54 protein-coding genes (1 of these 54 running past the window's edge) are annotated in these 57,671 nt (G+C 63.4%); 23 read left to right on the forward strand and 31 right to left on the reverse strand.

Going from position 1 to position 57,671, the window contains the following annotated elements; translation table 11 throughout:
* Nucleotides 1-332: 332 nt before the first annotated feature.
* The 4 genes from AC1TQG_RS21190 to AC1TQG_RS21205 form a co-directional block, all read right to left on the reverse strand.
* Nucleotides 333-1,988, reverse strand: a complete 1,656-nt coding sequence (locus tag AC1TQG_RS21190) for an alpha/beta hydrolase (protein ID WP_482139975.1) — start codon at nt 1,986-1,988, stop codon at nt 333-335.
* Between the two features lie 3 nt (nt 1,989-1,991).
* Nucleotides 1,992-2,294: a hypothetical protein gene (locus tag AC1TQG_RS21195; protein ID WP_482139977.1), complete on the reverse strand. Its 303-nt coding sequence runs from the start codon at nt 2,292-2,294 to the stop codon at nt 1,992-1,994.
* 138 nt (nt 2,295-2,432) lie between these two features.
* The gene (locus AC1TQG_RS21200; RefSeq protein ID WP_482139979.1) at nt 2,433-2,804 is read right to left on the reverse strand and encodes a nuclear transport factor 2-like protein; all 372 of its coding nucleotides are present in this window, start codon (nt 2,802-2,804) and stop codon (nt 2,433-2,435) included.
* A 22-nt stretch (nt 2,805-2,826) separates the two neighbouring features.
* Nucleotides 2,827-4,227, reverse strand: a complete 1,401-nt coding sequence (locus AC1TQG_RS21205) for an acyl-CoA synthetase (protein ID WP_482141379.1) — start codon at nt 4,225-4,227, stop codon at nt 2,827-2,829.
* Between the two features lie 97 nt (nt 4,228-4,324).
* Here AC1TQG_RS21205 and AC1TQG_RS21210 point away from each other — a divergent pair, with 97 nt between their 5' ends.
* Nucleotides 4,325-5,047 carry an SIMPL domain-containing protein gene (locus AC1TQG_RS21210; RefSeq protein ID WP_482139981.1) on the forward strand — a complete coding sequence of 241 codons (723 nt, stop codon included), beginning with the start codon at nt 4,325-4,327 and terminating at the stop codon, nt 5,045-5,047.
* Nucleotides 5,048-5,063: 16 nt separating this feature from the next.
* Entirely contained in the window at nt 5,064-6,737 is a 1,674-nt protein-coding gene (locus AC1TQG_RS21215; protein ID WP_482139983.1) for an amidase, read from the forward strand.
* A gap of 11 nt (nt 6,738-6,748) precedes the next feature.
* Here the strand turns inward: AC1TQG_RS21215 and AC1TQG_RS21220 are convergent, their stop codons facing one another.
* Nucleotides 6,749-7,591, reverse strand: a complete 843-nt coding sequence (locus AC1TQG_RS21220; protein WP_482139985.1) for a sulfurtransferase — start codon at nt 7,589-7,591, stop codon at nt 6,749-6,751.
* 179 nt (nt 7,592-7,770) lie between these two features.
* Here AC1TQG_RS21220 and AC1TQG_RS21225 point away from each other — a divergent pair, with 179 nt between their 5' ends.
* Nucleotides 7,771-8,373, forward strand: coding sequence for a pyridoxamine 5'-phosphate oxidase family protein (locus AC1TQG_RS21225; RefSeq protein ID WP_482141381.1), 603 nt, complete (start codon nt 7,771-7,773; stop codon nt 8,371-8,373).
* Here AC1TQG_RS21225 and AC1TQG_RS21230 read toward each other — a convergent pair.
* The 3 genes from AC1TQG_RS21230 to AC1TQG_RS21240 all read right to left on the reverse strand — a co-directional run bounded on the left by AC1TQG_RS21230 (nt 8,370) and on the right by AC1TQG_RS21240 (nt 11,302).
* Complete coding sequence (locus tag AC1TQG_RS21230; protein ID WP_482139986.1) at nt 8,370-8,804, reverse strand: SRPBCC family protein; 435 nt, start codon at nt 8,802-8,804, stop codon at nt 8,370-8,372. The two genes, AC1TQG_RS21225 and AC1TQG_RS21230, sit on opposite strands and share 4 nt — an antisense overlap.
* Before the next feature lie 148 nt (nt 8,805-8,952).
* Entirely contained in the window at nt 8,953-10,434 is a 1,482-nt protein-coding gene (locus AC1TQG_RS21235) for a carboxyl transferase domain-containing protein (RefSeq protein WP_482141383.1), read from the reverse strand.
* Between the two features lie 55 nt (nt 10,435-10,489).
* Nucleotides 10,490-11,302, reverse strand: coding sequence for a mycofactocin-coupled SDR family oxidoreductase (locus AC1TQG_RS21240; protein ID WP_482139988.1), 813 nt, complete (start codon nt 11,300-11,302; stop codon nt 10,490-10,492).
* Nucleotides 11,303-11,406: 104 nt separating this feature from the next.
* Here AC1TQG_RS21240 and AC1TQG_RS21245 point away from each other — a divergent pair, with 104 nt between their 5' ends.
* From AC1TQG_RS21245 to AC1TQG_RS21285, 9 genes are all read left to right on the forward strand, one after another.
* Nucleotides 11,407-11,784: a VOC family protein gene (locus AC1TQG_RS21245; protein ID WP_482139989.1), complete on the forward strand. Its 378-nt coding sequence runs from the start codon at nt 11,407-11,409 to the stop codon at nt 11,782-11,784.
* 182 nt (nt 11,785-11,966) lie between these two features.
* The gene (locus AC1TQG_RS21250; protein WP_482139991.1) at nt 11,967-13,340 is read left to right on the forward strand and encodes a styrene monooxygenase/indole monooxygenase family protein; all 1,374 of its coding nucleotides are present in this window, start codon (nt 11,967-11,969) and stop codon (nt 13,338-13,340) included.
* Nucleotides 13,341-13,444: 104 nt separating this feature from the next.
* Complete coding sequence (locus tag AC1TQG_RS21255) at nt 13,445-14,095, forward strand: class II aldolase/adducin family protein (RefSeq protein WP_482139993.1); 651 nt, start codon at nt 13,445-13,447, stop codon at nt 14,093-14,095.
* A gap of 3 nt (nt 14,096-14,098) precedes the next feature.
* Nucleotides 14,099-15,013, forward strand: a complete 915-nt coding sequence (locus AC1TQG_RS21260; RefSeq protein ID WP_482139995.1) for a carbohydrate kinase family protein — start codon at nt 14,099-14,101, stop codon at nt 15,011-15,013.
* A gap of 839 nt (nt 15,014-15,852) precedes the next feature.
* The gene (locus AC1TQG_RS21265) at nt 15,853-17,046 is read left to right on the forward strand and encodes an amidohydrolase family protein (protein ID WP_482139997.1); all 1,194 of its coding nucleotides are present in this window, start codon (nt 15,853-15,855) and stop codon (nt 17,044-17,046) included.
* A 65-nt stretch (nt 17,047-17,111) separates the two neighbouring features.
* Nucleotides 17,112-18,281 (forward strand): M24 family metallopeptidase, encoded by a 1,170-nt coding sequence (locus AC1TQG_RS21270; RefSeq protein ID WP_482141385.1) that lies wholly within the window; start codon nt 17,112-17,114, stop codon nt 18,279-18,281.
* On the forward strand, nt 18,271-19,392 hold the full coding sequence (locus tag AC1TQG_RS21275) for a M24 family metallopeptidase (RefSeq protein ID WP_482139999.1): 1,122 nt from the start codon (nt 18,271-18,273) through the stop codon (nt 19,390-19,392). Before AC1TQG_RS21270 ends, AC1TQG_RS21275 begins: the two co-directional genes overlap by 11 nt.
* Before the next feature lie 37 nt (nt 19,393-19,429).
* Complete coding sequence (locus AC1TQG_RS21280; protein WP_482140000.1) at nt 19,430-20,392, forward strand: enoyl-CoA hydratase/isomerase family protein; 963 nt, start codon at nt 19,430-19,432, stop codon at nt 20,390-20,392.
* 5 nt (nt 20,393-20,397) lie between these two features.
* Nucleotides 20,398-22,821, forward strand: coding sequence for a CaiB/BaiF CoA-transferase family protein (locus AC1TQG_RS21285; RefSeq protein WP_482140002.1), 2,424 nt, complete (start codon nt 20,398-20,400; stop codon nt 22,819-22,821).
* A gap of 105 nt (nt 22,822-22,926) precedes the next feature.
* Here the strand turns inward: AC1TQG_RS21285 and AC1TQG_RS21290 are convergent, their stop codons facing one another.
* The 17 genes from AC1TQG_RS21290 to AC1TQG_RS21370 all read right to left on the reverse strand — a co-directional run bounded on the left by AC1TQG_RS21290 (nt 22,927) and on the right by AC1TQG_RS21370 (nt 42,453).
* Entirely contained in the window at nt 22,927-24,168 is a 1,242-nt protein-coding gene (locus tag AC1TQG_RS21290) for a cytochrome P450 (RefSeq protein WP_482140004.1), read from the reverse strand.
* Between the two features lie 61 nt (nt 24,169-24,229).
* Nucleotides 24,230-24,424: a ferredoxin gene (locus AC1TQG_RS21295; RefSeq protein ID WP_482140006.1), complete on the reverse strand. Its 195-nt coding sequence runs from the start codon at nt 24,422-24,424 to the stop codon at nt 24,230-24,232.
* Nucleotides 24,421-25,281: an SDR family NAD(P)-dependent oxidoreductase gene (locus AC1TQG_RS21300; protein WP_482140008.1), complete on the reverse strand. Its 861-nt coding sequence runs from the start codon at nt 25,279-25,281 to the stop codon at nt 24,421-24,423. Before AC1TQG_RS21300 ends, AC1TQG_RS21295 begins: the two co-directional genes overlap by 4 nt.
* Complete coding sequence (locus tag AC1TQG_RS21305; RefSeq protein WP_482140010.1) at nt 25,281-26,165, reverse strand: alpha/beta fold hydrolase; 885 nt, start codon at nt 26,163-26,165, stop codon at nt 25,281-25,283. Before AC1TQG_RS21305 ends, AC1TQG_RS21300 begins: the two co-directional genes overlap by 1 nt.
* Nucleotides 26,162-26,806: an NADPH-dependent FMN reductase gene (locus tag AC1TQG_RS21310; RefSeq protein ID WP_482140012.1), complete on the reverse strand. Its 645-nt coding sequence runs from the start codon at nt 26,804-26,806 to the stop codon at nt 26,162-26,164. Before AC1TQG_RS21310 ends, AC1TQG_RS21305 begins: the two co-directional genes overlap by 4 nt.
* Nucleotides 26,807-26,812: 6 nt before the next feature.
* Nucleotides 26,813-27,808: a cyclase family protein gene (locus AC1TQG_RS21315; RefSeq protein ID WP_482141387.1), complete on the reverse strand. Its 996-nt coding sequence runs from the start codon at nt 27,806-27,808 to the stop codon at nt 26,813-26,815.
* A 43-nt stretch (nt 27,809-27,851) separates the two neighbouring features.
* Nucleotides 27,852-28,718, reverse strand: coding sequence for a coniferyl-alcohol dehydrogenase (locus AC1TQG_RS21320; protein WP_482140014.1), 867 nt, complete (start codon nt 28,716-28,718; stop codon nt 27,852-27,854).
* 25 nt (nt 28,719-28,743) lie between these two features.
* Nucleotides 28,744-30,048 (reverse strand): LLM class flavin-dependent oxidoreductase, encoded by a 1,305-nt coding sequence (locus AC1TQG_RS21325; RefSeq protein WP_482140016.1) that lies wholly within the window; start codon nt 30,046-30,048, stop codon nt 28,744-28,746.
* Between the two features lie 2 nt (nt 30,049-30,050).
* Entirely contained in the window at nt 30,051-31,838 is a 1,788-nt protein-coding gene (locus AC1TQG_RS21330; protein ID WP_482141389.1) for an FAD-binding protein, read from the reverse strand.
* A gap of 47 nt (nt 31,839-31,885) precedes the next feature.
* A complete protein-coding gene (locus AC1TQG_RS21335; protein ID WP_482140017.1) occupies nt 31,886-32,839 on the reverse strand; it encodes a 3-carboxyethylcatechol 2,3-dioxygenase in 954 nt (317 codons plus the stop codon).
* Entirely contained in the window at nt 32,796-34,505 is a 1,710-nt protein-coding gene (locus tag AC1TQG_RS21340) for a bifunctional 3-(3-hydroxy-phenyl)propionate/3-hydroxycinnamic acid hydroxylase (protein WP_482141391.1), read from the reverse strand. The genes AC1TQG_RS21335 and AC1TQG_RS21340 overlap by 44 nt, the downstream gene beginning before the upstream one ends.
* Before the next feature lie 30 nt (nt 34,506-34,535).
* Nucleotides 34,536-35,399, reverse strand: a complete 864-nt coding sequence (locus tag AC1TQG_RS21345; protein ID WP_482140019.1) for an alpha/beta fold hydrolase — start codon at nt 35,397-35,399, stop codon at nt 34,536-34,538.
* A 51-nt stretch (nt 35,400-35,450) separates the two neighbouring features.
* Complete coding sequence (locus AC1TQG_RS21350) at nt 35,451-36,521, reverse strand: phosphotransferase (protein WP_482140021.1); 1,071 nt, start codon at nt 36,519-36,521, stop codon at nt 35,451-35,453.
* An 18-nt stretch (nt 36,522-36,539) separates the two neighbouring features.
* Nucleotides 36,540-37,742, reverse strand: coding sequence for a cytochrome P450 (locus AC1TQG_RS21355; RefSeq protein WP_482140023.1), 1,203 nt, complete (start codon nt 37,740-37,742; stop codon nt 36,540-36,542).
* 303 nt (nt 37,743-38,045) lie between these two features.
* Nucleotides 38,046-39,035, reverse strand: a complete 990-nt coding sequence (locus AC1TQG_RS21360) for a LacI family DNA-binding transcriptional regulator (RefSeq protein WP_482140025.1) — start codon at nt 39,033-39,035, stop codon at nt 38,046-38,048.
* Between the two features lie 150 nt (nt 39,036-39,185).
* Entirely contained in the window at nt 39,186-40,796 is a 1,611-nt protein-coding gene (locus AC1TQG_RS21365; RefSeq protein WP_482141393.1) for an FAD-dependent oxidoreductase, read from the reverse strand.
* 109 nt (nt 40,797-40,905) lie between these two features.
* Complete coding sequence (locus AC1TQG_RS21370) at nt 40,906-42,453, reverse strand: AMP-binding protein (RefSeq protein ID WP_482140027.1); 1,548 nt, start codon at nt 42,451-42,453, stop codon at nt 40,906-40,908.
* Nucleotides 42,454-42,891: 438 nt separating this feature from the next.
* Between AC1TQG_RS21370 and AC1TQG_RS21375 the strand changes: the two genes are divergently transcribed.
* Genes AC1TQG_RS21375 through AC1TQG_RS21395 form a run of 5 tightly spaced genes read left to right on the forward strand, consistent with a single transcriptional unit; the run spans nt 42,892 to nt 47,817 of the window.
* Nucleotides 42,892-44,262 carry a cytochrome P450 gene (locus AC1TQG_RS21375; protein ID WP_482140028.1) on the forward strand — a complete coding sequence of 457 codons (1,371 nt, stop codon included), beginning with the start codon at nt 42,892-42,894 and terminating at the stop codon, nt 44,260-44,262.
* A complete protein-coding gene (locus AC1TQG_RS21380) occupies nt 44,259-45,359 on the forward strand; it encodes an amidohydrolase family protein (protein ID WP_482140030.1) in 1,101 nt (366 codons plus the stop codon). The genes AC1TQG_RS21375 and AC1TQG_RS21380 overlap by 4 nt, the downstream gene beginning before the upstream one ends.
* Before the next feature lie 10 nt (nt 45,360-45,369).
* Nucleotides 45,370-46,515 (forward strand): amidohydrolase family protein, encoded by a 1,146-nt coding sequence (locus AC1TQG_RS21385; RefSeq protein WP_482140032.1) that lies wholly within the window; start codon nt 45,370-45,372, stop codon nt 46,513-46,515.
* A gap of 1 nt (nt 46,516) precedes the next feature.
* Nucleotides 46,517-46,924, forward strand: a complete 408-nt coding sequence (locus AC1TQG_RS21390; RefSeq protein WP_482140034.1) for a Rieske (2Fe-2S) protein — start codon at nt 46,517-46,519, stop codon at nt 46,922-46,924.
* Entirely contained in the window at nt 46,921-47,817 is an 897-nt protein-coding gene (locus tag AC1TQG_RS21395) for an alpha/beta fold hydrolase (protein ID WP_482140036.1), read from the forward strand. The genes AC1TQG_RS21390 and AC1TQG_RS21395 overlap by 4 nt, the downstream gene beginning before the upstream one ends.
* 17 nt (nt 47,818-47,834) lie before the next feature.
* Here AC1TQG_RS21395 and AC1TQG_RS21400 read toward each other — a convergent pair whose 3' ends face one another.
* Nucleotides 47,835-48,308 carry a hypothetical protein gene (locus tag AC1TQG_RS21400; RefSeq protein WP_482140038.1) on the reverse strand — a complete coding sequence of 158 codons (474 nt, stop codon included), beginning with the start codon at nt 48,306-48,308 and terminating at the stop codon, nt 47,835-47,837.
* 93 nt (nt 48,309-48,401) lie between these two features.
* Here AC1TQG_RS21400 and AC1TQG_RS21405 point away from each other — a divergent pair, with 93 nt between their 5' ends.
* Genes AC1TQG_RS21405 through AC1TQG_RS21430 form a run of 6 tightly spaced genes read left to right on the forward strand, consistent with a single transcriptional unit; the run spans nt 48,402 to nt 52,542 of the window.
* Nucleotides 48,402-49,709 (forward strand): NADH-ubiquinone oxidoreductase-F iron-sulfur binding region domain-containing protein, encoded by a 1,308-nt coding sequence (locus AC1TQG_RS21405; protein ID WP_482141395.1) that lies wholly within the window; start codon nt 48,402-48,404, stop codon nt 49,707-49,709.
* Nucleotides 49,706-49,936: a ferredoxin gene (locus tag AC1TQG_RS21410; protein ID WP_482140040.1), complete on the forward strand. Its 231-nt coding sequence runs from the start codon at nt 49,706-49,708 to the stop codon at nt 49,934-49,936. Before AC1TQG_RS21405 ends, AC1TQG_RS21410 begins: the two co-directional genes overlap by 4 nt.
* Nucleotides 49,937-49,981: 45 nt before the next feature.
* Nucleotides 49,982-50,632 carry a TetR/AcrR family transcriptional regulator gene (locus AC1TQG_RS21415; protein ID WP_482140042.1) on the forward strand — a complete coding sequence of 217 codons (651 nt, stop codon included), beginning with the start codon at nt 49,982-49,984 and terminating at the stop codon, nt 50,630-50,632.
* Nucleotides 50,629-51,108, forward strand: coding sequence for a hypothetical protein (locus tag AC1TQG_RS21420; protein WP_482140043.1), 480 nt, complete (start codon nt 50,629-50,631; stop codon nt 51,106-51,108). Before AC1TQG_RS21415 ends, AC1TQG_RS21420 begins: the two co-directional genes overlap by 4 nt.
* Nucleotides 51,109-51,157: 49 nt before the next feature.
* The gene (locus tag AC1TQG_RS21425; RefSeq protein ID WP_482140045.1) at nt 51,158-51,928 is read left to right on the forward strand and encodes a hypothetical protein; all 771 of its coding nucleotides are present in this window, start codon (nt 51,158-51,160) and stop codon (nt 51,926-51,928) included.
* The gene (locus AC1TQG_RS21430; RefSeq protein ID WP_482140047.1) at nt 51,925-52,542 is read left to right on the forward strand and encodes a twin-arginine translocation pathway signal; all 618 of its coding nucleotides are present in this window, start codon (nt 51,925-51,927) and stop codon (nt 52,540-52,542) included. Before AC1TQG_RS21425 ends, AC1TQG_RS21430 begins: the two co-directional genes overlap by 4 nt.
* 24 nt (nt 52,543-52,566) lie before the next feature.
* On the opposite strand, the gene AC1TQG_RS21435 is transcribed toward AC1TQG_RS21430, so the two are convergent.
* The 5 genes in view from AC1TQG_RS21435 to AC1TQG_RS21455 are tightly spaced (at most 1 nt apart) and all read right to left on the reverse strand, a layout consistent with a single transcriptional unit that may run on beyond the window.
* Nucleotides 52,567-53,949 carry an MCE family protein gene (locus AC1TQG_RS21435; RefSeq protein WP_482141397.1) on the reverse strand — a complete coding sequence of 461 codons (1,383 nt, stop codon included), beginning with the start codon at nt 53,947-53,949 and terminating at the stop codon, nt 52,567-52,569.
* Nucleotides 53,949-55,070 (reverse strand): MCE family protein, encoded by a 1,122-nt coding sequence (locus AC1TQG_RS21440; protein ID WP_482140048.1) that lies wholly within the window; start codon nt 55,068-55,070, stop codon nt 53,949-53,951. Before AC1TQG_RS21440 ends, AC1TQG_RS21435 begins: the two co-directional genes overlap by 1 nt.
* Nucleotides 55,067-56,311: an MCE family protein gene (locus tag AC1TQG_RS21445; protein ID WP_482140050.1), complete on the reverse strand. Its 1,245-nt coding sequence runs from the start codon at nt 56,309-56,311 to the stop codon at nt 55,067-55,069. The genes AC1TQG_RS21440 and AC1TQG_RS21445 overlap by 4 nt, the downstream gene beginning before the upstream one ends.
* Complete coding sequence (locus tag AC1TQG_RS21450; RefSeq protein ID WP_482140052.1) at nt 56,308-57,390, reverse strand: MCE family protein; 1,083 nt, start codon at nt 57,388-57,390, stop codon at nt 56,308-56,310. The genes AC1TQG_RS21445 and AC1TQG_RS21450 overlap by 4 nt, the downstream gene beginning before the upstream one ends.
* Nucleotide 57,391: 1 nt before the next feature.
* A protein-coding gene (locus tag AC1TQG_RS21455; RefSeq protein ID WP_482140054.1) for an MCE family protein crosses the window boundary here: on the reverse strand, nt 57,392-57,671 show its end. 746 nt of this gene lie beyond the right edge of the window; 280 of the gene's 1,026 nt are visible here — the last part of the coding sequence; its start codon lies beyond the right edge, outside the window — the gene reads right to left on this strand; it ends in the stop codon at nt 57,392-57,394.

The raw sequence follows: 57,671 nt of genomic DNA on the forward strand, positions 1-57,671 counted from the left end.
ACGCATTCGATGCCATCCTGGAAGGGATATTTTGTTGTATCTAACCGGCTGTCTCCGTCTCGGAGGCAACTTTTCAAGCTTACCCGACTCGCATCCGGTCCGCAACTCGCTGCTCTCGCAGTCCGTCGCCGCCCGCGTTTGAACCCTCCACCGAAAAGCGGAGCACATTCAACTATGGGCGGTCAACCTTGTTCCTTCAGGAAAAGACTTCCCTGTCGGTGTTCTCGGCTCCCGGCTTCTTGCTCTCCGGCGCCTCACTGGCTGACTTGAAGAAAGTTACGGGAACAAGTCCGTCGGCGTCAAATCGCCTGGTCAGGCACCCTCGACCCAATTCACCGGCCGTTCACCGAGGTGGCGGTTTCCGGGTACTGCACCTCCCCGTACTTCCCCGTCACGATTCGGGCGATATTGCGCAGTGACTCCGAGCCCTCGTCCCAGTACTTGCCGTGTGCGGCGGTACTGATTCCCGAACCGTTGTCGGATGTGAAGACCTGCGCGCCGAACCCCCGGTCATGAGGGTCGGCGCCGTGGACTCCCTCGACCAAGTTGATCCAGTCGTTTCTCGCGACTGTCGACCACACCCGATCAGAGTTCGGCCGATCATCAGGCCCGGTCAAGTTCAGGTCATTCACGTCATCGGGTCCGCCCAACCCTGGACTGGCGATAAACACCAGGTCATCGACGTCCAGCTCCCGGTCGCCACTGGCCGCCTCGGCAGCGACAACGGTCCCGTAGGAATGACTGACGATGGTGTTGTGTGAAGGGCTCGCCCCTTCGTGGGTTGCGCGCAAACCGTCCTGCAGATCAACAAGCGGTTGCGCCCCGCGTGCTGCCGGCGCACCGGAGCCGGCGGCACCGATGTCCTGTGGTGCGTCGTAACCGAACCAGGCAATGGCCGCGGTATCCGTCGTTTCGTGGGGACTGGCAGCGCGGACCATCCGATCCGCGCGGACGACTCCCCCGCTGATCTTGCTGAGTTTCGATCCCGTCCCCGGCACGTAGGTCACCACGTTGGCGGCGGTATCGGGATTGTTGACCGCAATCGCCCCGCGGCCCTGGGTATCGAGCTGCAGCAGATAGCGCTTCCTCCCACCGACCTCGTCCCCGAGTGCGTTCTGCACCGCACTCAGCGCAACAAGGTCCCGCTGCGCCTGGTCACGATGAGATCGCCCCGCCTCAACATTTGCGAGCACGTCACGAGACACCGTTTCCAACTCGAGCAAGTACCGGCGGTTGAAGTGATCACGGTCGGCAACCGGTATCCCGTCCATGTTGCCGAGGTCGCGGTTGCTATTCCACAACGCTGCCTTCTCTGCAGGGGTCAGCCCATCCCAGAGTGTCTTGAGCAGGTACGGATCGCTGGGCAGCTTGCGTCTGCCATCCACCAGTTCCTGCACGGCTTGCCGTAGCGGGACGGGCGCGGTCGCCCGTTCGGCATTGAGCACCAACTCTTCGAGGGTCTTGGTGATCTGGACGGCCAGGGTCGAATCAGCCTGACCGGCGGTGGCCAGTGCTTCCGACAACCACAGCTGATGTCCCGCGGCCTTGCGGTCGGCCAGCGCCCGGGCATCGTGGATCGGCAGACTGGCCGGTATGTCTGTGGGATAGCCGGGCCGGCAGTCGACCGGTGCCGTGACGCTACCGTCGTCGGCAACGAGGTAGCCGATCCATGCGATGGAATTTGCGCGGTCACGGGCAACCCGACAGGAGTGGACGATGTCTGGCCCGAGCCGGTTGATGTCGTCGGCGATGTCGAGGATGGTGATCGCCAAGCGGCTACTCGCCTGCGTTTCTGCGTCAGCGCGGGCCTGTGATGCTTCGGCTGCGTCGCCCTGCCAGCCCTGCATCGTGGTGGTGACAGCGCGTGAGATGTCATTCATCCGCGTGTCGAATGAGTCGACCGCAGAATCGATCTCGGTGGCGGCGTCGGAGAGCGCTTGCGCATGAGTCAACCACGTACGCACTTGTGAGACAGTCGGTTTGCTCATCGTTCACAGCTTCAGCAAGCCGCTGATCGAGTCGGCGTATTGGCCGTCGGTGATGCCATATGTTGTTCCGGCGAACGCGTTCTTCTGCGCCAACGCATCAACACGAGTTGCGACGCGCTCGAGGGCCGACTCGATCTGCTGCTCCGCCGTTTCGCAGGCAACCGCAACGTCGGATCCTGCCAAACCCCGCAGCAGATCCGAGAACGCCGGGTGGATTTCGATCGCGCGGATTCCACGCGCCGCAGCCCATAGATCGGCCGCGAGCATGGCGAGCGCATCACGATCTGCCTTGAGTACTGGTGCCATCAGATTCCCCCATATCCTCGATGAACGAGGTTGAGGTTATTGACGGTCAGCGACCGATCACGGCTGATCTACCGCAATCATCCGGTACCTGTGGACGACTCCGTTTCCTGTTGACAACACCCCTACTGCTGATCGAGCTCACCGCGCCGGAAGCTTGGCGCCCATCTTCTCGGAGAACAGTTGTGTGGCTTTCATCGGGCGCAGCATGACGGTGAACTCGTCGATGAGGTGGTCGGGCGTCTCGTGGATGAAGTCGCACCCCTCGATGGCCAGGCCGTCGACCTTGGCTTTGAATATCAGGCCGGTGTAGCCGTCGAGTGGTGAATTCAGTTCTCGGACATAGGTGAAGTCCTCGAAAGTGTCGAAGGCGGCACGCAGGATCATGTCGACGACGTCGCGTCCCTTGTAGGCATTGAAGGCGACCGGGCTGTGAAAGACGACGTGTTCGTCGAGCATCGCTGCGATGTCTTCGATACGTTGTTCCTCGACCGCCGCGCGGAATGCATGCATGTCCAAGCCTCCTCATAGTCCCCTAGAGCAACAGCTTCTTCTGCACCTTACCCATGGCGTTACGGGGTAGTTCGTCAACTACGCGAATTTCCCTGGGCCGCTTATGGTTCGAGAGCTCGGAGGCAACAAGGTCGATGAGCTCGGTCTCGTTGATGCCATCTCCGACCACAACAGCGACGATGCGCTGTCCCAGATCGTCGTCGGGCACTCCGATCACGGCGACCTCATGCACGCTCGGATGGCCGAGCAACACGGTCTCGATCTCGCCTGCACCGATGCGGTAGCCACCGGATTTGATGAGGTCGATCGAGGCACGTCCGACGATCCGGTGCATGCCATCGGGATCGATGACGGCGACGTCGCCGGTGGCAAACCAGCCGTCGCCAATCCACGATTCCGCGGTGGCGTCGGGCCGATTCAGGTACCCCTGCGACACCATCGGACCACGAATCTGAAGGTTGCTGATGGTTTCTCCGTCATGCGGAACCTCGGCGCCCTGGTCGTCGCGCAGGCGGGATTCGACTCCGGCGATGGGGAAACCGACCCAGCCCGGACGACGTTCGCCGTCGAAACGGGTACTGAGTGTGATGAGGGTTTCGGTCATCCCGTAACGCTCGACGATCTCGTGGCCGGTCAGCTCTTTGATCTTCTCGAACACCGGGACCGGTAGCGGAGCGCTCCCCGACACCAGCAGTCGGGCCGGTGCGAGCGCACGCGCCGACTCCTCGTCGGCGGCGATCCGTGTCCACACCGTCGGGACACCGAAGTACATCGTGCCCGCGGCGGCGGCGTAGTTCTCGGGGGTCGGTTTCACCGTGTGGATCACGGCACTGCCGACTCGCAGCGGACCGAGGATACCGAGGATCAAGCCGTGGACGTGGAAGAGTGGAAGGCCGTGCACCAGAATGTCTTTCGAGGTCCATGACCAGGCGTCCGCGAGGGCGTCGAGGCCGGCGGCGATGGAACGCCTGCTCATCGGGACGCCCTTGGGGAGTCCGGTGGTGCCGGAGGTGTACAGGACGAAGGCCGTCGAATCCGGATGCGGTTCGGGATGGCTGTGCCACGACCGCGCGTACATCCGGACCGGGAGAACCTGCAGACCTGCGGTGTCCTCGGGGGCCGCGCCGAGCCAGGCCTGAGCACCAGAGTCGGTCAGCATGTGCTGCCGTTCGGTCGCGCCCGCATCCGGAGGAACCGGGACGACGGCGACGCCGGCGATCAGCGCACCCACCACGGCGACCACGGTCTGCGCCGTGGGCTCCGCCAGCACCGCTATGCACCTGGCCCCGCGGATCCGCTCGGCGACCGAGGTGGCCGCACCGATGAGATCGCTTCGCGACAGGACGGTGTCGCCGACCGTGACAAAGGCGGGGTCGTCCGCCCTATTGGTGAGGGAGGCCTGGTTCAACGACGGAAAGAGCATCACCCGACCACTTTGTCATACCGCCGCGCCGCGTCATCGCCGATGCGCTCGCCTCCGACGGCGCCGAAATGTCAGACCACCCAGGCACACTGCAGCAATGATCCCTCGCCCCGTCACGATCACCGTCTCCGGTCACGCGAACCGACAGTTCACCCCGAACCGCTGCACTGTGCATCTGTCGGTGCACTCTGACGGCACCACCCGGGAAGGCGCGTCCGAACCGGTGACGGCGGCGGTCACCACCGTCACCGATCTGGTGAAGGCACTCCAAGAGCAGCCCAACTCACCCCTGCAGCGATGGTCTCTTGATCAGCTGCGTCACGACCGGTACCGGCCCTACGATTGGCAAGCCAAGGAGCGCCCGTGGGTGTACCGCTCATCCGCGTCGGTCAGGGTGACGTTCAAGGACTTCAGCGCGCTGGGCGCCTTCATCGATCAGGTCTCCGAGATGGAGGAGGTCGCGGTCGGTCGGATCCACTGGTGGCTCAGCCGCAAGGCCGAAGCAAAGCGAACCGCGCAGGTTCGCGACCTGGCCGTCCGCAACGCACTGGCCAAAGCCCAGGGATACACGCAGGGTCTCGGCTACAGCGAGTTCAATGCCGTGGCGATCGCAGATCCCGGGATGCTCGGCCTGACCACGGGCGGTCAGCATTTCGAGCCGGACGGCGGGATTCCGCGCGCGATGGCCGTGACCGGTGCGCCTCCCGGCGATTCCGAAGACCGCCAGGTCATCGAGCTCGAGCCTGGTCGGGTCACGATCTCGGCCTACGTCGAAGCACGGTTCGAAGCGCTCAAGACCGAGCCGACCGCCGAGGTCTGATGGCATTCTGAACGCCATGCGCACCGCCGGGACCTTCCGTGTTGTCGAGAAGTCCATCGCCGATCTGCGGCTGGCCCTCAACACGGGCAAAGTCACCAGCGTCGAACTCGTCGGGCGCTACCTCGACCGGATCGAACACTACGACCACAACGGCATCCGGTTGAACGCGGTGCCGGTGATGAACCCGGATGCACTCGATGAAGCGCGGACCTCGGACCTGCGACGTCAGCGCGGCGAGGTACTCGGTCCGCTCGACGGCATTCCGTACACCGCGAAAGACAGTTACAAGGTGCGAGGGCTCACGGTCGCCGCCGGTTCTCCAGCGTTCAAAGACCTGATCGCCGGCGACGACGCCTTTGCGATCGCCCAACTGCGTGCCTGCGGTGCCATCTGCCTTGGCTTGACAACGATGCCGCCGATGGCTGCCGGCGGTATGCAACGCGGACTGTATGGCCGTGCCGAAAGTCCTTACAACGCAGACTTTCTCACGTCCTCATTCGGTTCTGGGTCATCGAACGGATCGGGTACCGCGACGGCGGCCAGCTTTGCCGCGTTCGGTCTCGGCGAGGAAACCTGGTCGTCGGGACGAGCGCCGGCCTCCCACAACGGTCTGGTCGCGTACACGCCCTCCCGGGGTGTCATCTCGATGCGCGGCAACTGGCCGCTGTACGCCACGATGGATGTTGTTGTCCCGCATACCCGCACGGTCGCCGACATGCTCGAGATCCTCGATGTCATCGTCGACGACGATATGCAGACCCGGGGCGACTTCTGGCGGATGCAGCAGGTGGTCGAGCTCCCCAAGGCCTCTGCGATCAGACCACCGAGCTATCCCGCACTGACGGTCGCGGCCGCGTTGCAGGGCAAACGCCTTGCGGTCCCTCGGATGTACATCAACAAAGATGACCAAGGCAAGGATCCGGTGCACACCCGGCAGTCGATCATCGACCGGTGGCACAAGGCCCGCAGGGTGCTCGAGTCGTTGGGTGCCACGGTCACCGAGACCGACTTCCCGGTGGTCGAGAACCACGACGAGGACCGGCCCGGCGCACGGAGCATGGTCACTCGCGGATTGGTGCCACCCGACTACTACGCCTGGGAGATGGGTGTCCTGATGATGTGGGGGTGGCAGGACTTCCTCGACGCAAACGGGGACCCGAACCTGTCGACCTTGGCCGATGTCGACGGATCGCAGATCTTCCCACATCCCGACGGCGCACTCCCCGACCGCTACGACGTGGAAGACGAGGACTTCTCGGTCACCGTCGAACGAGCCAAGCAGGGCGTGCCCACGCTGGAGGATCTGCCCCATCTGGGGCAGTCATTGCGCGGGCTCGAAGCCACCCGAAAGCTGGACTTCGAGGACTGGATGGACTCGAACAACATTGATGCCGTGGTGTTTCCGACACAGTCGGATGTCGGACCCGCCGACGCCGACGTCAATCCTGTCTCCGCCGACATCGCGTGGGCCAACGGCGTGCGCTACTCCAACGGCAATCTCGCGATTCGCCATTGCGGCATCCCGACCGTCACCGTCCCGATGGGACTGATGGCCGACACCCAGATGCCGATCGGGCTGACGTTCGCAGGCAAGGCTTATGACGACAGCCTGTTGTTGTCGATGGCGGCGGCATTCGAAAGTGCCGCGGATCCCCGACCGGTCCCGCCGCGCACGCCCGAACTGCCGTAGACGCCCCGAGGTTACGCCGGTCCGGTGGCTACCGGATTGGCCGAATCCGAACTCCACTGCGACCACGAACCCGGGAACAACGTCGCATCGATATCCGCCAATTGCAGCGCCACGAGGTCGACGGCTGCGGTGACACCCGACCCGCAGTACACGCCGACCGGCTCAGATCCGTCGGCCCCGACGCCGGAGAAGAACTCTCGCAACTGCTCCGGTGTCCGAAAGAAGCCCTCGTCATCCAGGGTGGCGGTGCTCGGTGCATTCACGGCGCCCGGCACGTGACCGGCCACCGCATCAACCGGCTCGACCTCGCCCTGGAACCGTTCGGGTGCACGGGCATCCACCAACACACCGGCAAAGTCGCCGACCTGCTCGGCGGTCAACGTCGGCAAGGCGCCGGCGTAGAGGTCCGACTGCGACACCACCACGTCACCACCGACAACGGCGGTCTCTCCGGTGGCAACGGGTTCACCGGCCTTCGCCCACGCACTCAAGCCGCCATCGAGAATCCGCACATCGGAGATGCCCGCCGCACGAAGCACCCACCAGGCGCGGGCAGAACCGGCACGGTTCCAGTCGTCGTAGACCACCACGGTGTCGCCGTTGTTGACACCCCAGCGGCGCAACGCCGTCTGCAGCGCCTCACCCGACGGCAAGGGGTGGCGGCCCCGACCCTCGATCGAGTGGTCGCTCAGATCGGTCTCCAAGTCGACATAGACCGCGGCCGGAATATGCGCTGCTGCAAAGGCTTCGCGTCCGTCCGGTGCGGGCAACGACCACCGCACGTCGAGGATCCGCAGGTTGTTCCGCTCGGATGCCAATTGATCGGCCAACTCCGAAACACTGATGAGAGTCATATCCCTACCTTCTACCACTCGCGCTCAATTCGGTGGCCAGCGCGACGACCGTATCGGAGGCCGTCTGCCGCGATTCGCTCGATGTGTTCGCCTCGGCCCACCAGAACGTAAAGCAATCCCGCTTGACCATCCCAACGCTTCGGTGGAACTTTGAGCGCAAGAACAACAGCCAAGGGGAGATCGTGGATCAACTGAATCGCAAGAAAGAACGCCGCGGCGACCGCGCGCTGCTGAACGAGATTCTCGACGAGGCACACGTTGCGACCGTGTCCACCGTTGTCGACGGATTGCCGTGGTCGGTGCCGATGCTGATCGCCCGACACGGCGACACAATCCTGATGCATGGCTCCACCGGAGCCGGGGCCTTGCGACACATTGCGGCCGGAGCCCCGGTTGCGGTCTCGGCGTTTGTTGTCGACGGACTGGTTGTTGCCGACACCCTCTTCGACCATTCGATGAACTACCGATCGGCGGTGGTGCGCGGCACCATCGAGAACTCCGGTGTCGATCCGCGCGAGGCACTGAACGTTCTCGGCGACAGCATCCTCCCGGGCCGCAGCACCGAAGTCCGTCCACACACCGACAAGGAGATCGCCGCAACGATCGTCTTGTCGCTCCCGATCGTCGACGGCCAATGGATCACCAAGGCGCGCGGCGGTGGTCCCGGCACCGACAACTCTGATACCTGGACCGGACACATACCCATGCGAACCGTCTACGACGGACCCATCACCGAGACCGAAGGTCAGATCCCCGAGTCGGTGCGACGCCTGAGTACCTAGAGCGCGCCGAGCGACTTGGTCATCTGCTTCTGCGTCTCGTCGGCGAGACGCTTGAAGACCATCCCGAAAACCGGATCGGACAGCTTCGCGACTCCGTTGAAGACGACATGCGCGTGGTACGCAACTGACGTCTTCGCCGGACCCTGCGGATAGATCGAAATATCATCGATGCTGGTTGCGGTCTTGTTCACGCCCTCAAGGGTGACCCGATCGGGATCGTCGCGGGTCAGCTTGTATTTCAGGTGGGTCCTGATCCCGGCGATCTTCGAGGTGTTGTCCCACTCGGTACCCAAGACCACCGGCCCGGATCCGACTTGCGTGCATTTCTGCGTTCCAGGGTCCCACTGCTCCGCATTGGCAAAGTCGCGTAGATATGCGCGAACCTTGTCGACCGGCGCTTCGACCGTGAACGTGCGTTGAACATTAACCATCCTTCAACGGTAGACGAATTCCTGCCGCGTCACCCCTGACCTGCACAAACAACTTGGTCAAAGTTCACAATCATCATCGAACGTGTGAACGAGATCGAGTCGGCGAAACCAGCCGTTGCCGAACCCGGGTGCGACGAAAGAAGTCGACTCAGCTGACCGCGTCACCGATCCGGCGTCGACGATCATCGCGGCGTTTGCGGCGTTCATCGATGTCGAGTGTCTTGAGCACAGCAAGCTCGTACTCGAGATGGGCTCCCAGGTCAGGCAGAAAGTCCACCGCCTCTGGATGCGATTCACTGAGCACCACATCAACAATGCCCGATGCATGCAGGTCGGTGGCCCGAATACCCTGCTGCGCAGCCAGATCCGCAGCGTGTTCGGTGTCGCGATAGACGATCAGACTGGCACCTTCGGGCGGTAGCGGTGAGAGCCAGGAATTCTCCATCGCGATCACCCGATCAGCCGGGAACAACGCCAACGCCGCACCCCCGGCGCCCTGCCCCAACAGCACAGAGATCGTCGGCACGGTCAGCGCGCTCAACTCGGCTATGCAATGCGCGATCTCGCCCGCCAAGCCTCCCTCTTCGGCATCGGCGGACAGGTCGGCGCCCGGCGTATCGATCACCGTCACCAGCGGAAGACCCAGACCCTGCGCCAGCCTCATCCCTCGTCGTGCAAGTCGCAGATCCGCCGGACCGATCAGTGCGCCAGGCACCTGCCGATTGCGGTCCTGACCCACCACCACCGCTGTCTCACCACCAAAACTGGCCAACGCCAGAATGATTCCACTTCGGGAATCGACCTCGCCGCCGCCTGCCAACTCGATCGACTCGGCAGTCGACCGCTTCAGCAGATCACTTACCCCCGGCCGGTCGATGGCCCGCGATGCCGTGACCACGGCCCATGGATCCTGCGCCACCACCGGAGCACCGTCTTCCAACACCGGCTGCGTTTCGCCCTCGGACTCCTGATGCCCGAGCAGGCCGACGATGCGGGACGCCGTCGCACCCAGCTCATCAACGCCGACAACCAGATCGATCAACCCGTGCGACCGCAGGTTCTCCGACACCTGCACGCCGGCCGGGAATTCGTGCCCATAGAGCCCCTCGTAGACGCGAGGGCCCAGGAATCCGACCAACGCGCCGGGCTCGGCCAGCGTCACATGCCCCAACGAACCCCAGGAAGCGAACACCCCACCGGTTGTCGGGTGCCGCAAATAGACCAGGTACGGCAGACGCGCCGCCTTGTGATCGACCACGGCAGCGGTGATGTTGACCATCTGCAAAAAAGCGGGGGTGCCCTCCTGCATGCGGGTACCACCGGAAGCCGGAAGTGCCAGCACAGCAAGCTGTTCGGAGGTGGCGCGGCGGATAGCCGCGACCACCCGTCGTCCGGCTTCGCGGCCGATCGACCCACCCAGGAACCCGAACTCGCTCACCACCACAGCTATGCGCCCACCGGACAGGGTGGCTTCTCCACACAGAACCGACTCGTCGAGCCCGGTCTTCTCGCGGGCGCGGGCGATGTCGGCCGCGTAGCCCGGATCGTCCGGCAGCGTCGTCAACTCGACGTCCCAGGGTCGCCAGCTGCCCTCGTCCACCAGCTTCGCCAGCAGTTCGGCAGCCGTCATCGGCTCCGGAGTACCTGTTGTCTCGCCCACGACATCAACCGTAGGCGGTTTTCGGTCAGAAGTACTGAGCACCACCGTCGACGGATACGTGTTCGGCGGTCATGAACGACGACTCGTCCGAGGCCAGGAATGCCACGGCGTTGGAGATCTCCTCGGGTTCGGCCACGTACTGGTTGAGGAAGGGAGTACCCATCACCGCCAATCGGGGGTTGGCGGCGGCGGTCTCCTCGATCCGCGCGACCATGTCCCCCGACCCCATCGGGCTTGCCACAGCACCGGGATGCACGCTGTTGACCCGGATGTTGTGTGCACCGAGTTCCGCAGCAAACGCGCGGGTCATGCCGGTCACCGCGTGCTTACTCGTGGTGTAGTGCACCATGAACGGCTGCACCTTCTTGCCTGCGTACGAACTGATCAGGATGACCGATCCGCCACCACGCTCGACCAGTGCAGGCGCGGTGGCCATGACCGTGTTCCATACACCCGTGACGTTGATGTCCATGTGATCGCGGAACATCTCCGGCGTCGACTCATCCCAGGTCGCCGGAATGCAGATTCCCGCATTGGCGACCACCACGTCGAGTCCGCCGAACTGATCAACCGCGTCGGCTGCCAGTGCCTTCAGCGCATCGAGGTCCCGGACATCGCCCTGCCGCAGCAGCGCCTTACGACCCTGCGCCTCGACCAAGGCCACGGTCTCGGCGAGATCTTCAAGCGTCGCGGAGTCATAGGGCACGCCAGGCAACGGGCCGGCGAGATCGATTCCGACGATGTCGGCACCCTCACTCGCCAGACGGACCGCATGCGCTCGTCCCTGCCCACGGGCTACCCCGGTGATGAATGCAACCTTGTTCTCCAGTCGTGACACCTGCACACCTCTTCTGTCGTAGACAATTCGCCCTGCCGACTGTATGCCTCCGCAAGATCCTGCAGTTCAAGATCTTTCGCGCTGCCGCGGACTACCATCAGGCAATGATCGATCACCTGGCATTGCAGTCACTTGATCCGGCCGCCTGCGCAGCGTTCTACGTCAGCGTCTTCGCACCGCTCGATGTTCACGAGGTGATGCGATTCGAACGCCCCGACGGTCTTGTGGTCGGCCTTGGGACGGGCGACTTCCCGGAACTCTGGTTTGGGCCGCTCGTCGACCCCGGGACCCGACCGGTCCACCTGGCACTGACCGCATCCAGCCGCGAGGCGGTCGACGAAGTCCACAGACTCGCGGTGGCAGCAGGCGCCGAGATTCTGCACCAACCGCGAGTCTGGCCCGAATACCACCCGAGCTACTACGGCGTTTTTCTCCGCGACCCCGACGGCAACAACGTCGAGGCCGTGAACCACGGGTTCTAGTACCGCGACACCAGCGCGGGACAAGACCAGAGACCGCGCGTCACCATCCGTTGAGGTGGATCACCGCGGCAGTAGTTAATCTCCCCCTGATCTGAAGGGTTCCGTCGATCTCGTATCCAGCGGATGCTCACCGTATTCGCCTACCCGCACATACGTTTCGTACGAGCATCGGAGATCACCCTATGAGCAACACCAACCGTTCCGTCGCCATCATCGGAGCCGGTCAGACCGGTATCTCTGCGGCCGTTGGCTTCCTGAACGCCGGATTCGACGTCACCGTCTACAGCGACCGCAACCAGCAGAGCCTGTTTCGCGATGTCTCCGCCACCGGCACCGCGGTCACCTTTGGTTTGTCGCAGGAGTCCGAGGCCGCACTCGGCGTCGACACCTTTGCCGGCCGCGCGCCGCAGGTCACCGGCATCAGTGCCCGCACCATCACCGGCAGCGGCCACGACTACACCGAACTCCTCGACTTCGACGCCGACTTCCCCGGTTTCGAGGCCATCGGAGTCGACACGCGGCTCAAGGTGGACGAGCGCATCACGCAGTTCCAGGAGAAGGGCGGCACCTTCATCGTCGAGGAGGTCGACCCGGACCGGCTCGACACGATCGCCGGCCAATACGACCTGACGCTGGTCGCGACCGGCAAAGGTGGACTGGCCAAGTTGTTCTCGGTGGACGAGGCGAGGTCGCCGTACAAGAGTCCGCAGCGCAGCGTGCTGTTGCTGACCGTCGAAGGTCTCGACCACGGACCCGATGTGTTTGCGCACCGCAGCCCGGCAGGCGGCAAGCACCAGGCGTTCAACTTCGCAGATCAGGGCGAAGGTTGGTGGGGCCCGTATCTGCACAAGGACGCCGGACCGTCATGGTCGTTCCTCGGTTGGGCACAGCCGGGCAGTGAGTGGGAGCGGCGCTTCCAGTCGGTCACCGATGCTCACTCGGCGCACAAGGTGGTCATCGACCTGCACCGCGAGTACTTCGACTGGGACCTGCCCGAGGTGCTGAGTACCCGGGTCATCGAAGAAGATCCGCACTCCTGGCTGCAGGGAGCCGTCACACCGACAGTGCGTAACGCACTGGGCCACACCGCCAGTGGGCATCGTATCGCCGCACTGGGTGACACCGCGGTGGCCTACGATCCCATCACCGGCCAGGGCGCACAGAGCGGATTCATCCAGGCAGCACAGCTGGTCGCCGCGGCCAAGGATCACGAGGGTGAGTTCGATGACGCCTGGATCACCGACACCTACAACAACTTCTTGACCAGCCGAGTCGATGCCGCCAACCTGGCAACCCGAATCTTCCTGCGCGACCCGGTATTCGACGACTATGGGGCCGTCCTGTTCCCGGCCGCTGCCACGAACCCGAAGTTCGGCGCCGCACTCTTCGGACTGCTGTCCGACCCGTCACCGGTCCTGTCGATCAATTCGGTCGAGGACGCGAAGGCACTGATCACCGCGGTGACCGGCGAGGACGCCGATTCCATCCTGGCGAAGTTCGCACCGGCCGGGCGATTCTCCCGATCTGCGCTCAACACCCTGGCTCCAGCGATCTGAAGAACCGGTCACGGAAGGCCCCGTGGCGAAAACCGATGGAGCAAGTTTCGGCGGTGGCGGTGATCTCCCACCGATCACCGCCACCCACCGCTAGCCTCGTCATCATGGACTTCGACGATCAGCGAGCCTCGCTGGTGAGCGCCGCCCATCGACTGGCCCGCCGTCGCCTGGTGATCGGCACCGGGGGCAACCTGTCGATCCGTGTCGGGGACCGGATTCTCGTGACACCCAGCGGTGCCGACCTCGAGTTCCTGACGCCAGATCAGGCGGTGGTCACCGACCTCGACGGCACGGTGGTGGCAGACAGCCCTTACACACCGACGTCCGAACTGCTCCTGCATCTGGAGATCTATCGGTCGACGAGCGCGAAGGCCGTAGTTCATGCACACCCGGTGGCATCGATCGCGGTGGCCAATCTCGTCGATGAACTGCCGGCAGTGCATTACACCGCGGCGCTGGTCGGCGGCGGTGTGAGGGTGGCGCCACACGAGATCTTCGGCACCCAGGAGCTGACGGACGCCGTGGCGATGGCCCTCGTCGAGCGCACCGCCGCGCTGATGCGCAATCACGGATCGGTCGCGTACGGTGATTCGATCGAAACCGCCTGCGAACGAATCGAACTCGTCGAATGGCTGGCGGAGATCTACCTGCGGACCGCAGCGGTCGGAGTCGGTGCGGTCTTGAATCAGGAACAGCTCGTCGCGGTGGCGGTCGCTGCGGCAACGCGTGGCTACTCGCCGATCAGCAGGAGATGACACATGCAGATTGTGACGTTCGGAGCGCATGTCCTCGACGTGGTGGTGCATCCGGTCGATGAGATCCCCGAAGGCCAAGGTGCGCTGCTGGTCCCGCACATCCGGCTGGTGCCTGCGGGTCCGGCCGGGGGCACGGCGATCTCGCTCGCGAAGCTGGGCGCGGCGGTTTCCACGGTCGGCGCGATCGGACGCGACGACTCCGGCGATCTACTGACCACGCTTCTGCAACGACATGGTGTGGTCACCGAACATCTTGTGCACGTGGATAGTCAACCCACATCGATGAGTGTGCTACCCATCCGGAGCAACGGTGACCGACCGGCACTGCACATGCCCGGCGCCAACCTCACCTATCCGCTGGACCAGGTCCCCCTCGATCTGCTCACCAGTGCCGACCACGTGCACATCGGCGCACCCGAGTTGCTCAATCCAACCGAACTGGTGAAGGTTCTGGAAGCGATACATGCTGCGGGGGTGACGATCTCCGCCGATATTCTCGCGCCGGGCGACCCTGGCGTCTTGGCCTGGATCGACCCGGTACTGCCGCACCTGGATTATCTACTGCCCAACGATGAGCAGGTCCTCGGATTCACCGGGGCCACCGATCTGATCGACGGATGTTGCGCCCTCATCGACCGTGGTGTCGGATGCGTGGCGGTCACGGCAGGCGCAGAGGGGGCGTGGGTCGTCACGGCGGCGGCAGCCGAACACGCCGCGGCCACCGATGTCGAGGTCGTCGACACCAGTGGCTGTGGGGACGCATTCTCGGCCGGCTTCATCGCCGGCCGGATGGCTGAGTTCAGTCTCCTGCGATCGGCACAGCTGGGCTGCGCGGTGGCCGGAATTGTGGCCACCGGCCTCGGTAGCGATCACGGCGACTTCGACTGGACATCGCTGACGGCCGCACTGCCCAGCTGAACCGCAGCAACTCCGGAAGGCCACCCCAGTTCCTGTGCGCAATTCAGAAGAAAGCAGACATCAATTGCACGCGGAAATAGAAAACGATCAATAGCGCTGATGTGCCCGCACATCAGTTTGTATTCGATTCAATTCGCGAATTGTCGCCATTTTATTTGACTGATGTCGCGGCCGGCTCCCACCCTCGATCGACACGACTCGGAGCACGAAAGACCCGGCCCGGGCCCCACATGCCTCTCTCGCGGTACAGCCGCCATTTCCGCCGACATCCACACCGCTCGACTCCAGCGCCGCCGCCTACCGGCTCCCACGACTGGCAGAGAACTTTATCGCCCCTACCAGCACCAACAGCCGAAACGCAGAACGCCACCGGACTCCCCTTCCCAAGCTTGTCGGGCTTGTATCTCGACGTGCAGCCATCACGACACCCAACTCACTCGACCGCCAACTTACACGCATAAGTAAACCGTGTGTGGCCTTTCGCCAGATGCACCTGAGCACGCCCCGCCGCCCGGCCGGAACACCCTTCACATGGGCGGGAAAAACGCTCTGGCTAACACCTGAAGTGCGTGATAACGTGAATTTCGCTACAGGGGATTATTGTTTTCCATGAGCTCGAAGTACGGAAATCAACTTCTTTTGTTGCCCGTGCGCTCCTTGCTCGGTGCGGACCGTTTCGAATTCCGTCGCAACAGCCGGCGATGGAATCGTCACGCACCTGGAGTCGATCACGAGGTTGTCCACTTCCCCGCCCGCGCGCCAGAGCGAGCTTGGGCGTATCCGGCGTCTTCATCGGCGTCACGTGAACTCAGCCAACCAGTCGAACAAATGGAGAAGTAATGTCGCTTCATACCACCAGCGCATCGTTGTATCCGCCGGAAGGATTGGCTCCTCCGAAGGATCGTCGCGGCCACGCCGTCGGCGACCTCGGACTCCCCACCGGAACCCAGGTCTTCTCGGCGGACAATCACATCTCACTCGCCGACGACATCTTCTTCGAACGATTCCCCGCGGAACTTCAGGAGAAGGCTCCGCGAGTGTGGTACGAGGAGGGGGCTTTTCAGCTGGGACGCAAGGGAAAATCGTTTCTTCCCGGAGACTTCAGCCACGTCCTGATGCAGTACGACCCCCTGGTCGGATCCGGCAGCGCAAACCTCGAGGCGAGGTTGGACGAGCTGGCGGCGGACGGCGTCTCCAAGGAACTCGCTTTCCCCAACGCGCTTCTGGCACTGCTGTACTACCCGGACCGCGACATCCGCGAACGCGCGTTCCGGATCTACAACGAGTACATCGCCGACCTCCAGGAGCGATCGGGCGGACGGTTCTTCGGAGTCGGGCTGATCAACTGGTGGGATGCCGCCGGCACTCGTCGCACCCTTGATGAGCTGAAGTCGTTGGGCCTCAAGACTTTCCTGATGCCTCTCTCGGCAGGTAAGGACCTGGAGGGCACACCCATCGATTACGGCAGCACGTCGATGATCCCGGTGTGGGATGTCATCGAGGAGTCCGGCGTTCCGCTGGCCCACCACATCGGCGAGGCGCCGCTGTCGAGCCCATGCGAGGTCAACAGTGTTGCCGTCGGCATGATGCACAACGTCGCCCCGTTCCGCGAGATGTTTGCCAAGTACATTTTCAGCGGCATCATCGATCGCCATCCGGGCCTCAAGATCGGCTGGTTCGAAGGCGGCATCAACTGGGTCCCGTCGGCCATCCAGGATGCCGAACACATGCTTGCATCGTTCCGTCACATGTTGAATCGTCCTGTCGAACATGATGTTCGGCACTATTGGGACAACCACATGAGCGCGTCGTTCATCGTCGACCCGCTGGGTTTGGAGCTGATCGACCAGATCGGGATCGATCACGTGATGTGGTCATCCGATTACCCACACAACGAGAGCAGCTTCGGCTACTCAGAGAAGTCGATCGCCGCGGTGGTCGAAGCGCTCGGCCCCGAGGACGCGGTCAAGGCCGTCAGCACGAACGTCTCGAAGTTCCTGGGTCTGCCGCAAGAAAGCGACCCAACCTCTTGACCTCATCTGTCTTGACCAGCAACAGAACCACATTGCGCGTCCCCGACAAACCCGACCTCGCCCGGATGCGACGCGAGGTCGGTGCCCGGATCCGCGCGGAGATGGTCGAGCGCGACATCGGTGCGTTGATCCTCCTCGGCAACAACGCGGTCGCCTACGCCACCGGCGTGAGCTGGCCGCTGGGTGATGCCGGTTTGTCACACGTCGAGCGACCGGTGGCGGTCATCCTGCCCGACGACGAATGGCCCTACCTCTTCCTGCCGATACGCGATGGTGCGCCGGAAGATTCGGTCTTGCCCGACGATCATGTGATGCCACCGGTCTATCTGGAGTTCGATGAGGGCGTCGAGACCTTTGCCCGGGCACTGGCCGACCTGGTGCCGGCAGAGGCCGTCTACGCCGTCGACGAGAGCACCGGGGCGATGCTGCGGGCAGCCAAGCGCCTGTTCCCGTCGGGGCCGCCGCGCGACGCCGCGGTGATCATCGGTGCCGCCAAGCTCATCAAGACCCCAGATGAGCTGTCCTGCATCCGAAATGCCTGTCGCATAACAGAAGAAGCGATGGTCGAGGTCCAGGCGGCCCTGGCTCCGGGGATGCGGCAGATCGACCTGTCCGCCGGCTTTGTCCGGCGGGCATTCGAGCGGGGGGCAACGGCCAACATGCTCGACGCCATCTGGCAGGTGATGCCGTCGAGCAAGGACACCGGTGTCTGGACCACCCACGGCGATCTGGCGCTGCCACTGCTGACCACCGAACGGGAACTCGTTGCCGGCGACGTCCTCTGGGTCGATGTCAGCATCACCTACTCGGGGTACTGCTCCGACTTCGGTCGCACCTGGATCGTCGGACAAGACCCGTCAGCACGTCAGCAGGCACAGTTCCGGCGTTGGAAGGACCTGATCACCGCGGTGTTCGAGACCCTGCGGCCCGGTGTCACGCTCGAGGATCTCGCCACCGCTGCCATCGAAGTGAATGGCGGGACCAAACCCTGGCTCCCGCACTTCTACCTCGGACACGGCATCGGTACCTCAGCGGCCGAAATGCCCATGATCGGAACCGATCTGGGTCCCACCTACGACAAGAACTTCATCCTGCAACCCGGGATGGTGCTGGTATTGGAGCCGGTGGTCTGGGAAGACGGCACCGGCGGCTACCGCAGTGAGGAGATCGTGGTCATCACCGAAGAGGGCTTCGCGCCGCTCACCGACTACCCGTACACGCCTTATGGCGACTGAGATCCTGGCCGATGATCGCGCTCTTCGCACCGGACGGCGAGAACGCGCACTGGCCCAGATGCAAGCCCACGACCTCGACATACTCGTCTTGGGTCGACAGGCCAACGTCCGCTATGTCACCGGCGCAACCCAACTGTGGGTGGCAGGCACACGACCATTCGCACCGAACTGCGTCCTGTCCCGGGAGACCGGTGAGATCCACCTGCTCAGCACCTGGGACGAGGGCATCCCGGACGACATCCCCCACGATCACCTGTACGGCATCGCATGGAACCCGATGAACATCATCGCGGTACTCAAGGAGATCACCGGCGCTGCGACGGCCCGCCGAGTCGGAATCGACGCTCTCTCACCCGGTTTCGCCGAACTTCTACCCCACGCATTCCCCAATGCCGAGTTGGTGGACGCGGAGATGGCCCTACGGACCGCACGCCGGATCAAGACCGATGACGAGATCGCGTCCATCCGTGAAGCACTACAGGTCGCCGAAGTGGGCTTGGCCGCGTCGGTGTCCGAACTCCGACCCGGGATCAGCGAACAGCGACTGACGGGTGTCCTCCTGGAGGCGATGGCCGCAGGCGGTGTCAGCACCCCGGCCACGCAGGACGGGGCCTGGGTGACATCCAAAGAACGCCATGGGCGGCGCGCCAACGGAACCAGTGAGGTTCGCTCCGGTGATCTCGTCGCCTTTGCGGCGGGAGTCCTCGACAGGGGATACACCGGCGAGGTCGGTCGAACGTGGCCGGTGGGTGAGTTCACCGACGACATCCGGTCCCTGTATCGCCGCTCGGAAGCCCTGCAAGACCGCCTCTTTGGCGCCTGTCAGGCCGGCGCACCGGCCGGCGCCCTCCTCTCGGCATACGAGGCGGCCGGTGAGCCATTGCCCCCGACTCCGGTTGCACATGGATTGGGCCTTGGCTTCGACCCACCCGTCGTCTCGCCGCACCTACCGGAGACCAACGCCTCCGAGATACTCGAGCCGGGCATGGTCTTGGCTGTCACGAGCTACGTCTGGACGTTGGGCCTCGGAGCAGTCTTCGGTCGCGATGCGGTCCTGATCACCGACCACGGGCCCGAGGTTCTCACCACAGCTCCCTGGTGGACCGGATAAACCCAGTGAAGGCGAATACAGAGGGAGTCAGCACAGCATGACGGATTCACTTCCCAAGCCCGAGGAGATCATCCTCTTCGAGAAGGACCGAAAGACCAAGATCGCAACGATCACCTTCAACCGTCCCGACCAGCTCAACGCACCGACCGCAGCGGCACGTCTGCGCTACGGCGACCTGATCCACCGATGCAGCATCGATGACGACGTCAAGGTGCTGGTGGTCCGCGGTGTGGGTGACGACTTCGGTTCGGGCGCAGATCTTCCCGAGTTCATGGCGAACCAGAATGCAGACTCTCCGCAGGCCCGGCTCCGCGAATTCAAACTCGACGAAGACGACGTCACGGCGCCGCCGCGGGGATCGTTTCGGTTCGGTGCGTCGGTCAGTCAGTGGTATGCCAATCCGCAGGCCGGATGTCGCAGCCTGCAGGAGTTCAAGAAGATCAGCATCGTGGAGACCAAGGGCTATTGCTACGGCTGGCATTTCTATCAGGCCGCGGACGCCGACCTGCTGATCTCGGCTGACGACACCTTGTTCGGCCACCCGTCGTTCCGCTATCACGGATGGGGTCCCCGGATGTGGACCTGGGCACAGGCCATGGGACTGCGCAAGTTTCAGGAGATGGTGTTCACCGGACGGGCCTTCACCGCCGCCGAGATGGACGCCTGCGGATTCATCAACAGTGTGGTGCCCCGCGCGGACCTCGAGGCGGAGGTCGACAAGTACGCGACCTCCTGTGCGCGCACACGTCCTACCGACACCGTCTTCATGCAGAAGACGTTCTTCGAAATCATGAAACAGCAACAGGGCGAGTACATGGGCAGTCTCATGTCGGCGTTCTTCGAGTCGATGGGCAGCAACATTGCGGCCGACGGCGACGAGGTGATGCTAGAGGACGAGGACACGTTCGGCCGCGGCCTCAACAACACTGTGAAAGGCACCGACGACCAGTACCCGCCGGAGTTCAGGTTGAGCAAGTCCGGTCGCAAGAAGAAGAAGTAGTCCTGATGCCTACTGCCGGTCGCGGATACCCGCTCGACGGATACGTGGTTGTGGATCTGTCGGTGGGTATCGCCGGGGCGTACTGCACCAAGCTTCTGGCCGACGGCGGTGCCCAGGTCATCAAAGTCGAACCACCCGAGGGTGATCCGTTGCGCAGGTGGTCCGCCTCGGGCGCACAAATCGCGCCGGACTCCGATGGTGCCCTGTTCAGTCACCTGGCCTGCTCCAAGGACAGCGTCGCGGTCGACCCGGACAACCCCGACGATCTCGAACTCCTGGAAAAGCTGCTGACCGGGGCCGATGCCGTTGTGTGGTCGCGTGACTCGCGCATCACCGAGCAACCATTGTTGACCGCCGAAGAGATCCATCGCAGGTATCCGCACCTGACCGTCACCGCGATCACGCCATTCGGCTTGGCGGGACCGTGGAGCGATCGGCCGGCCACCGAGTTCACCTTGCAGGCCGCCTCGGGCGGCGTCGTCGGGCTCGGACGAGGATCACCGGACCGGGCGCCCGTCCACGTCGGTGGCCAGGTGGGTGAATGGCTCACCGGCGCTTACGCGAGCGTGGGGACACTCGCATCGAGAATCGGCACCACCGACAGCGGCATCGGCGACTTGGTCGACGTCTCGATGCTGGAAACCGAGATCCTCTGTCTCACCTACTATTCCGTCAGCTTCTTCGATGTTCTACAGCGACCGTTCCGAACCAAGCGCGCCACCAGTGTTCCCGGTGTGGCCACCGCGGCCGACGGGCTGGTGGCGCTCGGCTGCGGCACCATGCAGCAGTGGTTCGACCTCGCGGTCATGGTCGGGCATCCGGAGTGGATTGATGAGGAATCGACACTCACACTCACCGAGCGGGCTCAGCAGCACGCGCCGGACATCTACGCCTGGCTGTCCGAGCAGGATGTCGATGGCATCCGCGACTTCGCCAGTGCGCTGCGCATTCCCAATGCCCCGGTCGTCGATGGTGGGAATGCGACTGCGCAGGAACATTTCCGAGAGCGTCAGAGTTTCACCACGAACCCGCGGGACGGATTCGACCAGCCCACTTCGCCTTTCCGGATGCAGCCGGCGCAACTTCGTCCACCGGAGCCGGCACCTCACCTCGGCGAGCACACCGAGTACCACCGTGCCGAGCCACTGCGCCGGCGCGCAAAACCCAAGAATCCCCAGGCCCAGAAGCAACTTCCTTTTGCCGGGCTGCGGGTTCTGGACATGACCGCATACTGGGCCGGCCCGTCCTGCACGCATTTTCTCGCGATGCTCGGCGCCGAGGTGATCCACCTGGAGTCGACCCGTCGGCCCGACGGAACCCGGCTCATCGCGGGTGTTCCCGTCACCGAAGACCAGTGGTGGGAAAGATCGCCCATCTTCTCTGGCCTGAACACCAACAAGAAGAGCCTGACCATTGACTTCCAGACCGACCGTGGGCAGCAGCTGCTCCGAGAACTCGTGGCGACGTCCGACATCATCGTCGAGAATTACACGCCGCGAGTACTCGATCAGATCGGTCTGGACTTCGCCGGGGTCCACGCCCTGCGTCCGGACGCAATCATGGTGCGGATGCCGGGCTTCGGTCTCGACGGACCCTGGCGGGAGAACCCGGCATTTGCGTACGTCATCGAGGATGCGTCCGGATTGACCTGGCTGACAGGCTATCCCGATGCCAATCCACTCGAGCCGTATTCTCTGGGTGATCCGAATGCCGGAATCCATGCGCTGGGCGCACTGTTATTGGCCTTGGAGCACCGCAAGCGCACGGGAGAAGGTGTGCAGGTCGAGGTCGCGATGGTCGACGCGGCGCTGGCCATCGCCGCCGAGCAAGTCACCGAGTACTCGGCATACGGGAACATCCTGCAGCGGGATGGAAATCGAGGACCCGTGGCCGCGCCGCAAAACCTCTACCTGACCGCCGACGTCGATGAGTTCGGGCGAAATGACTGCTGGATCGCGGTGGCGGTGGCCACCGACACTCAGTGGACCGCAATGCAAAAAGCGCTCGGCGGACCCGAGTGGGTGACGGACCCCCGGTTCGACGACGCCGCCGGTCGTCGCCGCCATCACGACCTCATCGACGCCGAACTCGCCGCCTTCTTCCTGATGATGAGCAGCGAGGGCGCCGTCGAACTACTCTGCGAGGCCGGGGTACCCGCGGCGAAAGTCATGCAGCCGCACCGGACAATCGAAATTCCGCAGCTCGCGTTCCGAGGGTTCTTCGAGCAGGTGGATCATCCGGTCAACGGCCCCGCGGCCCACAGCACCATACCGATCCGGTTCACCGACAGCATCGACCACTTCCATCAGACGCCGGCACCACTCCTCGGTGAACACAACCAGCAGATCTTGTCCGAGCTCGGACTCACCGATGACGAAATCGCCGCGTTGCAGACCGACGGCATCATCGGCACGACACCCGATCGATAGTTCCCCAGCGCAGACGCTCCATCTGTACGAGGACGCTCCACAAATTTGTGGAGCGTCCTCGTACAGATGGAGCGTTTGCGGGGTGGGGTGGGGCGGGTTCGGGCGCTACCAGGTGACCGGCAGCTGATAGACGCCGAAGGCCAGGCGGTCGTGCTTGAATTCGACTTCTTCGAACGGAATGGCCAACTTCAGGTTCGGGATCCGCCGAAGCAGGGTCTGGAAGACGATCTGTAACTCCACCCGCGCGAGCTGCTGACCTACGCACTGGTGAACACCGAAACCGAAGCCGACCTGCTGGCGGGCGGGCCGGAGAATATCCAGCTTGTCGGGCTCGGGAAACTCCCTGGCATCCCAGTTGGCCGGGGCCAGGTCGATGATGATGCCCTCCCCCGCCTTGATCGTCTTGCCGCCGATCTCGATGTCCTCCACCGCAACTCGCCGTTGCCCGTTCTGAATGATGCTCAGATAGCGCATCAGTTCTTCAACAGCGTTGGCCAGCACCTTCGGGTCATCGGAGTCACGCAGCAGCGCAAATTGTTCCGGGTTCTGCAGTAGCGCCAGCGTGCCGAGCGAAATCATGTTGGCACTGGTCTCATGGCCGGCGATCAGCAGTCCGGTGCCGAGCTGCGCGGCCTCCCGCATGGTGATTTCTTCGGCGCGAACCCGCTCGGCCAGTTCGGTCACGATGTCCTCGGCCGGTTCGTCCATTTTTTTCTTGACCAGCTTGATCAGGTACCTGGCCAACCCGGTCCGGCCCTCTGCCGCCTGCTCGGCCGAGGCAAACCGGCTCACCCCCGTGGTCGCGTGCGCCTGGAAGAACTCGTGATCCTCGTAGGGCACGCCCAGCATTTCGGTGATCACCAGGGACGGCACCGGCAGCGCGAGCTCCTCGACCAGGTCGGCGGGTTGCGGGCCGGCCAGGATCGCGTCGATGTGCTCATCGGTGATCCGCTGGATGGCCGGACGCATCGCGTCGACGCGCTTGAAGGTGAAGGGACGGGTCAACATTCGACGGAACTTGGTGTGCTCCTCACCATCGGAGGTGAAGACCGACCGCGGACGCAGATCAACCGTCGACAGCATGCCCTCATTCCAGTGTGGGAAGCCCGGGCGCCTGTCGTCGACGCTGACCCGCGGATCACCCATCAGAGCCTTCAGCTCGGGGTAGCCCGTGACCAGCCATGGAGTGCTGCCGTCCCAGATCCGGACGCGGCTCAACGGTTCGGTGTCCGTGAGTGCCCGCACCTGCGGCGGAGGTGCGAACGGACACTGCGCCGACCGCTCCATCGGGTAGTCCGGAACGTCCCCGGTTCCTTCGATTGTGGTGCTGGGCAGCGAGTCAGACATGGTCACTCCTTTGGGGGGTTATCGGAAGATCGAGGGCGGTACGCGGGCGCTACGGATGCGCTCATTCCTCCACGTGGATGGCCATTGCGGGACATACCGCCGCTGCTCCTCTGACGTGACCATGCAGTTCGACGGGTGGATGATCGTCGAGCAACTCGACGATCCCGTCGTCATCACGTTGATCGAAAACATCTGCCGCCTCGAAGACGCACTGTCCGGCAGCAATGCACTTGGATTGTTCGACCGTCACTTTCATACGGGCCTTCTTTCTCCGTTGCTGTGGGCAGCGGCAGACGACTTGTCCGAGAAGTTCCGCTTCTTCAACGGTTTACCGGCGACCGTGCCACCGTCGACCGGTAGGACCGTTCCCGTCACGTAAGAGGAACGATCACTACCGAAGTACAGGGCAACTTCTGCCACGTCCCCGGGCTCGCCGTCCCGCTTGAGTGGCCGGTCGGCCTTCATGGCCTCGCGCACGCCCCTGGTGAACCGCTCCCCCGCCTCCGGCGGCATCTTTGCCGCGGACGTGGCGAGCAATGAGGTGGGAATGTTGCCCGGTGCAATGCAATTGACGCGAATGTCGTACTCGGCCAGTTCGATGGCCGCCGATTTCGTGAAGTGGATGGCGGCGGCTTTGGACGCCCGATAGGTCATCACACCGCCGCCTGCCAGCACGCCGCCCACCGACGACACGTTGATGATCGAGCCGCCGTTGGCAGTTGCCATGTAGCGGGCTGCGTTTCGGGTACCGAGCATCACCCCGAGGAGGTTGACCCCCATCACATGATGAAAGTCGGCCAGGTCATCCTGCAGGAAGTTCTTGTGCATGACCCCGGGGACTCCAGCGTTGTTGACCATGATGTCCAGTGCGCCAAACGTATCCACCGCGACCGAGACGAGCTGTTCGACCTGCAACGGGTCGGAGACATCTGTCGTTTGGAATAGCGCTTCGGGCCCATACGCGGCGGCGAGGGATTCGCCACCGACCCGGTCGGTGTCCGCGATCACCACGCGGGCCCCTTCGGCAAGGAACCTCTCGACCGTCGCGGCGCCGATCCCCGCGGCCCCGCCCGTCACCACTGCGACCTTGCCTGACAGTTCGCCCATCGCCATCACTTCCGTTGTTCGGTCGTGCGCGCACTCGCGCACTGGTTCTCGAAGAATTCGATGAGAAGTCGGCTCACCGCGGCCGGCTGTTCTATCTGTGGGCAATGACCGGCCTGTGGGATCACCGCCGCGGAGCCCGCCCGCACCTGGTCGGCCAGTTCTTTTGCCCAACCTGGCGGCAGGAGTTTGTCGCACTCACCCTCGACGACCAGTGCGGGCACCTCGATCCGCTCATGGGGCCGACCAGTCGTCACCGGAGGTGTCGTCGCCAGTCCCGGCCGCCGGAATCTGGCTGCCGCCACCGCTTCCCATGCTCCCGGCGCTGTGGCGGACTCGTGGCGCCGACGTACATAGTCGTCATCCGCCGCGTATCTCGCGTCGTGGAACAGTGCTTCCACAATCTGGCGCATCGCCGGCATGGTGGCGTCGTAGTCGTACAGCGCGTGCATGTGTTGGCCCTGCTGGATTTCTCCACCGCCGCACATGGCCACCAGGCTCCGGACCGGTAGCAGCGGACGGTCTGACGTGAGGTCGGCCAACAGCATGACCGCCCCCATCGAGTTTCCGACGAAGTGGGCCGAGTCCACACCCAGCACCCGACACCAGGCTGCGATGTGCCGTATTCGCAGTCCGCGGCCGTCATTGAAGTCGACCACCTTCGCCGATTCGCCGAAGCCCAGCATATCGGGTGCGAGAACATGAAACCGCTCGGCGAGAGGATCGAAAATGCGCTCGAAGCCCAACTCTGCACTGGCACCGAACTCTCCACCGTGCAAGAGCACCACGGTCGCACCCGAGCCGCCTTCGAGGTAGCTGGTCAAATGCCCGTCAACCACCACATGTCGGCGTGAAATATGGTCGGTCGAGCACCGGCCGGCCGAGACCGTCATGACCGCCGCCCACCCGCGCTCGCGAAGGTCAGCACCTGCCCGGCCAGCATGTCCAACTGCCCGCGGACCGCCTCGTCCGTCAATTCGCCTGATTCATCCCAGATCTGGTCAGCGGAGTTGATCGCAACGCCCAAAGGTGTCGGCCAGGCCCGCAACGCGTGCCCAATCGACCGGAGTTGCCCCAGCGTGCCCACGGCCGCCTGCCAGCCGTAGGCGCAAGAGATGCAACCCCACGGCGTGTTGTCCAGGTATGCCCGCGGTTCGTCGCGCAGGTCCTCGATGTAGTCGATCGCATTCTTGATCAGCCCCGAGACGCCACCGTGGTAACCAGGGGACGACACGATCACCGCGTCGGCACTGCGCAGGGAATCAACCAGTTTGCGCGCCTGCGGCGTCCGTTCCAGTTCGTGCGGCGAGTACATCGGCATGTCGAGGTCGGCGCCGCTGTAGATCTCGGTACGTCCACCTTGCCGCTCGATCGATTCGAGGCAGAACCGCAGCACCCGCTCGGTGGACGAATTGGTGCGCAGTGTGCCGCCGAGTCCGACCACCAGGGGTCTGGCTTCGGACCGCACTGCCGAACCGGACGTTGCCACGTTCGGCGCCGTCGCCCTGTTTGTCGCCGTCGTACTGTGTGTCATCGTGGGCTACTTGATCGCTATCGGATTGACCGGCGACCCCACGGCCCCGGTGACGCGCAAAGGTGGCGCGATCAACTGGAACTCGTAGATACCGTCGGCCGCGCAATCGGCGGCCAACGCATTCAGATCCCAGTATTCGCCGAGCATCAACCCCATGTCGCGCAGACAGAGCATGTGCATCGGAAGGAACGTCCCCTCGACTGCCGAGACCGGATCCTCGACCATCAGGTTGTCAGCTGCGACCGCGGCCACTTCGTGATCGTGCAACCACGATGCGCAGGTCCAGTCGAGTCCGGCTCCGGGTTCGGATCCGGCACCGGTGGTGAGGAATCGTGCCCACCAACCTGTTCGGACCAGGACAACGTCACCGCGTCGGATGGTGACCCCCTGAGCCCGAGCGACGTCGTCGAGTTCGGCAGGGGTGATCGTCTGTCCGTGTTCGAGATACAAGTCGGCCCCGCGATGGCGGACGACGTCGAGCAGCACCCCGCGGGACGTGATCCCTTTGCCGTCGACCTTGTCGATCCCACAGTGCTTGGCACCCATGCTCGTCACCGAATCGGCCGGAAAGTTGTTGTACAGCTTGTCTTCGTAGTACACGTGGGACAGAGCGTCCCACTGTGTCGCGGCCTGCAGCGGCATGATGATCATGTCGTCGTTGAACCGGAACGGATTGTCCTCGCCTGCAAAGAAGCCGCTCAGTTCCTGGCCCACCGAGTTGATATCCCAATCCGCGCAGTGCTTGAGCAAGGTTTCGGCGTCGCCGCCGTCCACCGTCATCACGTGGACGGGATTTTGCCGAAATTTGAAGGCACCCTGGGGACCGGACGATCCGAAGTCGACCCCGAGCGGAAACACCTTGCCCTGCTTGACCAGGGACGCCGCTTCGGCCACCTTGTCGGCCGTGATGAAGTTGAGGGTGCCGAGTTCATCAGCGCTGCCCCACCGGCCCCAGTTCCGGACCTCGTCTGCAACGCGGCGAAAGTCTTTCATGGTGGACATCGCAGTCGGTTCGACGGTACTGACTCCGCTGTGGTCGCTCATGTCAATTCCTTGCGTCAGGTGTATGTACTTGTTGGTCGGTGGCCTGGATGGCTCCAACAGGGTCACGCATCTCATTGCTGTTCACGATTCCGCCGTCAACCCAAAGAACTTGGCCTGATACGTAACTGGCGGCATTGCTACCCAGAAAGACCAGAACTGCCGCTTGTTCTTGCGGGGTCGACACGCGCCCCAGCGGTTTCGGTATGTCGTCAAGGTACTCCGGGCCGTACGCCGTGCGCAGCTGATCGAGTATGGGCGTCTCGGTCACCCCGGGAGCCGTGCAATTGATTCGGATACCCTGCGCACCAAAGTATTCAGAGTTTCGAATGCAGTAGTGGATGATCGCCTCTTTGGACAATGTGTAGCCACCATTGGCATGTGCTTCCGGATGGTCTCGACACCACTGCACTCCCTCGGCCATCGACCTGGTTCCGAGCAGTTCGGCAACGGTGGCCCGATTGTCGCGATACCCGGACGCGGCCATCGAAGAGACGCAGGAAATCGAAGAGCCGTCCGGCATCCGGCCCACCAGCGATTCGGTCAGATACCGCATCCCGAGGAAGTTGATCGTCACCACCAGAAGCGAATTCCCGATCCCGGAGGACACCCCGGCAATGTTGAAGAGAGCATCCACCTCACGCTCGCCGATCGCAGCGATGGCGCGGTCGATCGACTCCCGATCAGCGAGGTCCACCTGATGGAACTCGCTGATCGGAAAGTCCTGGCCCGGCGCAGCTATGTCGAGACCGATGACTTCGGCACCCAGCTCGGCACTCTGCCTCGCGACCTGTTCACCGATGCCCGATGAGCATCCGGTGACCACGACACGACGGCCGTCGTAGCGCAACAGCTGGTCTAGATGGCCCATGACCGGAATACCTGCGCCGTGGCAATCACTGTGCCGCTGCCTCCTTTGCGGCCTGCGCCGCCTGGACCCGGCCTTCGTTGATCTCCGCCATGGCCTCGGGAATTTCGCTCGCGGTGAAGCTTCCACCGCGACCGGTCGGCAATCCGCCGAACGAGTAGTTGGGGTCGAACTCCGGCGCTCGCGACTCCGGGCGGCGGGCCTCGACTTTTTCGATGACCGGGGCAAGTCGCTGCGCCTTTGCCTTGACGGCCTTTTCGTCCCGCTCGATGAATTCCGGGAGGACCTCTTTGCCCATGAGTTCGATCGACTCCATCGTCGCTTCGTGACACCTCGGATTGAGCAGCAGGATGATTTCGTCGACCCCGCTCTCCTCGTAGCCACGCAGGAACTCGCGAACCATCTCTGGCGAACCGATGGCCCCGCGGCCCGGACCGTAGGCCAGGGTGTCGTCATTGGCCACCTCTTCGAGGTAGCGTTCCCACACACCGGTGCGACCCGGAACATGCTGTCCGGTCATGTAGTAGTGCATGATCCCGAAGGAGAAGAAACCGCCACCGAGTCCGAGGCGATCAAGTGCCTGCTTCTCCGTCGGCGCGACCATCATCGACAGGTCCCCGCCGATCGCGAGGATGTTCGGGTTGATCTCCGGCGTCGACGGGACGCCGCGCTCTTCGAATTCCTGGTAGTACGAGGCCACTCGGTCGCCCAACGGTCCGGGACCGGTGTAGGCGAAACTCAGTGCGCCAATGGCCTTTTGCGCAGCCATCTGCACCGACGACGGGCGGGTACAGGCAACCCACACCGGCGGATGCGCCTTCTGCATCGGCTTCGGGATCACGTTGCGGGCCGGCATCTCGATGTGCTCACCCTTGAATCCGGTGAACGGTTCCTCGGTCATGCAGCGAATGGTGACCTCGAGGGCTTCCTCCCACTGTCCACGCTTGTCCGCCGGATCGATGTTGAACCCGGCGAGTTCGGCAACGGAGGACGATTCACCAGTTCCGAACTCCACTCGGCCACCGGAGATGAGGTCGAGCGTCGAGACGCGCTCGGCGACACGTGCGGGGTGATTGATCAGCGGCGGCAGATGCATCACACCGAAGCCGAGTCGAATGTCCTTGGTCCGTTGGCTGGCAGCGGCGAGGAACATCTCGGGTGCCGTTGAGTGGCAATACTCTTCGAGGAAGTGGTGTTCGGTGAGCCATACCGTCGAGAATCCCGCCTTGTCGGCGGCCTCCACCTCGGCCAAGCCCTCTTGGAACATCTTGTATTCGTCGTCCTGCGTCCACGGACGTGGCAGCGCGAACTCATAGAACAAGGAAATCTTCATGGTTACCTCCGATGGGAATGAAACGGTTGTGAGAGAAGAACGGAATCTTCGTGCTGTGTAGCGTCTTCGCCGGGTGGTGCGTTCTCCGCGATATGACATGCAGCGACATATCCAAAGGTCATGGCCGGCCCGATGGTGGCCCCGGCCCCGGCGTAACTCCGGCCCATCACCGCCGCGGAGGTGTTGCCCACCGCGTACAGACCACTGACAACGGAGTTGTCGTCGCGCAGGACGCGGGCGTGTTCGTCGGTACGGAGTCCACCGGAGGTCCCGAGATCACCCAGCACCATCCGGAAGGCGTAGTACGGCGGCTTCACCAGCGGATACAGGTTGGGGTTGGGCAATGTCGGGTCGCCATAGTAGTTGTCGTAACTGCTGTCACCGCGGTTGAAGTCGTCGTCATGGCCTCGCCGTGCGAGGCCATTGAAACGCTCTGCGGTCCTGGTGAGTTCGTCGATCGGCACCCCGATCTTGGTGGCGAGTTCCGCCAAGGTGGAACCTTCGTGGACAACTCCTGATTGCAACCACTCCTTCGGCATCTTGCGCCCGGTGAGTACCGGCGCGAACGGAATCTTGGGTAACGGCAGGTGTCCTGCCACGACGTACTTCGCCCACGACCGTGAGTCCGTGATGAGCCAGCAGGGAATGTGGGCAACACCTGTCTTCTCGCCTTCGATCATCGCGTGGCTGAAGTCCATGTACGGCGCCGCCTCGTTGCAGAATCGGCGCCCGGCACCGTTGACCACGAACTGCGACGGCATCATCCGTTCGTTCAGCATGAACTGCATTCGGCCGTCGGGCCATTGAATCGCCGGAAACCACCAGGCCTCATCGAGTAATTCTGTTGCGGCCCCGACTTTCTCGGCCGCCCGGATCCCGTCACCGGTCGCCAACGGATTTCCGAAACTCCAATCGTCTGCCAGGACCGGCTGATGTTCTCGGCGCCAGTTCATGTCGTGATCGAATCCCCCGGTCGCGAGAATCACGGCCCGGCGGGCCCGGATCCGCAACGTGGCCCCCTCGTGTTCGACCACCGCGCCCAGCACCGACCGATCAGGACCTTCGATCAGCTCGATCATCGGCGAATCCAGCCAGAGCGGGATGTTGTGCTCTTTCATGGCCAGCCGGAGCCGCGCCACCAGCGATTGGCCGATGGCGGCGATCCGGTCACCGAATACATGGGCCCGGAACATGCGCCACAGCAGTTTGAACAGGACAGCCTTGCCCGCCCAGGACTGCCGGATCCGGTAGAACGCACGCAGATCCTTCGGGCCCAGCCACACACCCTTCGGCGCAAGCGCCAAGGGCGTCAACAGGTTCTGTTCTTCATCGCCGAGCTCTTGGAGGTCGATCGGTGGGACGTTGATAGTGCTGCCACGCTCGGAGCCCCCCGGCAATTCCGGGTAATAGTCCGCATAGCCCGGTTTCCAGACGAACTCGAGCCAGGGGCTCGACTTCTCCAGGAAGCCCATCATCTCCGGGGCGGTCTTGACGTACTGCGCGATACGTTCGTCACTGACCAGTCCACCGGTGATCGCACGCAGGTACTCCTGCACCCCGGCCGGATCCGGCGCATACCCCTCGCGGCGCTGGGCGGGGGCGCCCGGAACCCAGATGCCACCTCCTGACAACGCGGTCGAACCACCGAATTGCGAACCCTTCTCCACCACCAGGGTTTCCAGACCGGCGTCACCGGCCGCCAGTGCCGCAGTCATCCCACCGCCACCTGACCCGATCACCAGCACGTCGACTGTTTTGTCGTAGTCGCTGCGGGACGTGCTCACCGCCATGTCTGAATCCACCCCTACGTCCTCCTCTCCGGTTGTCGGTTCGCTTGTCATGGACGGACCCCGGCACTGCGCGTCGCAGATCGGATCGCAAATCCGGCAATCAGTTCGGGTGCGGCCCGGTAGTAGCGCACCGGTGTCTCGTAGGGCCCTTGAGTGGCCATCGCCGCGAATGCGGCCACCCAGGTACGGATCTCGTGTGCCGAGTTGCCGGCCTCACTGCTGATCTGCACGTTGGACCAGCCATCGAACTCGTCGAGCCGGCCGGAATCGATGATCTCCAGGAACTCACGATCCCAATCCGGATTGAGTGGTCGAAGCGGGCCACGGCCTGCGGCAAAGTCCTGCGCTGCCTCGATGACGGCACTCTGCCGGGCCGAACGTTGCTCGGGTGTCTGGCTGCCGCCGTGCACCATTCGCTCGCGGACCCCACCGGTTGCCGTGGCCAGCCGCGGTACCGGCGGATCGTGCGACAACCCACCTGAGCCGATGATGAGCACCCGCTGATCCAGACCTGCGAGATAGTTGCCGACTGCCTCACCAAGCGCCCGCACCCGGTACAACGGACCGAGCGGCGCCGCAACGGAATTGACGAAGATCGGTATCACCGGCAGTGCACGCGAGTCACCGAGCAGGCGTTGCAGAGGCTGGACGGTCCCATGGTCGACGTCCATCGATTCAGAGACCGCAACATCGACACCGGCTTCGAGCACTGACCGCGCGCACGCATCGGCAAGGTCTCGTGGGACATCCAGCGGATCGGCCTGGGTGCCGTAGTCACCGACGCCGCGAGCGGCATTGCCGATGCAAAAGGGTGGCATCACCCGGTAGAAGAAGCCGTTGTAATGATCCGGCGAAAAGATCACCACCAGTTCAGGATCCCAACGCCGAACGAAGTCGGCGGCCTCTTCGAGCGCGGCCCCGACGTCGTCGACGAGGTCCGGCGGTGTGCCCGGGAGTTCAAGCAGGGGGCTGTGCGAGACGCAGCAAAGTGCCAGCGGCATCGGTATCTCCTTCCCCTGGTCCGGCCTGCCCTGATCTGACCTGCCCTGCTCCGAGTACGTCTAGCAGGGCAGCACTTGTTTCCGGGGCACGTTGTGCGACGCAGGCTGCGGCTATACATCGGTCCGGCCGCAGGAACAGAACCGAGTCGGTCTGCGTGTCGAACCAGCGCTTCACCTGACCGCTGCTGTCGCCGATCACGATCACGTCGGGATCATCGTGACCGGTCCATTCGAGCTGGCACTGCGGCCGGGCCGTGATGAATCTGGCGCCCTGGGCTTTCCACGCCGCGAACTGCTGATCGCCCAGCACGGTGCGCGGATGGTTGTTCCAGCACAGCACCGCGAACCAGGCACCCAGCACGTCGTCGAGCAGAACCCCTGTGCGATCGCGGGTGTCCACCCGCGGCTGAATGAACAGGGTCCCAACCGCCGACCGAGCTGGACGGGGGTCGGCATGGACCACCGCACCCTGCTCATACCGGGGCATCGGCTTGAAGCGCATGGTCAGCACGTAGTTCTTCAGGGCCGGGAGCACGGACGCACCGCGGATCAGCAGATCACGTGCCGCGGCAACCCGCCTGTTCGTCGGCGAGATGACCTTGCCCACCATGGTCGACAGATCGATCATCGCTCGGGCATGGCTGCGTCGTTCGCTGTCGTAGGTGTCCAGTAGAACGTCATCGGCGCGACCGGTCACCACTGCGGCCAGCTTCCATCCGAGATTGGCCGCGTCGCGGATCCCGCTGTTGTAGCCCTGGCCCTGCCACACCGGCATCAGATGCGCGGCGTCACCGGCCAGCAGTATCCGGCCCTTCCGGAAAGCACTGGCGATCCGGGAGTGGTGCGTGTACACCCGACGCCGGATCACATCGAGTTGATCCGGGTACGGCACGAGTGGCGCAAGCAGTTTCGCCAGAAACTCCGGTCTCTGCGCGTCCTCGTCGCTCTCGCCGGAGTGGATCATGAACTCGAACCTGCGAATGCCGTGGGCGATCGACACCGACACGTTGGGACGCGCCGGGTCGGCGGCCACCTCGATGTTCGGGTGACCGAGCGGATCGGTCGCCAGGTCGACAACCAGCCATCGTGTCGGCGATGTCGTCCCCTCGAACGACACCCCCATCAAATGCCTTGTCGCACTCCGCCCGCCATCGCATCCGACCACGTAGCGCGCTCCCACGGTCCGGCGTCCTCCGGTACCGGCGAGTTCGACCACCACAACGTCTCCGGTGTCGTCGGCCGCCACCATCGGAGAATTCCAGGCCACCTGAACATGATCGAAACGCCTCAGCCCGGTCAGTAGCTCCGCGTCGACAAGAGGCTGAACAAATGCGTTGCGCTTGGGCCATCCGAATGAGGTATCGGTGGGCGCGATTTCGGCCAACAGCCGCCGTTTCGCGTCGACAAACCGCAAGATCTGGTTCGGGCTGGTGTGCGGGAGTACTTGTTCGACCAGGCCGATCGCCTGGAAGGTACGCAGGGATTCGTCGTCCAGACCCACCCCCCGCGGATAGTCGATCAACGTGTTCCGCTCATCGACCACCAGTGTCCGAACATTCTGGAGACCAAGGATGTTGGCAAGGGTGAGCCCCACCGGGCCGGCACCGACAATCACCACATCGAACTGCGCCGTCTGTGGCGCGCGACCGACCCGGTCCTCCCCGATCGTCCCACCGTCGATTGCGGATGACACGCCTCAGCCTCCCAACAGGAACTCGAGGTGGAGCGCGTTGAAGGTCTTTGCGTCCTCGTACTGCGGCCAATGCCCACAACCGGCCATCACCTCGAAGCGCGAACCGGGGATCATGGACGCGATCCGCCGCCCCTCGTCGACGTTCGCGGTCGGATCGTCAGTGGTCCACAGCACCAGGGTCGACGCGGTGATGCGCCCGTAATCGGCCGGGCCCAAGATATTTCGGGCCCTGATGTCTGGATCTTGCAACGCCATGATGTCGCTCATCGCATCGACGAATCCCGGTTGCCGGTAGATCCGCTGCCTGCCGGCGACGATGTCGTCATAGTCCTTCGACTTGTCTGCCATCAGCCACTTGATGCGGGCCTGCACGGTCTCCCAGGACGGATTCTGCGCAGCGGCCATCGACAGATCGATGATCCGTTTCATCACCACCGGATCGGCCTGCGATCCCCCGGCGGTGTTCAGCACGAGCCGGTGGACGCGCTCCGGGTGGTCGGCGGCAACCCGCGAAGCCACCCAGCCACCCAGCGACTCACCACTCAGACTGGCCTGCCCGGCGCCGATGGCATCGAGAAATCCGAGGTAATGATCTACGTAGTGCGGGATTTCGAGCGGATGACCCGGCTTGCCGGTGTAGCCGTGCCCCAGCATGTCGATCGACCAGGTCGAGAAGTGCTCGGAGTGTGCCTCCAGATTGCGCACATAGGCTTCGGCGTGACCGCCTGACCCGTGGAGTAGCACCAGGACCGGCTTGGTGTCATCCCCGGCATGTAGGTAACGGGTCCGAATCCCGCCAACCGTCAGGTATCCCTGCTCAAAGGCAACACCCTGGAGGTCACTCCAGATGCTTTCATGTTCTGGCACTTGTCATCTCCGGTGTCTTGTCGATGCAGTAGACGAGTCTTCGCGATGAGATCAGGTATCGAAGCTCTCGAGAGCCTGCGCTGTCTCGAGATCCGAGTAGGCCACCGAATAACGTTCGGCGAGTGCGATTGCGATGTCCGGCCGTTGCCACAATTCGCCGGCGCTGGCGGTGCACAGCCAAACAGCCAGACCGTGTGCCACCGAGGCGCGGTACTGCCGCCAGACCTCGTTTCGACTCGGAAGCTCGTCGGCGGGGAGCCCGAGCGCCCCGCGATACTCTTCGAGGAGGTCGCGTTCGTGATTGCGGCGGTCGTCGATTGTCAACGCGCCCTGCAGGAAGTAGCCCAGGTCGAGACCGAAGTTGCCGCGTCGAACCACCTGCCAGTCCAGGAATCCCACATCGTCGCCGGGTAGCACATATGAGTTGCCGATGTGTGCGTCACCATGCAGCAATGTCTGGTTCGACGTGGTCAGCGTGCGGATATACGGCGCCCAGACCGTGTTGATGAGATGATCGATGGTCAGCGCCTGAACCTCGGGAGGTGCAGCGGCACCGAGTCGTTCCAGGGCGGCAGGCAGCGGCGCGTATTCCATACCGGGCCAGGGCACAAACGGCTCGACCCAGCTCAATTCAGGGCGCTGAAAACGCACACCCCAGTACGCTCCGTGCAGTCGAGCAAGTCCACGGACTGCGCTCGCGGCCTGCGCCACCGACATGGGTCGGGTCGCGTCGCGCGGATCGGCGCCACGTGTGGTCAGGTCCTCCATGACGAGGACGAAGTTGTCATTGGTCTCGTCGGTCAGCGAGGCGTAGACCGTCGGATGTTCCAGCGGGAGTTCGATGTTCGAATTGAACAGGCGGGGCTCGTGATAGAGCCCGCTGGTGAGTGCGATCAGTTCGGTATGCGCCGGGTCGGCCCCCTTCACGAACACCGTCGCGGGCCCGGCCCCTGACGAGTAGGTCAAACCCAACCGTGCTCGGCGGTTGGTTCCGTCGTCGCGCAGCACCACCTCGACCTGATCCACCACCGCACCCGGGTGATGTCGCGAGATCGCAGTGGTCATCCACTCACCCGTGATCTCGTCCCACGACCTGGGTACGGGCAGCTCGGTGGTTGTCATGGGTTCACTTTCACGTGATCAGCGGATGATGGCGGGCATCGCGTCCCAACCCCGGACCGTCGAGGTCGGGGACAAGGTCGCGCGGGTGAGGTCCACGTCCCATTCCGGGAATCGCTTCAGAATCTCTTCCAGCGCAATCCGTCCTTCCAGACGGGCCAACGACGAACCGAGGCAGAAATGTGTGCCGATACCGAAGGCAAGGTGCGGGTGGACTTCGCGATTGATGTCGAAAACATCACCGTTCGGCGGGAACTGGCGATCGTCGCGGCATGCGGAGGCCAGCAGCAACATCATCACGCTGCCCGCCGGTACGGTCTGGCCGTAGTATTCGACGTCGCGGGTCACATACCTCGACGCATGCGGCCCTGGCGGCTCGAACCGCAGCAGCTCTTCAATCGCCTTGGGTATCAAGGAATTGTCCTCGACGAGCTGGCGCCGCTGATCCGGATGCTCGGCAAGAACCTTGCCGGCCCATCCGATCAGCCGGGTGGTCGTCTCGTTGCCCGCTCCGGCAACCACATTGACATAGGTGAGCAACTCTGCGCGGGTGAGTTTGCGGGTCGTCCCGGTCTCATCTTCGAACTCGACGTTGAGCAATTCGGTCACGATGTCATCGGAAGGATGTTTGGCGCGCCAGTCGATGTAGTCGGCGAATATCTCACCGGTGTCGATCCCTTCCTCGGCGGCCTTCATCGGTTTGCCCGCCTCGGTACGCATCTGGGCATTGGCATGTTCCCGGATGGCCACCTGATCTGCCTCCGGGATTCCGATCAGCATCCCGATCACCCGCATCGGCATCTGCGCGCCGAGATCGGCGACGAAGTCGAACTCTCCGGCACCGATCAATGGATCAAGACTGCGAGCGCAGAACTCGCGAATCTTCGGCTCCAGCTCAAACACCTTGCGGGGCGTGAACATTCGAGCCAAGAGCTTTCGGTGAACGGTGTGAACCGGCGGATCCTCGAAGATCAGCACACCGGGCGGGATGTCGATGTTCGCCCTGATCAGCTCGAGAATCGCACCACGCGCAGAACTGAACGTCGTGGGGTCTGTCAGCGCGCCGTGGACATCGGCGTAGCGACTGAGCAGGTAGAAGTCGTGTTCGCTGTTGTAGTAGAGCGGCACCTCTTCCCGGAGCCGACGAAACATCGGATACGGATCAGCGTTCAATTCCACGTCGTATGGGTCGAAATGCACATCACTACCAGCACTCACCGTCACCGGATTGCCCCTCCCTCTGTGCCGCACACGCATGCTCGGCACGCTTCGCAGACCACTCTTCAGATCCGAAAGTGGCTGATGTTCTTCGCACGGTCCATCCCGGGGGCAGCCACCCGAATTGCGGGCCCTACATGCGCCGGAACACTTCAACTTGTTGCAAGGATTGGTTTTGAACTGATTCGAGCTTTGAACTGACTGTGTACTTTGAACTGAAAGGGAGCTTACACGCGTAAGTGACTCGCGTCACCAAGTTCGCGGAAGTAGTTCTCCGGACAATTTCAGATGTGTTCTGACCAGGCGAGATCAGGTCGACTGGCGCTGGATCAGTTCGAAGACGTTCGCGCTACTGGGATCCTCATCGGGGAGATACCCGAGCTCACGCATCATCGCTGCCACGGCGGCGTCGACGATCGCACCGGCGTGGATTTTCACGGAGGTCAGCGGCGGATTGCTCACCGGCCCGAGCGTGCTGGCCTCACCGCCGATGACGGCGATGTCCTGCGGGCATCGCAAGCCCGCCTCACGTAGCCCGTGGAGCACCACAAACGCGGCCTCGTCGCTCGCGCCGTAAATGGCGGTCACACCGCTGTCCGCCCACTCGGTGACGATGGCCGCCGCATTGGACCCACTGGGCTCGAATGACCCGACTGTGACTTCGGGGAGCCCGCGCTGCCGGGCGGCCGCACGAACGCCGTCACGACGAAAGCCGTTCAGTGCCAGTTGCTTGGGCACGTCGACGCCGGCAAATGCCAGATTGCTGTGCCCTCTGGAGATCAGGTGATCGACGACCAGTTCACCCACGGATAGGTTCAGCGAATCGAACCCCTCCAGGTGGGTACTGACCACGTCGATATGCCGGATACCGGCAGCCTCGACTACCGCAAGCGGTTCACCGGACAGCGGAAAGATGCTGGTCACCGCAATCGGGTTCAGATTTGCGATCGCGCCACTCATGCTCGCCGGATCCTTGGTCTCGAACTGCAACGAAACGACCACGCCGTGTTTGGCGAGCGCGGTTGTCAGGCGACTGCCGACTTCGATCGGCAGCTCACTGAGCGCCATGCGTGGCAGCACGTACAGCACCACACCGCTGCCGCCCACGGCGAGGTTGCGGGCGGCCAGATTGGGCCGGTAGCCGAGCGTCTCGGCGGCGCTGCGCACCACGGCCTGGGTTTGGGCGGAGATCTTCTGACCGGCGACGTTGTTCAGGACGTAGCTGACGGTCGCCGGAGAGACCTTGGCCAGGCGGGCGACATCGGCTTTGGTCGGCCTCGAGGGCCCCTTGACGCCCACTGCCACCTCCGGCCTCACAGTCTGTTCGCCACCGTGGCCCACAGAGCGCGTGTGCGCCGGCGGGGGGTGCCTCGGTGCGAGATTATCAATACACCGGCGACCGCGCCGCGTACGACTCGATCAGAACCCGGCAAATCCGGCAGCGCCCACCTACAACGACGCGCCGGTTGCAGCCCGGTGACCTGCACGAAGCCCCCAGACCATGCCGGGACCGATCGTGCCACCGGCGCCGCCGTACGCGCGTCCGGTCACCCCCGCCATGGCGTTGCCGACAGCAAAGAGTCCGTCGATCACCCCGCCATCGACATGCAGGACCCGCGCATCACGGTCGGTCCGCGGGCCACCCTTGGTTCCCATGGCGCCCACCGTCACCGGCACGGCGTAGAAGGGGCCGGTGTCCAGGGGTCCGAGGGTGCGGCCTGCGACGGTCGGCGCATTCTCGTCACCCCACCATCCGTCATAGGCACTCGCGCCACGGCCGAACTCCGGATCCATCTCGGCCGCGACATTCCGATTCCACTCCGTCACCGTTCTTGACAGGCCGTCGGAATCGATTCCCACCTTCGTTGCGAGTTCACGTAAATCTTGAGATTCCGAAAACCATTCTGGAACCTCATCTTTCGGATCCACTCCCAGAAAACCGAATCGCTTGAAATGCAGAGCGTCGAACACGATCCAACCGGGATCGTTGACGTAGCCGCCTTTGGGGTCCAAATAATGGAACGCTCCGGCCATCGAATTGTATTCTGATGCCTCGTTGACAAAACGCTTACCGGCGCGGTTGACCATGATGCTGCGCGGACGAGTCCGTTCCAGCCGAACGCTTCGGCTGCGCGGTCTGCCCTCGATCAGATCTCCGGGGATCCGCACGATCGGCACCCACCACGCCTCACTCATGTTCCCGAGGTCGGCACCGAGTGCCATCGCCATCCGGAGCCCGTCACCGGTCCCGTTCGGCGGCGACACCGGACCGTGCATCGGCCCGCGCAGATAGGACTTCACCAGCGTCGGATCCCACTCGAAACCGCCGGTCGCCAGGACGACTCCACGTCGCGCCTTGACCGCAAACTCACTGTCCCCCTGGATCATCTGCGCTCCGACCACGCGACCGGATTCAGTGATGAGACGATGCGCTCGGGTACCGGTCGCGGGGACGACACCCACGTCGAGCAATCCCCGGAGCAAGCCCCCGATCAGCGCGGCACCGGCCACACAGATACTCGATGAATCCGAAACATCCACCGCTGCATTGAGTCTTGCTCTCGTCTCGGCGTCAAAGCCGACGTTGCTCCAATCGGCGGGAAAGGTGGTGAGCCGATTCTTCCACTCCCCCAGGCGATTGAGATCAAAGGGGATCGGACTCAGCGATCGCCCGCCCGAAGGCCTGCCGCCGGGTAACTCCGGCTTGTAGTCCGGAAACCCGTCCGCGATCTCGAACCGTAGTGCGCTGTGCGCCTCGACGAAGTCGACCGTCGCCTCACCGGTTCGGACGAAGTCCTCGACGAGGTCGTCGTCCATCGAGTCCAGCGATTGCGCCCGCAGGTAACTCAGGGCGTCGTCGATGGTCAGCTCACCGTCGGGACTGCGGTGATGCGCGGGGATCCAGGCGATCCCACCCGAGACCGCACTCGTGCCACCCACGGTCGCCGCCTTGTCGTAGATTGCCACGGAGGCGCCGGCATGCGCGGCAGACAACGCCGCCGTCATCCCGGCGGCACCGGTACCCAGCACGAGTACGTCAACCTCGCGGTCGTATGACACAGCCTCCGCGCCTGCGGTGCGCTCGCCGACAGGATGACGATCGTAGATGTCTGACACGAGATGTCCTTTCATATTGTTGGCGACAATCGCGCCAATATCGTCGCCAGAATCAGCGCGTTTGCTGCGATTCAAATAGATTCTGGCGACGGATCAAATGCTTTTGCACTTTTCCACTCGGGGTTCGCGGAAAGTCAGCCAATTCGGCGATTTGTTCAGGCCATTTATGCCTGACAACCCCACATCTTTCGAAATGCGAGCGCACATTATCCAAGGCCGGGAGTTCATATCCTTCGCGAACCCGAACCACTGCGGCGGCGTGCTCACCGACCCGCGGATCAGGAACGGCGACCACTGCAACCTCAGCCACCGCAGGCATCCGCAGGAGCACTTCTTCGAGCTCGAGGGCACTGATGTTCTCACCACCCCGAATGATGATGTCGGCTTTTCGGTCCGTGATGGTCAGACACCCGTCAGCGTCGATCACGCCGACATCCCCCGTCCGGTACCACCCCTCACTGTCGAAAGCCGCTGCGGTCAACGCCTCGTCGGTGTACCCCATGAACAGGTCCGGACCTCGGCTGAGGATCTCGCCATCGTCGTCCAACCGGACCTCGACACCTGGCATGGGACGTCCGTCTGTCAGTAGTCGGAATCGCTGCGGAGCGTCGAACGGTGAGCCCGTGATCGACGGATGTTCAGTGCTCCCGTACGCACGAAATGCCACTATTCCCAGGTCAGTGAGCCTTCGCGTGAGCGCCGGGGATACCGGGGCACCACCGAGGCCCACAAACCGAACGTGTGCGAGATGTTCGGCGGTGAAGTCGGGATGATCGAGCAGGCTGGTCACGAAGTACGGCGGCCCACCACCCACAGACAGGCCATTGCTCTGCATCAAGGCCAGAGCCCGCCCCGGATCCCAGACGTCGATGAGGGTCACTGGCTTGCGATTGAGCACGGGGATGAGAAGCGCACCGACCATGCCGATGAAGTGGCCTACCGGCGTCGCCGTCAACGCGGTGCCGGTGTCCTGGGCGTTCTGTGCCACCAGTTGCCGCGTCTCACAGCCAAGGGTCTGATGAGTGTGAACCACCCCTTTGGGCGCGCTGGTCGTTCCAGAGGTGAACGCGATGAGCGCGGGGCCATCGGGATCAACCGGAACCGCGCCGATCATCGGCTCGGCGCCCAGGAGATCGTCGAAGTCGCGGCCGACCACACCGACGATGGGCACGTCGGCCGCGACGTCCGGCTCATAGACCAACCGGCCGAATCGCTCTGCGGTGATGAAGACCGCAGGCCGGGCGACCGCCAAGATGTAGTCGACCTCGTGTCGTCCATAGATGTGGACGATCGGCACGACGACCGCACCGAGCAGGCTCGATGCCCAGAAGGTGGCGGCAGCCTCCATCCAGTTCGGCAGTTGAAACGCCACCACGTCACCCGGCTTGACGCCGCGCGAGCGAAGCCCGGTAGCGAGCCGGCGGGCGATCAGTTCGACGTCGGCGAAGGTCCCCGACCACGGCCTCGACTCGGAATGCACGGTGAACGAAAGGTCCCGGGTTCCGGCCAGGCCGTAGTCCAGCATCTGTCCGATGGACTCCCCGCTCCACCAACCTTCCGCAACATAGCGAGCGCGCACATCACCTGGGATCTCCCGCATCGTCGACGCTCACTCCCTGTTTCGAGACCTATCGCGTGGCGAAAACCGACCACCCACGAGTTGATGAGAATTCAGTACGGATGTGCCAATATCGGTCGAGAATCAACGGTTTACGGCGGATTCGATCACCCCTGCCCGCCGGTCGCGGATGACCAGAAACCTTGTTGCAGAATCGCTCGTAGAGTAGCATTCTCGCAAACCACAAGATCGTTCTTCGGGAATGAAATAACATTCCTAATACCGGGATGGCTTCGGCCGCAGGCCCGTCGATAAAGGTTACCGAGACGAACCGACCGGTGTTTTATGAATAGATCAAATAGGCGAAGGGGACGGGTTTCATGGGACACCTCGACCGCGGCGGATTTCCTCGAGTGCCACGCCAACTCACGGCGCACCCGATCGCTTTCGACACTGTGACGTAAAGGAAGGACATCTCACTTGAGCACCGAACAATCGCCTGACCAATACACCGGAGACCCGACAACACGGAACGGTCTGCACTTCGATCGCCATACGCCCCAGTACCGACTCCAGTTCGAGTCGATCACCTCCGAGATGCATCAAAAGTGCCCACTTGCCTGGACCGAGACCTACAACGGCCATTGGGTGGCGGCAGGCAACAGTGAGGTCTTCGAGCTCGCGCGCTCCACTTTCGTATCGAATGACAACGACATCAACGGAATTCGCAAGGGCTACAGGGGAATCAGCATTCCCCCACCCGAGCACGGGCTGATCACGCGGGGTGGCATGCTCGAAATGGACGAACCCGAGCACCATCACTACCGCCAGGTCCTCAACCCATACCTGTCACCCGCTGCGGTGAAACGGTGGGAACCCTTCATCAAAGAAGTGGTCGACGCCAGTATCGATGAGAAAATCGAAAGCGGGACAATCGATTTCGTTGATGATCTGGCCAATGTAGTGCCTGCGGTGCTCACGCTGGCGATGCTCGGTGTCCCGCTGGACAAGTGGTCCATTTATTGCGAGCCCGTGCATGCCTCCGTGTACACGCCGGTCAATTCGCCCGAAGCGGTCCGAGTCTACGAGCTGTATCAGGAGATGGGCCTGGACCTGATGTCCAATGTGGCCGAGATCCGTGAGAACCCACGGCCCGGCTTGATCCAGGCACTGGTCGACATGCGGATCGACGGGCAGCCGGCACCGGACCTCGAAGTGCTCGGCATGCTCGGTCTCATCATCGGCGGCGGCTTCGACACCACCACGGCGCTCACCGCACATGCCCTCGAATGGCTCTCGGAGAATCCCGACGAGCGGACCCGCCTCAGCGACGACCGCGACGATCTCTTGAATCCGGCCACCGAGGAGTTCCTGCGCTACTTCACCCCTGCCCCCGGCGATGGCCGGACCATCTCGAGTGACTGCACCGTCGCCGGAGCCGACCTCAAAGAGGGTGAGCGGCTGTGGCTTTCGTGGGCAATGGCAAACCGCGACCCGGACCTCTTCCCAGAACCCAACTCCATCCAGCTCGACCGCGGCGCCAACCGGCACTACAGCTTCGGTCTCGGAATCCATCGCTGCATCGGATCAAACGTTGCACGGACGGTGTTCAAATCCATGCTCCTTGCGGTACTCGACCGCATGCCCGACTACAAGTGCGACCCCGACGCAGCCGTGCACTACGACACCATCGGCGTCATCCAGGGCATGCGCCACCTACCCGCCACGTTCACGCCAGGCCCCAAGCTGGGTCCGGGTCTCGACGAGACTCTCAGAAAACTTCAAAAGCTCTGCGCCGAACAGGAACTCGCCGCACCGATCACTGTCCGACGCAAGGAGGGCAGCCGATGAGGACACACCCCGACGGCATCACCACACCCGTCATAGACACCAGCGTGCACATCTTCTTCACGTCGAACAAAGACATGCGCAGCTTCCTGCGAGAACCATTCAAGAGCCGCGGCATCCCCGACGCCGAGATGGATTGGTACGGCGCACCGGGTGGCGAGTATGCGCCCGGCACCCGTGGCCCGGGCCGCGGCTATCCAGGCTCGGATCCGGAACTCGTCGCGCAGCATCTGTTTGACGACCGCGGCGTCGACGTGGCCATCCTGCACCCGATGACCCGCGGCATCCTCCCCGACCGTCATCTGACCAGCGCGGTGCTGGCCGCCCACAACCAGATGATGGTGTCGCGCTGGCTGGAATCGGCCGAATTCGGTGAACGCTTCCGGGGAACCATCCGGATCAATCCCGAGGATGTCACCGGGGCCCTGCGTGAAATCGACCGCTGGAAAGATCATCCACGCGTGGTCCAACTCGGTATCCCACTCCAGTCGCGCGAGCTGTATGGCAAACCCCAGTTCTGGCCGATCTGGGAGGCCGCAGCGGACGCGAATCTCCCGGTGGCAGTTCACATCGAGACCGGGGAGAGCATCGCTTTCCCCCCGACCCCGTCAGGTCATGCCCGGACATACGAGCAATACCTGGGTTTCATGGATCTGAACTACATCTATCACCTGATGAACATGATCGCCGAGGGTGTCTTCGAGCGGATCCCTCGGCTGAGATTCGTGTGGGCCGATGGCGGCGCCGACCTTCTCACGCCGTTCATCTGGCGGATGGACACGTTCGGTCGCCCACATCTCGAGCAGACACCGTGGGCACCGCGCATGCCCAGTCATTATCTGCCCGACCACGTCTACTTCGTGCAGAGCAGCATCGACGGTCCCGGTGACACCGACTTCGCCGGAGAGTGGTTCGGCTTCACCGGAAAAGACGACATGGTGATGTTCGGCTCGAGTTATCCCCATTGGCACTGCAACTCATTGGATACATTGCCCGACTCGTTGAGCACCGGACAACGAGAGAAGCTCTGTTGGAAAAATGCCGCCTCGATCTACGGCATCGATGTCTCGGCCGCACTGGCCGCACCAGAGCCGGCGTGAAGGAGAAGCCATGACCACCACAGAGATTCAGGATCACACACCCGACACCGAGATGATTCCGGTCCGGGTTGTCGACTCCGATGTCCACCCCGTACCGCGACGCGGCGAGCTGGTCGACCACATCCCGGAGCCGTATCGCAGCGAGTACTTCCTCAGCCACAAGGTCGGGGAAACGATCATCTACGACGCACCCGACTATGCGCACTCCTACGCGATGCGGGTCGACTCGTTTCCGGCGGACGGCGAGTTCCCCGGCAGCGACCCGGAACTGGCTTTTCGTCAGCTGATCATCGACGCCGGTTCGGACATTGCGATCCTGGAACCGAGCGTCAAGGCGACGCGGCTCCCCGAAACAACTGCGGCGCTCGCCACCGGGGTCAACAGCTGGTTGGCCGCCCACTGGCTCGACCCCCACAACAACTGGCATCAGCGCTGGCGCGGGTCGATCTGCGCCGGCATCGACGATCCCGCGGCCGCCGTCCGCGAAATCGAGAAGTGGGCCGGACACGAGTACATGTCCCAGATCCTCATCAAGGCCGAACCGCGTCCGGCCTGGGGCAATCCCGCCAACGACCCGGTGTGGGCGACCGCGGTCAAACACGACCTCCCGGTCAGCTGCCATCTGGGCCGCGGGGCATTCGAGACGATGCCGATGCCGCCGGTGGGGTTCCCGAGCTACAACCACGACTTCATGGTCACCTACTCGCTCCTGGCTGCGAACCAGATCATGAGCCTGATCTTCGACGGGGTCTTCGACCGTTTCCCGGCGCTGCGGGTGGTGTTCGTCGAGCACGCCTTCACGTGGATCTTGCCGCTGATGTGGCGGATGGACGCCATCTACGAGGCCCGCAAGTCGTTAATGTCGATCACCCGCAAGCCATCGGAGTACGTGAAGGAACACATCAAGTTCACCACCCAGCCGCTGGACTACCCGGAGGACAAAACCGAACTGACCCGGGCCTTCGAGTGGATGGAGGCCGACAAGATTCTGCTGTTCTCCTCGGACTATCCGCATTGGACGTTCGACGACCCCCGCTGGCTGGTCAAGCATCTCCCCCGGCATGCCCGTGACGCGGTCATGTTCCGCAACGGTATCGAGACCTATCACCTGCCCGAATACGTTCCGGCCCTCAAAGATCAGGTCCGGGTGTTCTGAGATGACAGACGAGACAACACCGGCTGACGCCACACCGCCTCGGCTCGCGCAGGGACGCGAACATGTGGTCGCCACAGTGGCCGAGATCCCGCCGGGCTCGTCGAAGATTGTCCCGATCGGACGCCACGGTGTCGGTGTCTACAACGTCCGCGGCACCTTCTATGCCATCGCCAACTACTGTCCCCACGAAGGTGGGCCGCTGTGTTCCGGGCGGGCCCGCGGCCGCACCATCGTCGACGACAGTGTGCCCGGCGATGCGGTGATGGTTCGAGATATGGAGTTCATCTACTGCCCCTGGCATCAGTGGGGCTTTGAATTGTCCACCGGGACAACGGCCGTGAAGCCGGAGTGGAGCATCCGCACCTACCCGGTGCGGGTTGTCGGCGACGACGTGCTCGTCACCGCATGAGCACAGGAGAAGCGTTGTCCAGTCCATGCATCATGGAGATCAACGGCGGCAACGTCGTCTATGAAATCCTCGGCACCTCAGACGAACTCATCGTTCTGACCCCTGGCGGCAGATTCGGCAAAGACATCCCGGGCCTCCGTCCGCTCGCGCAGGCCCTCGTCGACGGTGGCTACTCGGTCCTGCTGTGGGATCGCCCCAACTGCGGGGCCTCCGACGTCCAGTTCTACGGCCGGTCCGAATCCCACATGCGCGCCGAGACACTTGCAAAACTTCTGAAAGGGCTCGACCGCGGACCGTGCATCGTCGCAGGCGGATCCGGTGGCGCCCGGGACTCGATGGTGCTGACCATCGGATACCCGGAACTCGTGAGCAAACTGGCCTTGTGGAATATCGTCGGCGGCATCTATGGAACGTTCAATCTGGGTGCGCACTATGTACTTCCGAGCCTGCAGGCCGTCCGAGGTCTCGGCGCGGAAGGACTACTACGGCTCCGCGAATGGCGTGAACGGATCGACGAGAACCCGGCCAACGAACAGCGATTGTTGGACCTCGACCCGGACGAGTTCGTGAAACTGTCGCTGCGGTGGCTCGGTAGCTATGTCCCGAAACCGGGCCAGACGATCCCCGGCGTCGAAGACGAATTGTTCGATCGCATCACGGTTCCCACCCTCATCATCCGCGGTGGGGAGAACGATCTCGATCATCCCAAGCGCACATCATTGGAGGTCAGTTGCCTGATCAAAGGGAGCACTCTGATCGATCCACCGTGGCCGGAGGATGCCTGGGAACGTGCGATGGAGGACCGCGCGTCCGGTAGATCCAAGGGATTCAACATGTTCGATACCTGGGTACAGGCCGCTCCCGCGATCCTGAAGTTCCTGGCGGACTCATGAGCCGCGGTGCGGTGCGCTCACACCGGACGAATGTGGACCTCGCAGTTGAGGGAGGCCTCGAGTGCGGTGTGGATGCGGCTCTCGGGAATCCGGTCGAGATCGGTCTCCGGGATGTGGACGACCACCACATCCCAGCCATCCGGTCCAGGTGTTCTCTCGATGTCGGCGGTCAGTCCGAAGCCGGCAAGTACGCCGCGGGCATCGTCATCGGTCCCCCGGCTGATGAAGGTCACCACACCGGCACGCGGAACCACCTCAAAGACCCGCTCACACAGCTCGAGCCCTTGTCGATGCAGCACATCAGGGTTGTCGCCGGACATCAAAAGTTCGACCTCGCGCCGATTGGCCGCGGCCGACACGAGGTCGATGTCGATCAGCTCGGCGCCCAGTTGCGCCGCGCCGGAACGGAGCTGCGCAATGCCGGCTGTCAACTGCTTGGCGGTGAGTACACCGTCCGGATCGACGTTGATCCGCAGCACTGCCGTTCTCATGGGGGTGAGCCTAACCGTGCACTGCTGTGATGGTCGACCGATACCCCAACGCGGCCAGGAGAATCGAGGGTCATGAGTACCACCCCCACGAGAATGCCGACGGGACGCCCGACACACATCGACGTGGCGGTTGCCCCAGGGCTCACACCGCGGCTCCTACATGCCGATCGTCGCGCAGGCGAGATCGAGGATCTGACCGACTACCGCCGCGGTGGTGGATACCGGCCGGTCGAGAATCCGGACACCGTCCTGCGCGAGGTGGAAGAGTCCGGGCTGCGCGGCCGCGGCGGCGCCGGATTCCCGATGGGCACCAAACTGCGGTCGGTCCGCGATCACGGTCTGCGGGCCGGCGCGGCCATCGTCGTCGCCAATGGTGAAGAGGGTGAACCTGCTTCGGTCAAGGACCGCTGGTTGATGCGGCATCGCCCCCACCTGATCCTCGACGGCCTCCGGCTGGCGGCCGCCGTCGTCGGGGCTCACCGGGGTCACGTCTACGTCTCCGACACAGATGCGGCCGGCACCATGGAGCGGGCGCTGACCGACGCCGTCGATCTACTGGGCGACCTCGAACTCTCGGTGCTCGTGGTCGAACCCGGATACGTCAGTGGCGAAGAGACTGCTGCGATTCGCGCGATCAACGGTGGTCCTGCCAAGCCGAGCGACAAACCGCCACGGCCCTACCAACAGGGCGTGGGCCAGATGCCGACGCTGGTCAGCAACGTCGAGACGCTGGCGCACGTTCCGTACATCGCGCACCGGGGCGGTGCGGCGTTCCGGACCATCGGGACCGCCACCTCGCCCGGCACATTTCTGGCAACGGTCACCGGTGCGGGTAAACCGGCTGTCCTGTACGAGATTCCACACGGACTGCCGGTCACCGATCTGCTGGCACTGCACGGCGTGGCACCTCGCCGGGTCCGCGGCGTGCTCATGGGCGGCTACTTCGGTGGCCTGCTCAATCGCGACGTCCTGGCCGGCCACCTCGATCACGACAGCATCCGCACGCTCGGTGGCGGACTCGGATGCGGCGCCATCTCACTGCTCACCGACGAGTGTCCGGTGGCTGTTGCGGCGTCTGTGATGAGCTATTTCGATCGTGAGAACGCCGGCCAGTGCGGGTCGTGTTTCAACGGCACCGCGGCCATGTCGGCTGTACTCGACGCACTCCGCGACGGTGTCGCAACCGAGGACGACGTGGCACGCCTGCAGCGGTGGTCGGTGGTCTTACGTGGACGCGGGGCCTGCGCGACGCTGGATGCGGCAACCAACGTGGCAGGCACGTTGCTGGCACTGTTTCCGAACGCGGTGGCCGATCACCGATCGCGGCGATGCGCCACCTGCGATGCCTCGATCTACCGCGCCCTGCGACCGTTTGCGGCGGAGAACGGAGACGGGCTGTGAGGATACGACTCGACCGTACGATGTGCGACGGGTTCGGCACCTGCGCACGGCATGCGCCCGAATACTTTTCGCTCGACGACTGGGGCTACGCGTCCCTCATCGGAAATGGTGAGGTCCCGCCCGCCGACCGTGATCAGGTCATGCGGGCGCTCTTGGACTGCCCCGCGCACGCGATCATCGAGATGTCAGAGTCCAGCGCAGTCGGGCCAGAGAGACCCGGGAAGTGAATTGCCCCTTGTGTGGCACAGTCTGCCAATGGCACACTATGCCATGTGACCTCCGCCACACACGGCAGGGCGGACCTGCCCAGATACCAGCCCCGGACCACCGAGGAACGTGCCGAAAAGACCCGGCGCGCAATCGTCGACGCGGCTCTGGACGCATTCCGCATCCACGGATATGAGGCAACAACCATGGGCGCGATCGCGGCCCTCGCCGGTGTATCGCCACGTAGCCTGTACCGGCACTACGGAAGCAAAGGCCAACTCTTCGCCGAGACCGTCGCGCTGCGCTCAGAGGACCTCGTGACGTACTTCGTGGCCAATCTGGAACGAATGCCATTGCGTGAGGCGATCCTCGACGCCGCCTGCGGGGCGACAGTCGATGCAGACGAAGAGAATCGCGAGCTCCTGCACCTGGCCACCACCGAACGCGAGATGTCGCGCTTTCTGTACCTGACCACCCAGCGGATGGTGCCGCCCCTGGCCGACATCCTGCGTACCGCGGCCGGCGTCGGCGCCGAGAGCACAGATCCGATCGTGTGGGAGACTCGCGCTGCCGCACTGATCGGCGCGTTGACCTGCGGCTTCAGACACTGGGCCGCCACCCCGGACTCAGATGTCCGAGAACAGCTTTCCCGAGCGGTCGACACCGTCCTACCCATTCTGCAGACCAGATCCGGCAACCAGGAGTCAGTCCGATGAGATATCAACTCAATGTGGTTGCCCGCAGCGTCACCGACGTGGTGCAGCACGCGGGAGGGCTCGTGTACGACCGGGTGATGGCCGGCTGGGACGTCACCGTGATACTCACCGACAGCTGCGACACCCGGCCGGTGAAGATCCTCGGAGCAGACGTCGCCGACCTCGAAAAAGCGCTTGCCACCGAAGGACTCGGCCGCCATCCACAGGCCCTTGCCATTGCCGCCGATCTGTTCCGAAGCGATGATCGAGTTCACGGGGGCGTGGTGAGGGCTCTCGCCGACGGCAATGTGGAGGTCACGTTCTGGGGTGATTCCTGGCCGCTCGATTCCGACACCGCCACCGGCTCCGTCGTTCACCAACTGAGCTTCGCCGCGCAGGCTTTCAAATCTCACGCACTCACTGCGGCTGCACTTCCCGCCGACACGGTCGACTACACCGAGGTGTTCCACAGCAACGCCAGGCAATCGGCCGCCTGACCACCCGCCGACCCGATCCAGCCGTTCACCAACGAAAAGCCGAGGCGCGATGACCAAAGCCGACACCACCGATCTGGCTGTGCTGGAAGCAGAAGCGCTCGCCGAAGCTGCCGAAGCCAGCGCGGTCGCGGCCCGCGCTCGCGCCCGAGCTGCCCGACTACGACGACAATCCGAGGCGGAACCCACAGACATCAAGACCACACCTGACGTGGATGACGTTGAGCCGGAGGCCGTTCAGTCAGATGCTGTCGAATCGGAAGACTCCACCGCGCCTGCCGAGGACGACGGTGTGCAGGAACCATCCCACTCACTGCGATCACGGCTCCGGCTCCGGCGGCCGGGCAAACGGTTGACAGCGATACTGGTTGCCTGCCTGGTGATCGTCGCGGCGCTCGGGGTGAGCGGGTATCTGGCCTGGCAACACCGCGATGTGGCCACGACGCAGGAACTCGAAGCCGAGTTCGACGCGGCGGCGCGGCAAGGCGTGGTCACGCTCACCTCGCTGGACTTCAATCAGGCACAGGCCGATGTCCAGCGGGTACTCGACAACTCGACAGGCGCGTTCTTCACCGAATTCCAAAGTCGGGCCGATGATTTCACCAGTGTGGTCCAGCAGTCGCAGGTCACCACCAAGGGGCAGGTCAACGCCTCCGCTGTCGAGTCGATGACCGACGATTCGGCTGTTGTGCTGGTGGCGGCCACCTCCGAGGTCACCAATGCCGCCGGTGCCAAGGAAGAATCCCGGGCGTGGCGGCTCAGTGTCAACGTGACCAGAGTTGATGGAGAACTGAAGATGTCGAAAGTCGAGTTCGTGCCATGAGTGAATCCAGCAAAGCGGTGACTCTCAGCAAAGAGCACGACGGCCCGGAATCCGATGTCGACGAGCCGGACAATCAGAAGGCACTGCGACGCTCGCGGTCACGGCTTCGACCTCGGCGGGGAACCGTGGCCAGGCCAAGATTCAGTACTGTGGCACTTGCCTTGCTGGTGGCCGCATCTCTGGTCACCGCCGCCGTCACCTACTTCTTCCTGTACGCCCAGGACAAGCAATCCGATTCCGGTGCAAAGGAATCAGCCATCGCGGCAGCGGATTCCGGCACTGTGGCACTGTTGTCGTATTCACCGGGCACACTCAACGACGATCTGGCCGACGCCAAAACCCATCTCACCGGCGAGTTCCTGACGTACTACACCGAATTCACCGAAAAGGTCGTCGCACCGGCCGCCCAAGAGAATTCAGTGGATACCCAGGCCGAAGTCGTCCGATCCGCGGTGTCGGACATCGACGAGAACTCGGCAACGGTCCTGGTGTTCATCAACCAGACGACCACCAGCTCCGACAAACCCGACCCGGCCCTGACTGCCAGTAGCGTCCAGGTCGCATTGACCAAAGTTGATGGCAACTGGAAGATCTCGGCTTTCGATCCGGTCTGAAATCCCTCTCCCGGCGCGTCCGCGTCATCCCTGCGGCAGCATGCCCTGCCACGTCGGCTGTGGTTGTGAACCCGCAAGATCGGTCTGTTGGTACAGCGCCCCATCAGGCCCGACGTACGTGCCGGTGGTCGGCGAGTACTGCGCACCGGCCACGGCGGGGGTGATCCCCTGCGCCTGCAGATTCGGATCCGGCGGGTAGTCGCCGAGCAGGGGTTGCGTCGGAGATACTGGTACGAATTCCTCATCGCTGTTGCACAGTTCGGCTGTTGCTGCGCGCTTACCGGGATTGCCGAGGCAGGGTATGTTCCGCGCACCCCGTACCGCGATGTCGGAATCCTGCGGCAACTTACAGTACAGACCTTCGGGTGTGTCGATGGTGGTCGTGTCCGACGGCGGACGCCACTGATCCGGCGGCAGGAACCCGACGGTGCAGGCAGGCGGATCAGAGATACCGCTGATCCGGAAGTCACCCAGGCCCAGCCCCGACGCGTTGTTCTTGGGCTGGACCGCCTGAATCATCGAGATGGACGGCGGCAGGAGCACCAGCAGCTGCTCCAGAGCCGCGTTGTAGGTCACCGCGAGCTGACCCACCGAGGTCAGATTCGCCAGCAGAATCGGCAAAGTGAACTCGACCGATTCGAGTAGACCGGTCACCTCGTTCGAAAAGCCCGGTCCGGAAGCAAGAATCGCGCGGATCTGCGGATCATTGATCCGCAGTTGATCGGTGACACCCGCCAGCGATCGACTCCAGATCTCGATCGCATCTGCCGACCGCACCTGCGAGGAGAGCAGGGGCTCCGCATCCTCGATCAAGGTCCTGGTCGTGTCCCCCAGGTCGCTGAAGTCGCCGGCGAGCTGCGAGGACGTGTCGATGAGCGATTGGAGCTCATAGCGCTGACCACCGAGTCCCCGATACAACTCCTCGGTGAGACTGTTCAGTTTGTCCTTCGGAATGCTTCCGACAAGGTCACTGAGTTCGTCGAGCATCGGCCCGACCGGCTGCGGGACCTCGGACTTGTCTGAGGTGATCACCGATCCGTCATGGAGATACGGCCCCGAGTCCGTGTTGGGGCGCAGATCCACATACTGTTCACCGACGGCCGACATGCTGCGCACCTGTGCCCGCAGATCCGCGGGGATCCGGGCGCCGCTGTCGATCGACAGCGAGGCCCGGACACCGTTGTCGGTCAGGTCCACCGACACGACCCTGCCGACCTCGGCGCCCCGGTACGTGACATTTCCGAACCGGTACAGTCCGCCTGCCGCCGGTAGATCCAGGGTCACCACCATGCGGCCGATCCCGAGTTGGGTCTGAATCTGCATGTACGAGAACAGCATCACGACCATTGCGACTATGGACATGAGCGCAAAGGCGACCAGCTGGAACCGGACGAAACCCGAGAGGATCACGATTCACCTCCGGTGATCGGCGCGCGCAGTGGATCCCGAACGTAACGGCCATAGCCCGGGTCGCCGACCGCAGCCTGGACAACCGCGTTCGGATCTCCCAGCGGAGTTCCCAACAGGAGTTCACGTTGCAGCCGCTCGACCGTGAGGTCGACCGTGGCATGGAGATTGATGTAGTCGCCGCGGACAGCGCGATCGATTGTCTTCTGACCATAGGGATAGACGGTTGCGTAGGCGATGGCCTTGTCCAGTTGTGGGCCCACATCAGCCAGAGATCGCAGAGTGGGCGCCAGGTTCTCCAGGTCGGTCACCAGATCGTCCTGTACCGCCGTGACGACGCCGGTGGTGGTGTTGCTGAACACCCGGAGCTTGTCGAGCGCGGTGGTGATCTGCGGACGCTCCGACACCAGGACCTCCAGGGCCGGCGGGATCGTCTGCAAGGCCTCGGCCAGGATATCCCGTTGTGTGGCAAACGTTTCGGCGAGCCGATTGGCGTTGTTGATGGTGGCCACTATGTTCGCGCGCTGTTGATCGAGCGCACCGACAAACGTGTCGAGCCGCGTGATCAGGTCACGAACCGCATCCTCCCGGCCGCTCAAAGCCGTGTTGAGGGAGGAGATGATGTTGTCGATCTCCCCCAGACCACCTCCGTTGACGATCGTGGAGACCGACGCGAGGGTTTGCTCGGTGGTCGGGTAGGTGGCCGTGTGATCGATCGCAATCGTGGCGCCCGCGGGCAACTGCCCGGCCGGTGGCACACCCACCGGCGGATTCAGTTCCAGATGGTTGGAACCGAGCAGGCTCGTCTGACCGATGTGGGCCTGCGCGTTCCCGGGAACCACCACGCCCTTCTTCACCCACACTTCGACATTCGCGTGCCAGCCGACGACGGTCATGTCCCCGATGCTGCCGACCACCACGTCATCGATCATCACCGGTGAATTCGACACGAGGGTACTGACATCGGCCATCTGGACATGAAAGAGCTGAGAATCAGAACCACGGCCTTCGGTACCGGGCAACGGCAATGAGTTGACGCCCTGCCAGCTGCATCCGGCAACAGTCAACACCACACATACGATGATGAACAGCATGCGTGGATCGCAGCGTCTGGGTGTCATGACGGGCGCCTTTCGATCGGCAAGAGCAGAGCATCGAGTGGATTCGTCGCTGCCGCCGGCTTTGTGGGCGTCGTCTTTGCCGGCACGAGGTCCGGCTCGGTGTAGATGATGTTGTTCGGATCAGCTGTTGGGCCGAGCACCGGATTGAGCGGGAACGGCAGGTAATTGAACGCCAGGAGCGGTAGGACCGGACCGAGGTACTCGCGACACTTCTTGGCGCCCTCCTCTGAGGTCAGGTTCTCCACCGCCGCAACGCCGGAACAGATGAACTGGATGGGATTCGAGAAGTTGTTCAACGTGAAAACCCCCGCTTCCGTGCCGGTGTCGGGGTTATAGATGTTGTAGAAGTTGGCCATGCTCGTCGGGAACACGTGCAACAACTGCTCGATGTCGGCCCGGTGATCAACCAGGTTCTGCGTCACATTCACCAACCGCTGTACCTGTTCGGTTGCCTTGCTGCTGCTCGATGCCACGAATCGCTGAACCTCCACCACCGCGACAGAGAGATTGGTCAGCGCCGCGTCGAGATCCGACCGGCTCTCATCGAGCACGCTCGACACCGTCGCGAGGCGGTTCTCGAATTGGACGATCTGCTCGTCGCTGTTGCGCAGGGTGGTGGCAAAGGTCTGCAGGTTGCTGATGATGTCGACGATGTCGCCGCTGCCATCGGCCAGGATTCGTCCCACCCCCGACAACTGGTTCACGGTCTCCCTGAGTTTGTCGCCGTTGCCGTCCATCGCGTCGGCCGTGCTGTCGACGAAGCGGCCCACCGAGCTCTCCGAGAGTTCACCACTTGGACCCAGATCTGTTGCCAATCGGGTCAATTGGGTCTTGATCTCGTCCCACTCGATCGGCACACCGGTCCGTTCCAGTGGGATGACACCATCGTCCGCCATGACCGGACCCTCGGTCCGATACGCCGGGGTGAGCGCGACCACCCGATCGGCGACCAGATTCTGGGCGATGATGATCGCCTGGGCGTCCGCCGGGATCTTCACACCACGATCGACCTTCATCTCAAGCCGGACCGAAGTCCCCTGTGGGTGTATTCCGGCGACAGAACCGACCTTCACCCCCGCGACCTGCACCTCGTCGCCTTTGTAGATTCCGGTTGCGGTGGTGAAGATCGCGCTGATAGATCTGGGCCCGAACGTCTTCTGGTAGGCGAACACCGCGCCGGCGAGCAGCATCGAGAACAGCACCACTGTCGCCACGGCCTGGATGATCCGGGTGCGTGTCATCGGCCCGGCCCCGTCGGTGTCTGAGCCGGTGTCTGAGCCGAGGCCCCGACCGGGATCTGTCCCCCTGGGATCGGGAACGGTACTCCCGGTTCGATTCCGAACGCTTTGTTGATGAACGGCTGGATCATGTGGCCGTCGATGAGGTTGGCAACAAAGGCGTTGTAGAAGGGGCCGCTGGAAACCGCCTCACCCTGGGTGAGCGAGACCTTCGCGAGTCCCGGCAGCGCCTGCCCGATGTTGTCCCGGTTCTTCTCGAGCAACGCTGCGACAGAGTTCAATCGGTCCAGGGTAGGCGCCAACTCCGCCTCGTTGTCGGCCACGAGGCCCGACAGCTGCGCAGCCACCGCGGAGGTGTTGGCCAGCAGATCCACGATCTCCTGGCGTCGCTCGACCAGAACACCCAGCAGCGAATTGGCGTTGAGGATCAGCGAATTCAGTTCGTCACTGCGCTCGGCCAGTATCGAGGTGACCTCACTGGTACTGCTCAGCAGGTCACGCAGCGATTCGTTACGGCCGTTGATCGACCGCGACAGTTCGCTCAATCCGTCGAACGTCGGGCCCAGTTGCGGCGCAACCTGATCGATGGTCGACGACAACGTGTCCAGGGACTGGTTCAGGGCATCGGTGTCGATCGAGGTGACATTGGTGGTCAGGTCTCCCAGCGCATCGTTGAGCGAATACGGCGACGATGTCCGTGAGCGTGGAATGACATCCGAGGGATGCAGGACGCCACCACCAACACTGTCCAGGGTCAGCATGCGCCGCCCCAGCAAGGATCCGGTCTTGATCTGTGCGGTGCTCTCGGTCCCGAGGCGAACACCGTCGTCCACCCAGAACTCGACCCGGACATCCCCTTCGTCCAGCGAGACCTTGGACACCGTTCCGACTTTCACGCCCGAGAGCACCACGTCGGCCCCCGATCGGAGACCACCGGCCTCTTCGAACATGGCCTGGTACGGCAAGGACGTGAACCAGGTGATGTATTTCTGCCCCTGCAGGCCCACGGCCACAAACAGACAGATCAAGACCACGCCGATGAAACCGTGTCTGGCAAGGCGACCACCGCGATACTTCAGCATGTCAGGGCGAGCACCTCCCGGTTGTCTGTTCGATCCAGGGCAGCACCACGACCTGACCCGAAGAATCGGTCACGCGCACCGTGATCGCACAGATGAAGTACTGGATGAAGTTGCCGTATGTCCCGGTCCGCACCAGCTTTCGGAAGTTCTCCGGAGCCTTCTGCAGTGCCGTATCGAGACGACCTTTGTCGTCATCGACCAGAGGGGCGAGCCTGGCCAGTTCGTCGACCGATTCGGCCAGCGGTGGCCGCGCCTGCGTGAGCAGATCGGCCACCGCGGCG

This window comes from Williamsia sp. Y844 (assembly GCF_056786475.1).

Excerpts from the sequence above, each read along its gene's own strand:
- AC1TQG_RS21190 (WP_482139975.1), bottom strand. The coding sequence starts at position 1,988 with ATGAGCAAACCGACTGTCTCACAAGTGCGTACGTGGTTGACTCATGCG.
- AC1TQG_RS21195 (WP_482139977.1), bottom strand. The coding sequence starts at position 2,294 with ATGGCACCAGTACTCAAGGCAGATCGTGATGCGCTCGCCATGCTCGCG.
- AC1TQG_RS21200 (WP_482139979.1), bottom strand. The coding sequence starts at position 2,804 with ATGCATGCATTCCGCGCGGCGGTCGAGGAACAACGTATCGAAGACATC.
- AC1TQG_RS21205 (WP_482141379.1), bottom strand. The coding sequence starts at position 4,227 with ATGCTCTTTCCGTCGTTGAACCAGGCCTCCCTCACCAATAGGGCGGAC.
- AC1TQG_RS21210 (WP_482139981.1), top strand. The coding sequence starts at position 4,325 with ATGATCCCTCGCCCCGTCACGATCACCGTCTCCGGTCACGCGAACCGA.
- AC1TQG_RS21215 (WP_482139983.1), top strand. The coding sequence starts at position 5,064 with ATGCGCACCGCCGGGACCTTCCGTGTTGTCGAGAAGTCCATCGCCGAT.
- AC1TQG_RS21220 (WP_482139985.1), bottom strand. The coding sequence starts at position 7,591 with ATGACTCTCATCAGTGTTTCGGAGTTGGCCGATCAATTGGCATCCGAG.
- AC1TQG_RS21230 (WP_482139986.1), bottom strand. The coding sequence starts at position 8,804 with ATGGTTAATGTTCAACGCACGTTCACGGTCGAAGCGCCGGTCGACAAG.
- AC1TQG_RS21235 (WP_482141383.1), bottom strand. The coding sequence starts at position 10,434 with ATGACGGCTGCCGAACTGCTGGCGAAGCTGGTGGACGAGGGCAGCTGG.
- AC1TQG_RS21245 (WP_482139989.1), top strand. The coding sequence starts at position 11,407 with ATGATCGATCACCTGGCATTGCAGTCACTTGATCCGGCCGCCTGCGCA.
- AC1TQG_RS21250 (WP_482139991.1), top strand. The coding sequence starts at position 11,967 with ATGAGCAACACCAACCGTTCCGTCGCCATCATCGGAGCCGGTCAGACC.
- AC1TQG_RS21255 (WP_482139993.1), top strand. The coding sequence starts at position 13,445 with ATGGACTTCGACGATCAGCGAGCCTCGCTGGTGAGCGCCGCCCATCGA.
- AC1TQG_RS21260 (WP_482139995.1), top strand. The coding sequence starts at position 14,099 with ATGCAGATTGTGACGTTCGGAGCGCATGTCCTCGACGTGGTGGTGCAT.
- AC1TQG_RS21265 (WP_482139997.1), top strand. The coding sequence starts at position 15,853 with ATGTCGCTTCATACCACCAGCGCATCGTTGTATCCGCCGGAAGGATTG.
- AC1TQG_RS21270 (WP_482141385.1), top strand. The coding sequence starts at position 17,112 with ATGCGACGCGAGGTCGGTGCCCGGATCCGCGCGGAGATGGTCGAGCGC.
- AC1TQG_RS21275 (WP_482139999.1), top strand. The coding sequence starts at position 18,271 with ATGGCGACTGAGATCCTGGCCGATGATCGCGCTCTTCGCACCGGACGG.
- AC1TQG_RS21280 (WP_482140000.1), top strand. The coding sequence starts at position 19,430 with ATGACGGATTCACTTCCCAAGCCCGAGGAGATCATCCTCTTCGAGAAG.
- AC1TQG_RS21285 (WP_482140002.1), top strand. The coding sequence starts at position 20,398 with ATGCCTACTGCCGGTCGCGGATACCCGCTCGACGGATACGTGGTTGTG.
- AC1TQG_RS21290 (WP_482140004.1), bottom strand. The coding sequence starts at position 24,168 with ATGTCTGACTCGCTGCCCAGCACCACAATCGAAGGAACCGGGGACGTT.
- AC1TQG_RS21295 (WP_482140006.1), bottom strand. The coding sequence starts at position 24,424 with ATGAAAGTGACGGTCGAACAATCCAAGTGCATTGCTGCCGGACAGTGC.
- AC1TQG_RS21300 (WP_482140008.1), bottom strand. The coding sequence starts at position 25,281 with ATGGCGATGGGCGAACTGTCAGGCAAGGTCGCAGTGGTGACGGGCGGG.
- AC1TQG_RS21305 (WP_482140010.1), bottom strand. The coding sequence starts at position 26,165 with ATGACGGTCTCGGCCGGCCGGTGCTCGACCGACCATATTTCACGCCGA.
- AC1TQG_RS21310 (WP_482140012.1), bottom strand. The coding sequence starts at position 26,806 with ATGACACACAGTACGACGGCGACAAACAGGGCGACGGCGCCGAACGTG.
- AC1TQG_RS21315 (WP_482141387.1), bottom strand. The coding sequence starts at position 27,808 with ATGTCCACCATGAAAGACTTTCGCCGCGTTGCAGACGAGGTCCGGAAC.
- AC1TQG_RS21320 (WP_482140014.1), bottom strand. The coding sequence starts at position 28,718 with ATGGGCCATCTAGACCAGCTGTTGCGCTACGACGGCCGTCGTGTCGTG.
- AC1TQG_RS21325 (WP_482140016.1), bottom strand. The coding sequence starts at position 30,048 with ATGAAGATTTCCTTGTTCTATGAGTTCGCGCTGCCACGTCCGTGGACG.
- AC1TQG_RS21330 (WP_482141389.1), bottom strand. The coding sequence starts at position 31,838 with ATGGCGGTGAGCACGTCCCGCAGCGACTACGACAAAACAGTCGACGTG.
- AC1TQG_RS21335 (WP_482140017.1), bottom strand. The coding sequence starts at position 32,839 with ATGCCGCTGGCACTTTGCTGCGTCTCGCACAGCCCCCTGCTTGAACTC.
- AC1TQG_RS21350 (WP_482140021.1), bottom strand. The coding sequence starts at position 36,521 with ATGACAACCACCGAGCTGCCCGTACCCAGGTCGTGGGACGAGATCACG.
- AC1TQG_RS21370 (WP_482140027.1), bottom strand. The coding sequence starts at position 42,453 with ATGCGGGAGATCCCAGGTGATGTGCGCGCTCGCTATGTTGCGGAAGGT.
- AC1TQG_RS21380 (WP_482140030.1), top strand. The coding sequence starts at position 44,259 with ATGAGGACACACCCCGACGGCATCACCACACCCGTCATAGACACCAGC.
- AC1TQG_RS21385 (WP_482140032.1), top strand. The coding sequence starts at position 45,370 with ATGACCACCACAGAGATTCAGGATCACACACCCGACACCGAGATGATT.
- AC1TQG_RS21390 (WP_482140034.1), top strand. The coding sequence starts at position 46,517 with ATGACAGACGAGACAACACCGGCTGACGCCACACCGCCTCGGCTCGCG.
- AC1TQG_RS21395 (WP_482140036.1), top strand. The coding sequence starts at position 46,921 with ATGAGCACAGGAGAAGCGTTGTCCAGTCCATGCATCATGGAGATCAAC.
- AC1TQG_RS21400 (WP_482140038.1), bottom strand. The coding sequence starts at position 48,308 with ATGAGAACGGCAGTGCTGCGGATCAACGTCGATCCGGACGGTGTACTC.
- AC1TQG_RS21405 (WP_482141395.1), top strand. The coding sequence starts at position 48,402 with ATGCCGACGGGACGCCCGACACACATCGACGTGGCGGTTGCCCCAGGG.
- AC1TQG_RS21420 (WP_482140043.1), top strand. The coding sequence starts at position 50,629 with ATGAGATATCAACTCAATGTGGTTGCCCGCAGCGTCACCGACGTGGTG.
- AC1TQG_RS21425 (WP_482140045.1), top strand. The coding sequence starts at position 51,158 with ATGACCAAAGCCGACACCACCGATCTGGCTGTGCTGGAAGCAGAAGCG.
- AC1TQG_RS21430 (WP_482140047.1), top strand. The coding sequence starts at position 51,925 with ATGAGTGAATCCAGCAAAGCGGTGACTCTCAGCAAAGAGCACGACGGC.
- AC1TQG_RS21440 (WP_482140048.1), bottom strand. The coding sequence starts at position 55,070 with ATGACACCCAGACGCTGCGATCCACGCATGCTGTTCATCATCGTATGT.
- AC1TQG_RS21445 (WP_482140050.1), bottom strand. The coding sequence starts at position 56,311 with ATGACACGCACCCGGATCATCCAGGCCGTGGCGACAGTGGTGCTGTTC.
- AC1TQG_RS21450 (WP_482140052.1), bottom strand. The coding sequence starts at position 57,390 with ATGCTGAAGTATCGCGGTGGTCGCCTTGCCAGACACGGTTTCATCGGC.